We start from the raw sequence: 56,576 nt of genomic DNA on the forward strand, positions 1-56,576 counted from the left end.
GCAAGTTTCAACAACAGCAGAAGTCTTCACTTCTTCTTAGCTGTATTCCCAGTTGTTTGTGTATGGTTAACTTCAATGGGTATCTGCACAATGGCATTCAACCTTAACGGTTTCAACTTCAACCAGTCAGTTGTTGATGCAAACGGTAAGATTGTTCCTACATGGGGTGACGTTCTTAACAGAGCAAACCTAGGTATGGAAGTAATGCACGAGCGTAACGCTCACAACTTCCCACTTGATCTAGCAGCAGCTGAGTCTACAACAGTAGCTCTTTCAGCTCCAGCTATCGGTTAAGCTTAAAGTTCTTAAATCTACATGCCCCCTTTTTGGGGGCTTTTTTTTGTTTAATTTTCAATTGGTTTCATATAATGTTTATATATAGATAAAACATTTGATATTTCTATGAGTAGTAGTTTTGGAAAAATTTTTCGTGTTAGTACTTTTGGAGAATCACATGGTGGTGCAGTAGGAGTTATCCTTGATGGATGTCCACCTAAGTTAAAAATAGATATAAATCTAATACAAAATGAATTAGATAGGCGCAGACCTGGCCAAAGTGACATTACAACACCCAGAAATGAAGAAGATAAAATTGAAATATTAAGTGGGATAAAGGAAGGTTTAACACTTGGAACTCCAATAGCAATGTTGGTAAGAAATAAGGATCAAAGACCAGGAGATTATAATAATTTGGAGCAGGTATTTAGACCTTCTCATGCAGATGGTACATATCATCTGAAATATGGAATTCAGGCAAGTTCTGGCGGTGGAAGAGCCTCTGCTAGAGAAACAATTGGGAGAGTAGCTGCTGGTGCTGTAGCAAAACAATTATTAAAAACCTTCTCTAACACTGAAATACTATCTTGGGTAAAGCGTATACATGATATTGATTCTGATATAAATAAAGAGAAGATTTCTCTCAAAAAAATAGATTCTAATATTGTTAGATGTCCTGATGAAAAGGTATCAATAGAAATGATCGAGAGAATTAAGGAATTAAAGCGTCAAGGAGACTCTTGCGGCGGTGTTATTGAATGTCTAGTAAGAAATGTTCCCTCTGGTCTTGGAATGCCTGTTTTTGATAAATTAGAAGCTGATTTAGCAAAGGCTTTGATGTCTTTGCCTGCCACGAAAGGCTTTGAAATAGGTTCAGGTTTCTCTGGAACTTACTTAAAAGGAAGCGAACATAATGATGCCTTCATCAAGTCTGATGATACTAGTAAGTTAAGAACAACATCAAACAATTCAGGCGGTATACAGGGCGGAATAAGTAATGGTGAAAATATCGAGATGAAGATAGCTTTTAAACCTACAGCAACCATCGGGAAAGAACAGAAAACAGTAAATGCTGAAGGTAAAGAAGTACTTATGAAAGCAAAAGGGAGACACGATCCATGTGTTCTACCAAGAGCAGTTCCCATGGTTGATGCTATGGTAGCTTTAGTTCTTGCTGATCATTTGCTTCTAAATCATGCTCAATGTGACTTAATAAATAAGTAGTAGTTTTGTTGAATAAATTATATTTATCCTTAACTTAATTATTTTTGAGCCATTCATATATTTTTAGATCAAATTTTTTATTTTTGATAGCTTTATCTCCAATTACGACTGCTTTATAACCTAAAGATTTATAAGTTTCTAAATCATTGATTGATAGTCCTCCAGCAGCAATGAAATCAATATTTTTATAGTTGAGTATATTTATCGAACTATCTTTACTTTTTATTGGGTAAATTTTGATAATGTTGCAATTTAAATCTATCGCTTCCTTAAGATCTTTTAAATTATTAATTCCAGGAATTAATAAATAATTTTTTGACTGCGCATAATTGAAAAGATCTTTATCCCAAAATTTCATCATCGAAAAATTTAATCCAATTTTTAAAGAATCTTCTATTGATTGCTTATTAACTATGGAGGCAGAGCCTAAATTAATCCTTGGATATTTAATTTTGATATCGGATACAAAATCGAACCAATTTTTGTCGTTAGACCAACTTATTTCAATATTCTTTAATCCTAATTGTACTAAGTTTTCTAATTCTGCAAAAAATGAATTTCTCATATAGGTATTTGAGTAAATATTATTTTCAGGTTTTATAAGTAAAAAAAAAGACCCAATTTTCAGGTACTCCGAAAAAGAATCTTCTTTATTATTCATTAAAAATTTAAAATTTCGCGTTAAATATAGTTTGCGACTTTTACTTCTGAGCGGTTAAGCAAATCTTGGATATCTTCAGTGTCTATAGTTTCTCTTTCAATTAGCATTTGAGCCATTTCGTCTAGAACAGTTCTGTTATCTGATAAAACTTTTGTAGCTCTCTTATAGGCAACATCAACAAGTTCTGAGACCTCAACATCAATAGTTGCGGCGGTGTCTTCAGAGAAGTCTCTTGTAGAGCTCATATCTCTTCCAAGAAACATTCCTCCTTGAGATTGACCTAAAGCGACTGGACCTATTTTGTCACTCATACCGAATTTAGTGATCATTTGTCTTGCTACATTAGCAACTTGCTGTAAGTCATTTGAAGCTCCAGTTGTAACTTCTTCTTCTCCATAGACTATTTCTTCGGCAACTCTTCCACCAAGAGCTACAGCCATTTGATTTTGAAGGTAAGAACGAGAGTAAAGACCAGATTCCATTCTTTCCTCACTTGGAGTAAAGAAAGTTAAACCTCCAGCTTGACCCCTTGGAATTATTGAAACTTTTGCTACGGGGTCATAATCAGGCATTAATGCTCCAACGAGTGCATGACCAGCTTCGTGATAAGCAACTAATTCTTTTTTCTTATCACTGATGACTCTATCTTTCTTTTCTGGACCTGCCATAACTCTTTCAATGGCATCGCCGACTTCGTCATTACTTACTGTATCTAAATCTTTTCTAGCTGCTAGTATTGCTGCTTCATTTAAAAGATTAGCTAAATCTGCACCAGTAAACCCTGGTGTTCTTCTAGCGACTTTATCTAAATCAACGTCTTTTGAAAGTGTTTTGTCTTTTGCATGAACATTTAATATCTGTAATCTCCCAGCGTAATCTGGTCTATCTACTGTGACCTGTCTATCGAATCTTCCTGGACGCATTAAAGCTGAATCTAAGACATCAGGTCTGTTAGTGGCAGCAACAATTATTATTCCTGAATTACCTTCGAAACCATCCATTTCGGTTAAGAGTTGATTTAATGTTTGCTCTCTTTCATCATTTCCTCCGCCCATACCAGCACCCCTTTGTCGACCAACTGCATCTATTTCGTCAATAAATACAATACAAGGAGCATTCTTTTTAGCTTGTTCAAAAAGATCTCTTACTCTGCTAGCTCCAACTCCTACAAACATCTCTACAAATTCAGAGCCAGATATTGAGAAAAAAGGTACACCTGCTTCTCCAGCTACTGCTTTTGCTAATAATGTTTTTCCTGTACCAGGAGGGCCAACAAGAAGAACTCCTTTTGGAATTTTTGCTCCTACTGCGGTAAATCTATCTGGACTCTTAAGGAAATCTACAACTTCTGTGAGTTCTAATTTTGCACCTTCCACACCAGCAACATCTGAAAAAGTTACTTGTGTAGATGGTTCCATTTGCAGTCTAGCTTTGCTTTTACCAAAACTCATGGCAGGGTTGCCACCCCCAGCATTACCACTTTGGGATCTTCTGAAAAGAAAAAATAGACCTCCAATCAAAAGTACTGGAAAAATTAAGCTACTAATAGCCTGTTGCCATGGATTAGCTAATTTTGTAGGAGTTACAGCTATATCTACATTATTCTCAGTAAGTATTTTTAATAAATCTTTGTCAGGGGCTAAATTGACTTCAGACCTGCTCCCATCATTTTCAACAACTTGAGCTGTGGCATTATCTGGAGATATTAGTACTCTGCTTATTTCTTTATCTTGTACTGCTTCTATAAAATCACTATATCTCAAGGTCTTTGTAGAATTTTCAGTACTAGGTTTATCAAAAACTGAAGTACCAATGAAAATTACTGTAATAACGGCTAGGACATAAAGTCCTACGTTTCTCCAACGTTTGTTCACGATAAAAAATCTTTAATAAATCTATAATACTAATAATAAAACAATATTAGGAGCGTCTTAGAACATCTACTACACTTTTGAATGCAAACCATTCAGGAATTGGTTCGCCGTTCCTCAATTTCTTTCTAAATTCAGTACCACTAAGTTTCATAATTTCATAATTAAATTTTTCAGCTTCTTCAGCTGTTATGTATCCTTTTTCCTTCGTATAAACTAAATTTTTTGAAGGAACAGTTTGCATCATCAATTCATCTGCACACTTATTCGCAAAATTCTGGGCGTCATATGGACCATAAAAATCTTCACCAGTTGATGAAGACTTACAACCAGCCATATCTCTACCAATAATAAAGTGGGTACAGCCGTAATTTCTTCTGATTATCATATGTTGAAGGGCTTCTCTTGGCCCTGCCATATGCATTGAATAAGGTAAAAAAGCCCATTTTATTCTTTCATCAGATATTTCCTCTTCTAATTCTTTGTAGGTTAAATATCTAACTTTTCCAGGAATATCATCTTGTTGAGTTGGCCCACAAGTTGGATGGACTAAAACAACTGAGTTAGAGGAGACATTATCTGAAAGTAAAGCATTAGTAAATAATTCATAATGTGCTCTATGAATTGGATTTCTGCATTGAAATGCAACTACATCATGATTTGATGGCAGTGTAGATCTAACTTCTTCAGGGGTTTTGCAGGGGAATTCTCTAATTGGTAGTTCGAAACCATAAACTCTTCCTCCGATATAAAATCTACCTCTCTCGTTAAAAATCATCTTAACAGCTGGATGATCTAAAGAATTAGTACCATAACAAAGTTCAGCTTCTAAGGATTTGTCAGGCTCCCATTTAGAGCTAACTTCTAAAACTGCTATTTTTTGTTTTTTATAGGTAAGTAATATTGTCTCTCCAGTTTTTACACTTTCATTATTTGAATCAAATACAATAGGCAATCCAAAAAGCAACCCGCTTGTATTTCTATTATTTTTAATGACCGAATTGTAGTTATTTTCATCCATAAAACCTTCTAATGGAGAAAAAGCTCCAACCATCAAAAGTTCTACATCGCATGCATTTCTCTCGCTACATTCAAACTCATAAGTAGCTTTAGAAATAAGTTCATTTTTAAGGTTCTTATCTTTGATAATTAAATTTTTTAGTTCCCCTCCATAAGGTGGTATGAGTCCATTAGTATCTGTTTTAGTTTTTTGTTGTAATTCCATTTTTAAAATTGATAAAGAAAAATTTTGAAAAAAAAAGAGGGGTTTAACCCCCTTTTTCTTTTGAGTAGGATTTATGCCTTTCTACCGTAAAGCTCCCCGATTATTTTTACATCAAGTGGATCCTTTGAACCCATATCTGTATCTGAAGGTTGGATTGCTTCAAAAGTTCCAGCAAATTCGTCTGTGTCAGAATCTACATTGTTGATTGAAAGAGTAATAACGCCAGTACCGTTTACATCAACTTTAATATTTTCTTTTGCAAGTTCTTCGTCATCGCCTCCTAATGCAACTAAACCTTGAGCATATTCAACACCAGTATTTTTAGCTCTTGCCTTAGGATCGAGAAAGTCACCAGTTCTGTAGTTAGGTGTAAATGTTGAACCACTAACCTCAGTGCCTGGCTCAATTGATGAAGGTAAATCAGCTGTAAGATCTTTTGCTGAGAATGCAAATGGCACCTCTAAACCACCAGGAGTTAATACAGTAATAAGTTGAAAATCAATACCACCTTTTTCAGTGAAAGTTCCTGAATCTATATCTCCATAAACTTCTGTCACTGTGGTGTTATTTCTAGGACTAATAATTTTTGTAGAAACAAATTCTGCAGCTTTTCGCTTTGTCCCTGGCACTTTTACATAAACTTCTGTTGGATGCATGCATATACCTTTAAGGCTATCTCCATTCCCTAAAGATATTGATCCGACAAGAGATGAGTCTAATGTAGGGCAATCATTAGCTTTTCCTGTGTTAACAACATCTGTGAATTGTGCATTTCCTCTTTCAGAAAAAGCAAATGTTTTAACAGGTACGAAAGCAAAAGTTATACAAATTGAAATAACAAAAGCTAAGAAAGAACGAATTCTCATAATTAAAGTTGCAGTAAAGTTCTGTGACGATAGATTAAAGGTCATCTAATAAGTTCAGTACGGATATTACAAGGGAAAGGACCATAAAAGATAGAACTATTAAATCCTCGAAACAACCCGTAGCTTTTTAGATTTTAAAAAACTGGAATTATTTTAAGCTATCACATTATTTTTAATGATTAAGATTACAAAAAAATACAAATTAAAAAAATTTTTTTTATTTTTTTAATGAAATAATTTGGGTTATTAATTTATTTGCTAAATCAATTTTTGATGTTTTGTTAATATAGTGTTCCATATTATTAGTATCGAATAACCAACCTTCATTTTGTGCCAAAAAGCCAAATCCTTGGCCTTCAAGATCAATTGGATTTGCGAATAGATAATCACAACCCTTTTGGATAATCTTCTCTTTAATTGTCATTCGTGCTTCTTCTATAGATCCTGTAAAAGCACAAAAGCCTACAAAAACTTGGTTATCTTTTTTTGATTTACTAATTGTTTTTAAAATATCTGGGACTAGCTCAAAGTTTTTATTCAGATGAGCATTAATTTGATTTTTTGGAATTTTAGCTGAAGTATCAGAGGTTATTTTGAAATCAGATACTGCTGCATTCATGAAAAAATAATCGCAATTTGATATTTCATTATTAAGTGCCCTAATTAAATCAACACTAGTTTCAATTTCATATCTTTTTATTCCATCAGTAAGATTCTTATCGATTTTCAGAGGGCCATGTACATATTTTACTTGTGCTCCCCTGAACCTCGCTACTTGAGAGAGAAGTAGGCCCATAGCTCCAGAACTTTTGTTAGTAATATGTCTTGCCGCGTCAATTTTCTCTGAGGTACACCCTCCAGTTATTAAAATTTCTTTATTAAGTAAATCTTTGCGATATTCATTTTGTTTATGTGAAGCTATAAATTCAAGAGCTAATTGGATTAGATCATTAGGAGGTATCTTACCGATGCCAATAGCATCACATGCTAAGAGGCCTTCACTTGGTTGCAAAGACAAAACATTTTCGTAATTCTGTAAATTCTCATAATTTGTTTGGACAGCTTTATTCAGCCACATTTGTGTATTCATTGCTGGTGCAACAATAATGGGCTTTATATTTGCTATTAAGATGCTTGGGATTAATCCCTCTGCATTTCCAGTTACCCATTTTGCTAATGTTGTCGCTGTTAAAGGAGCGATGATTAAAATATCAGCCCAATTACTTAGTTCTATGTGAAGAGGTGTTGATTGACCATCAGACCATTGATCATTTTCTAAAATGCACTGGTTTCTGCTCAAAATAGAAAGAGAAAGCGGCTTTATTAATTTTTCTGCATTTTTTGATAAAACACATCTTATTTCATAATTTTCTTTCGCTAATTGGCTAACTAATAATGGAATTCTTACAGCTGCAATACTTCCAGTTATTAATAAAAGAACCTTTATTTTTGAGTCCGTACTTTTAGTTTTCATCGAAGGGTTCCTGATCGAGGAGATGGGTATAATTAGTCGTTAATTCAGGCCTATTGATTGCAAGAGCCCTCAGTAAGTGCCAGTCTTTTAAACCATCAAATGGACTATTATAATTATCTTCCTCAAGCCTTTTAGCAAGCTCAAAGGTCATTTCTTCATCAAAAGAATTTACTAGTTCCTCACTTATTTTATTTTCAGAAATGAATTTCATATTGAGTAAAGTCAATATACCCTAATAATAAAGCCTCAAGTAATTATTTAAAATTGATATAAGAATTAAGTACATATTTCAAGGATATGATAATTTTCAATTTCATAATCTTTTCAAATTGTTGTTAGGTCATTTATCTTCATTCTCAGTCATAAATATGAAAACTCTCCTTTTCAAAAATATTCTTTCTTAGAATATTTGCAAATATTTATATCATGTCGCAAACCAAAAGAGAGCAAGTCATTAGTCACATACGCTATTTAAGGCAAGAGCTCAGAGAAATGCATTTAGGAATAAAAGAAGATGACCTTTTCCCTGAGCCAGGCGAATTAAGAGGGTTGATGGCTCAGTTGGAAGCGTTACTTGAATTAATAGAAGGAAATACTAAAATTCAATCAAACTCAGAAGCAGCTTAGTTTAATGCAAAATGGTTGTTAAACCTCAAAAGACAAAATTTCAGCTAAAAATTGTGGAAAATATTCAGACAATAAGTATTTGGGCTAATAATCCATGGCGAAGATATTCAACATCATTGATTACACTTTTAATCGGATACTTTTTTGGAAGTTCTCTTGGTATGGTAAGTGCTGTTGTGGAACTCATGGATCCAGTAGCCGCTTTTTTATCAGTAGTTTTTATTGAGTTTTTAATCGTTTTGAGAAGAAATTTTAGATTTGAAAGGAAAAAGAAATTTTTAGTACTTTTATTAGATTCTTTAAGATTAGGATTATTTTATGGTTTCTTTACAGAAAGTCTTAAGTTGCTATAAATTTACTTGTTGTGTTTCTGTAATAAATAAAGCAAAGCCATTCTTATAGGGATACCATTTGCAACTTGATTATTAATTAAGCAATTAGGATATTTATCTACCACTTCGCTGCTAATTTCAATATCTCTGTTAATGGGACCGGGATGTAGAATTGGAATTTCTTTTTTATTTAAAGATAATTTCTCTGGGGTTAAGCCATAATCCAAACTATATGAATCAATGCTACTTAGTAAATTTTCCATCATTCTCTCTTTCTGGAGTCTTAAAACAATAATCGCATCTGCAATTTTTATTGATTCTTCTAATGATCTAGAAATTGTTATTGAACCTCTTGATTTAACAGGATCTTCTGTTTGATTTGGCGCGGGGGTTTTTAAAAAATTGATAAATTCATCAGGTATTAATGTCTTAGGACCACATAAGATTATATCGGCGCCGAATGCACTCAAAGCCCAAAGATTTGACCTGGCAACCCTTGAATGATTAACGTCGCCAATTATTAAAATTTTTTTGGAATTTAAAACCTCTGGATTCAGTGTTTTTTGGGAAAAGAATTTTATCAATGTATAGATGTCAAGCAATCCTTGGCTGGGGTGACTATGTAATCCATCTCCTGCATTAAGAACCGAAGTCTTGGCATTTATTGCATCAAGTTTTTTTGCGATTTCAAAGGTTATGTAACTTGATGAATGTCTGATAACTAACGTATCTGCCCCCATAGCAGAATAAGTTATGGCTGTATCAATTATTGTTTCGCCTTTTGTTAAAGAGCTGGAGGATGGCGCAAACGTTTGGACATCAGCAGAAAGTCTTTTTGCTGCAAGCTCAAAACTATTTTTTGTTCTTGTACTAGCTTCAAAAAATAAAGACGTTACCAAAGTCCCTTGTAAGGCCGGTAGCTTTTTTGTTCCTGCATTCTTTAGTGCATCAAATCTATTAGCTAATTCAAATACTGACTCATAATCTTTAATTGAAAAATTAGCTAGGGTGTGGATATGTTTATGAGGCCAAATTTGCATTACGCTTAAAAAGATAAATGATTATTGAAATTTAGGTGTTCTGTCACCTTTTAATCTTTTACTTACACTCCTACTATTTTTGAGATACCAACGCCATTTTATATTTTTTGCCTTTGATATGCCAATTCTCGTAGTTTGAATGAGATCTTTTTCTTCTAGAGTGGATTCTCGTGGAGAAATCCATAGAGATTTGTTATTAAGAACTTCAAGTGAGTTAAATGAAATGTCTACTCTGAATGTTTTAGTTACCAGGCCAGGTCCAGAAGCTAATCTTTCATTCTTATTAGAAATAAAAACTGATCTTATCAAGACACCACTCGCAAAATTTTCTTTATCAGTAACTATGTTTAAACAATGATGGATGCCATAAGATTTGTAAATATAAAATGTGCCAGGTTTGCCAAATAATGATTTGTTTGATTCAGTCATTTTGCGGTAGCCATGACAGGCCTCTTCTTCCTGTGAATAAGCTTCAGTTTCAACAATAATCCCTTTAACTTGATCTATCTCATTATTTTTTTTTATGAGGTGACAGCCTATTAAATCAGGTGCAACAAGTTTAGAGTGCCGATAAAAAAAATTTTTTGGAAATAATTCTTCTTCTATTTTTCAATACCTATCTAGTAACATATTTAGCTGAGAAAAATAATTAAGGCTATTAATTGATATTGATTTTCAAAAAGATGTGATTATTTTTTAAATTATTTGAAATTCAAAGGATATGTAAATAAGTTGTTCTTTATAAACTATTATTTAATAAGAAAGAAATTAAAGGTATGACAAAAATAACTAAAGAGGAAGTAAAAAAAGTTGCTCATTTAGCGAGATTAGAACTTAACGAGTATGAAATTAATAATCAGGCAGAACAATTAGAAAAGATATTGGACTATATAAGACAACTTGAAAAAATTGATACAGATGATGTCCCCTGTACAACGAGAGCTATAGAAGTTGTAAATGTATTTAGAAAAGACGAAAAGAAAAATTCTGATTGCAATGAAGAACTTTTAGAATTGGGTCCATCGAGAGAAGATAAATATTTTAAAGTACCAAAAATTATGAATGAGTGAGAAGGTTAGTTGCTTCCAATAAATGTTTTGTTGACTATCTTTAATAATAATTTTTTTATTTTAAATCCTGGATATAAATTTATGATTTTTCTTATTTTCCCCCTCTTTTTGCTATGACTCCTTACACCTATTAATAAATCATAAATAAAGTTAAAAATGTCTTCTTTACTTTCAAATATCCCAACCCTTTGAGGGGAGCCTTTTTTATCTAATAAAGGCTTAGTTTTTTCATAAGCTATTTTGTATTCAAACCAAGGAATCGAAGGCCAAAGATGATGAATGAGATGGTAATTTTGTCCCATTATTAATAAATTCATAAATTTGCTTGGATAAACTCGAGAATTTATCCATTTATTTCTTGATCGAAATGGTCTATGGGGTAAATAATCAAAAAATATTCCTAAAGTGACCCCTACCATTAATGCTGGGCCGAACCATAAATTATAAATTAAATTCATAAAGTCAAATTTCAAACCTGCCAAGATAATTGTTATGAATATGGATCTTTCAATTCCCCATTGTAGTAATTCATATCTTCGCCAGAGTTTTCTTTGAAAGAAAAACAACTCATGATAAAAAAATCTTGGAGCAATTAGCCAAATTGGACCAAAAGTACTGACAATATGATCTGGATCATTTTTGGGGTGATTTACGTGAATATGATGTTGTAAATGAACTCTTGTAAAAACTGGGAAGCTAAACCCCAATAGAATAGCCGAGCCATGACCCATTGCTTGATTTATCCAAGGAACTGGATGAGCAGCTTTATGACAGGCATCATGAATAACAGTACCTTCAATATGTAAAGCTAAAAAAGCAGTGGCTACAAGTAAAGGTAAAGGCCAAACACCTCTATACCATTGCCATATGCTAAGAAAAGCGAGAAAATAACCGCCAAAAAATAAACCTAATGTTGGATTCCAAAAACTTGGCGGATCTACGTAATTTTTAATCTCTTTTTGCCAATTAAATGTTTTTGAAGAATTAGTATTTTTCGTTGTATTTTTACTGGTTAAGTTTGAAATCGTTTCTTTTACTCTTTAAACAATATAACTAATATTTTAAGATGATTGTATGTTCAAATATAAAAAAATTATTTTAGGAGATTCTTAATTTAATTTTAATGTGTCAAATTAATCATCTTAAGAAAAAAAATTTTTAAAATAAACCTCTTTCAATTATTATTTTATTTAAGCGGTCGTGGCGGAATTGGTAGACGCGCGAGTTTTAGGTACTCGTATCTTCGGGTGTGGGAGTTCAAGTCTCCCCGACCGCACTTAAGGAAATTCTGATAGATAGTTTGTTTATTGATATCAACTCTTATACTTTAATTAAGTAGTTAATTTAATGAATAGTTTGATATTTTATTTGGGAACTTTTTATATTTTAGTGGGCACCATTTTTCTTACTGTACCGATAATTTATCTTGAGCTCGGTAAACCAAAAGACTTAATAAAAGCTTTTTTAAATTTATTAATAGGTTTGATATTAATCATTAAAAATAAAACAATAGATGAATCATTTTTTGTAATTCTCCTTTTTTTAACGGTGCTAGTTGTTTTTTATCTAGTAGAGCTTTTTTTATCTAGATGGTACCAATTGACAGATAACGAAAAGAAAAAATTAATTACCTTTTTGGAGTTTAAAAATAACTTTTTGAAAATATTAGAATCCATAAATCTGGTATTTGGTGATTTAACGAAACCTTCAAATTTTTTTAATTTTGGTAGCAATAATAAAAATACAACCCAAAAAAAGTGGGTAAGGAATGATAAAAATGATAATATAAAAGTCTGAAATCAAAAAAAAATTGCTTATTTGAAACATCTCCAAAAAATTACATGTCAATTAAGGAAGAATATAATGAATTAGATTTATTTAAATAATTCTTTTGATCACCAATATTTTTTATATCGTTGTATGAAATCTCAAAATAGCAAAGAACAAAAATCAGAATTTTCTTATAAAGAGACTCTAAATTTACTAAAAACTGACTTCTCAATGCGTGCTAACTCAGTTGTAAGAGAACCCGAGATTCAGAATTTTTGGGCAGAGAACGATATTGATTTCAAATTAGGTTCAAGTAATTCTGGAGAAATATTTACATTACATGATGGTCCTCCTTATGCAAATGGAGCGCTACATATGGGTCATGCCCTTAATAAAGTTTTAAAAGACATAATAAATAAGTACAAAACCTTAAGGGGATTTAGGGTGCATTTTGTACCAGGTTGGGACTGTCATGGATTACCTATTGAATTAAAAGTTCTTCAGAATTTAAAATCTCATGAAAGGAAGAATCTTGATACTCTAAATTTAAGAAGAAAAGCAACAGATTATGCTCATATCCAAATTAATAACCAAAAGGAGGGTTTTAAAAGGTGGGGCATATGGGGAGATTGGAATAACCCTTATTTAACTCTTAAGAAAAGTTATGAATCTGCTCAGATTGGAGTATTTGGGAAAATGTTTTTAAATGGCTATATCTATCGAGGTCTTAAACCTGTTCATTGGAGTCCAAGTTCAAGGACTGCACTTGCAGAAGCAGAATTAGAATACCCTGATGAACATTATTCAAAAAGTATTTATGTTTCATTAAAAATCACTAAAATACCTAAGGAAATTCTATTAAATTTCATCCAAGAAAATCTTGATATAAAAAAAGATTTTTTTCAAAATAATTCTTTCATAACTATTTGGACCACTACTCCTTGGACCATACCTGCAAATGAAGCTGTTGCAGTAAATCCAAAAATAAAGTACGTGTTTGCTATCGATGAAGAGAAGCGAATTTACCTTTTTGCTAAGGATTTATCTTCTGAAATAAGTAAAAAATTGAATAAAGATTTCAAGGTGCTTTTAGAAGTTAAAGGCTCCAAATTGGAAAATATTGAATATCAACATCCCTCTAAGAATAAAAATTGCAGAATTGTAATTGGAGGAGATTATATAACTACAGAATCAGGGACTGGAATTGTTCATACTGCACCTGGTCATGGGATAGATGATTTTAATGTGGGTCAAAAATATGATTTACCAATAACATGTGTGGTTGATGAAAAAGGTAACTTAAATGAATATTCTGGTCAATTCAAAGGATCAAATGTTCTAAAAGATGCAAATGATTTAATTATTGAACATTTAAAAGGAAATAATTTGCTTCTAATTAAAGAAAATTATAAGCATAGATATCCGTATGATTGGAGAACCAAAAAACCAACTATTTTTAGGGCAACAGAACAATGGTTTGCATCTGTAAATGGCTTTAGATCATCTGCATTAAAGGCAATAGAAGATGTTGAATGGATGCCAGAGACTGGAAAGAAAAGAATTTATTCTATGGTTGTTGGTAGAGGAGATTGGTGTATTTCTAGACAAAGGTCATGGGGAGTCCCTATTCCAGTTTTTTATAAAAAAAATGGTAATGATATTCTCCTTAACAAAGAGATAATTAATCATATTCAAGAACTTTTTAGTGAACATGGAGCAGATATTTGGTGGGATTGGGATGTCAAGAATCTTTTGCCAGAAAATTATGCAAAAGAATCTGATTTATGGAAAAAAGGAACAGATACAATGGATGTTTGGTTCGATTCAGGATCTAGCTGGGCCGCAGTATGTGAACTAAGAAGTGAATTAAAGTATCCAGCAGATCTTTATTTAGAGGGCTCAGATCAACATCGAGGATGGTTTCAGTCTTCTTTGCTAACATCTGTTGCAGTCAATAATAAACCTCCATATAAGAAAGTTTTAACTCATGGTTTTGCACTTGATGAAAACGGAAGAAAAATGAGCAAATCTTTAGGAAATGTTGTTGATCCAAATATAATTATTAATGGAGGTAATAATAAAAAAACTGACCCTGCTTATGGTGCTGATGTTTTAAGGCTATGGGTAAGCTCTGTAGATTATTCCGTAGATGTTCCAATTGGTTCAAATATACTCAAGCAACTTTCAGACGTTTATAGAAAAGTTCGTAATACTGCAAGATATCTACTAGGTAATATTCATGATTATGATCCTAAAATTGATAGTTTTGAAATTGATCAATTGCCTCTCTTAGATCAATGGATGTTAGGCAGATTAGTTGAGGTTACAGATCAAATATCAAATGCTTATGAAAATTATGAATTTTCAAAATTTTTCCAAATCTTGCAAAGTTTTTGCGTAGTAGATCTATCAAATTTTTATTTGGATATTGCGAAGGATAGGTTATACGTAAGTTCTAAATCACAATTTAGGAGAAGATCTTGTCAGTTCGTCATGTCAAAAGTTGTTGAAAATTTAGCTGTACTTATTTCTCCAGTGCTTTGTCATATGGCTGAAGATATTTGGCAAAATATTCCATATGCAACTAACGAAAAATCAGTATTTCAAAGAGGATGGCCAATATTTTCGGAGTCATGGAAAAATCAAACACTTAATGAACACATTGCAAATTTAAGAAATTTGAGAGTTGAAATTAATAAGGCAATAGAAGGATGTAGGAACAAACAAATAATCGGCGCAGCTTTGGAAACTGAAGTTAATTATTTACCTGAAGATAAAGCTTTAAAAGATTCTCTTACTTGGCTAAAAGAATTTGGCAATCAAGAAGTAGATTTATTTAGAGATTGGCTTATAGTTTCAAACTTCCAAGTGGTATCTGATTTGGTTGAGAATTCTCTGATTATAGATAACAATGAACTTGGTAAAATTCAAATTATGAAAGCTCAAGGTCAAAAATGTGATAGATGTTGGCATTATCAAAAAGAAACTTTTAATGGAATCCAAAATACAAAATTATGTAAACGGTGTTCAAATATTATTAATTTTGAATTTATTTAAATCCAGTTTTTTTGATTCAAAAAGAAAACTGAGTTTTGATTTTCTCTTATAAAATTTTCTTCGGTTTCTCTTAACGGCGCTTTATAAAGTTTAAAGTTTGTAATTATATAAGTAAATGCTATTACTTTTTTTTCTGAATCTATTTCGATTGGATGAGTTGTTGAGCTACTGTAACCTCTGAAAATAAGTATTTCTAATTGTTCTTTTTGATTTTTTTTTAGAATGAATCCCTCTAGTTTAAGTATCCTATCAGGTATTTCTGAACTTATTTTTTCAAGACTATTTATTAAATCAATTTTTGCCATTTTCTGAGAAGCAGGAGTTTCTTCCATTTTTAGGTAATTTGATTATTGACCATTGAATAAGGCCTAAAATATAGATTAATAATGAAAATAATCCTAAGAATTTTGATATCGTCTGGGTAAAGTTAGCTCCAAAGAAAAAATTAAATAAATTTTTTATAATAATATATAAATTTGAAGAAGGCTGAAGCCATATTCCACACGCATCCGAATTAATAAAAGAAAAACAGTTGAGGTTTTGTAAACTCTGAATAAAGAAATTGAGAGATATAAAAGTTATCGTCCATCTCCATATTTTTGTCGTTGTGACAAGGGAGTAAGAAAAATCATATTCTCTTAATTCATCATTAATATCGTTCCAAAACCAAACTGAAACTGTCATTAATAATGTTGAAATATTTGTTATCACAAGAGCATAATTATACTTTCCTATTAAAAGTAAAAGGCTTATAAAAAATAAAAGGGATATTTTCCAATAAATTGATAGAAGTTTAATAACTGCTTTATTTCTTTTTTTAATTGACCAGAAGGATAGAGTAACAGGAATACCAATAATGAAAATTATTGAAAGTTGAAAGGATAGCCAAATAGAAAGTTGATTAAAAACGTTCAAAACTTTTTCTTTTTAAATACATAATAATTAAACATCAAACTCTGTTATTTTTGAACTTACTATTGTCATAGTTATGAATATTATGCATCCTTATATTATTGCATAGGAATATGTTGATAATTGTATGAGACAGCATGTTAATCCCCTTAGTAGTAATTTCAATCAAATTGAGAGAATACCTTCTTTGAGCGAAATGTTTTGTGATTCTAAATCGAATCTTCATTTGGATATAGGTTGTGCTGCAGGTGAGTTTCTATTTGATTTGGCTTTAGTTAATACCAGTTGGAATTATTTAGGAATTGAAATTCGTGAGAAGTTAGTTAAAAAGGCTAGAAAAAAATTGGTTGAAAGAGAAATTAAAAATCTATATTTTATATTTGGTAATGCTCATAATATTTTGAATGATGTCCAAAGTAAATTTATTCTCAAAAATCTAAAAAGTCTTTCTTTTAATTTTCCCGATCCATGGTTTAAAAAGAGACATTATAAAAGGCGTGTAATTCAGCCAGAATTTATTAATAATCTTTCAAATTCATTGCAAAAAGGAACCTTGATTTCTGTAAAAACGGACGTAAAGGATTTATTCGATTATATGGATTACACCATATCGAATAATTTCTATTTTAAAAAAATAGATAAAAAAGATATTAATTATTCTGAAAGTTTTAATCCAAATAATTTTCAAACTAATCGGGAAAAATATGTGATTATTAACCAACTTGATATTTTTGAAAGGATTTATATAAAAATTTAACTCATCATTAATTTGTTATTTTATCCATTTCTAAAAAGAGTTTGTTTGTTATTTCGCTTGATAAAGAATCAACTTTCTTGGGATTTTTGGCCTCAACTAGGACTCTAATAACGGGTTCTGTGCCGCTAGGCCTTATATAAACTCTACAATTATCCGAATATGTTTCCTGGAAAAACGATATTGTTTGATCAATCAACATTTTGGTTTCTGGATTTAATTTATTAATATTAAAATTTAGTTTGATATTAGTTAGTTTTTGAGGATAAGGTTCGAAACTGCTTTTAAGCCAATCATTTAAATGAATATTTTTCTTTTTACAAAATTTAGAAATTTGAAGTGCAGTCAATATCCCATCTCCAGAAAAGTTATTAATTTTTGAAAGTATATGACCTGACTGCTCACCTCCTAAAACTGCTCCTTTTTCCTTAATTGCGTCATGCACATGTTTATCTCCTACATTAGTTCTATATAAAATTCCTCCAATTTTCTTCCAGGCTTTTTCAAAACCTAAGTTTGCCATTTGCGTTGATATTAGTAAATTATTTGTGAGAATTTTTTGTTCCAAAAGTTCTCTTCCCCAAAGAAAAAGAATGTGATCTCCATCTAAAACATTCCCTTTTGAATCTATGCCAATTACTCTATCAGCATCCCCATCGAAGCTAAAACCCATATCTGCAGGACTCTCTCTCAATGCTTTTTTTAATGGTTCGAGGTTAGTAGAACCACAATTCATATTAATTTTTAATCCATTTTTAGAGTTATTGATAACTCTTACATCAGCACCAAGAGATTGGAAAATATTTTTTGCGCATGTTACTGCTGATCCATAGCATGTGTCTAATATTATTCTTAACCCGCTTAGATTTTCTCCACCCATTGTTTGGATTAGGCTTTTGATGTAAATATCGATGAATTCTTTATTTGTATTTCGGGGGATCACTTTTTTAGGAACTGAAATATTATGACTTAACTCTGCAATTAATTTTTGAATTTTATTTTCAAAATATTTGGTAATTTTTTGACCATTATGATCAAATATTTTTATGCCATTATATTCTGGCGGATTATGACTTGCAGATATCATGATCCCACTACTTAGGTTTTCTTGTTTGATTAAAAAAGGTATAGCTGGGGTAGGGCAGATTCCAAGATTTATAAATTCTTTACCGCTATCGTTTATACCTTGAGTTATTGCCTGAAGAATAATATCTCCACTAATTCTTGTATCTCTTCCTATTATTATTGGACTTTTATTCTCTAAGATCGAACCTAAAGCATATCCCACTTTGTAGGCTAGTGAATAGGTTATCTCTTCATTAAATCTTCCTCTTATTCCATCAGTTCCAAAGATTGATTGCATAATTAGATTTCAGGAATTGAAGAAATTTTGATAATTATTTATTTATTATTTTATCAGTTGATTAAAAGCTTATCGATTTCAATTCTCTTTATTTGTTTAACTTATTTAAGATGTTTTTAGTTAGTAATTTCTTAATAGTGCAATCTGAGAGTCGAGAGCAAATTTTAAAGACAAATTTAAAAACAATACTGATTTTAATCATATCTATTGTTATCATTTCAATGTTTTTGTTCAGAAATTTCTTTTTTAAATCAACTTATCTTTTAAAGAGTTTTGGAGAATTGTCCGTTGACCCTGAAATAGCTTTTACAAATAATAAGCCCACATTTCTAGAATTTTATGCTGAGTGGTGTGAAGTTTGTAAAGAAATGGCTCCACAAGTTTCTGCTTTTAGAGATGAATACGAAAAAGATATTAATTTTGTTTTTTTAAATGTTGATAATCAAAAATGGGGTAATTACATCCAAAAGTTTGCAGTCAACGGGATTCCTCAAGTTAATCTTTTTGATAAAAAGGGTAATCTAATATCCACTTTTGTTGGTAAACAAGATGAAATAAAAATAAGAGAATCCATTAATAATTTAGAAAACGAAGAGAAACCATATGAGGAAATTATTAATGCTGAATTTTCAACAATTCAAGAAAATAAAAATAATGAGGTTAATCCTCGAAGTCATGGATAATTTTTACCATTCTAAAGATTTTGATACAATTGGAAAACTTTGTTTAAAAATAGACTTGCAATTTTGGGCTATAGACTTGTGTTCTTTTTGGGTGCCGTGAGCTGATCTTAAATGAATGTAATGGATCCACGATCTGCATGATCCAGACATGTAGATTCTTGTTGGAGTTGCTAATGGTAAAACAAATCTCGCACATTCTTTGGCCACGCCTTCAGCAAGTAAATCTTCATATAATTCTGAAGCAGCCTGAAAATGTAAATTAATTTTTGCATTGAATCTTTGTTTTAAATCATCAGGGAGATCAGGAATTGAATTTTGCCTGTTTTTAAAATCTTGACGCCTTAGCTCAGGTAAGGGGATATTACCCAATTGAGAACTATCTGCATATCTTTGTGAAAATTCCTGGAAAGTAAATGATCTGTGTCTCAAAATTTGGGCAGCGATTCCTCTGTTAGTTTCTATTTGTAAGGTCATAAATGATTGTTCAAAAACACTCCAATGTTCATTTTTAATGCAATAACTCAATAATTTCGAATAGTCTTCATTTTCCTGATTTTTTGGATTACTAACTCTTGCAATGTAAGCCATTGTTTTTTCTGCATCAGGAGTTAGCGAAATTAGTTCAACTTTACTCATTTTAGATCTTTGCAAGAGTTACTTTTTCTGGTTGGTTTTGATATTTACCTCTTCTATCTTCGTAGGTTGTAGAGCACGGATCACCTTCAAAAAAGAGTAGTTGGCAAATACCCTCCTCAGCATAAATTCTGCAATCAGCACCTGAACTGTTACTAAATTCTAAAGTTAGATGACCTTCCCAACCTGCCTCTGCGGGCGTTGTATTCACAATAATTCCAAGTCGCGCGTAAGTACTTTTGCCTATACAGATTACAGTAATATTTTCTGGTACTTTCATCTTTTCTAAAGCAACTCCTAAACCATAGGAGTGAGCAGGAAGAATAAAAAAGTCTCCATCCTTATCATTGTGAAGAACAGTTTTCTCTAAATTATTAGGATTAAACTTTTTGGGGTTCATCACTGTCCCGGGGATATGTCTGAAAATTAGGAATTCTTTAGATGAAAGTCTTAAATCATAGCCATAGGAGGAACATCCGTAACTCAAAACTGGCTTTTGTTTATTGCCAGGCTCAAGATGTCTCACCAAATTTGATTGAAAGGGTTTAATCATACCTTCCGAAGCTTTTTGATTTATCCAGAGATCATTTTTTAACATTGTTTTATGAGCGAAGTTCGGTAATTTGGTTAGCCATTAATAATAAATCTTTAGGTATATCTGTACCAGTAAGAATTACATCTCCTGATATAAATCGGTTTTCAAGTGTTGAAATCAAATCATCTTTATTGATAAATTTCATATCAATAGCTAAAAAAATTTCATCAAGAATGATTTGGTCATTCTCTCCAGACTGTAGTTCCCTTTTACAAAAATTCCATAATTTAATAGTAGATTCATAAACAGATTTTCTTAAAGTTTTATTCTTTTCAATTTCTTCAGAATTATATTGATCAAATGAATGCGATGATCTTACCCAGGTCAAATTACCGCATAGCTTTACTGCATGATCAACTCCTTGATTGACCCCTCCTTTCATAAATTGTATTAGTAGCACTTTTCTACCAAGAGCAGCATTTCTTAGAGAGTCTCTAATCATAGATGTGTAGCTACCTCTATATGAAGATTGATAGATTTGAATTTGTCCGTTTTGTGGAAATTTTTTTAGGTTATTTTTGTTAGCAGTATTTGTTTTTACAACATCAAGGTTACCTTTGGAATAGATATGAGATGAACTAATTACCATTATTTAGATTCTTTCTATATGCAGTATAATTAGAATCTAATAACGCTGCATATAGTGTAATTTTACTTAAAAAAGGTTTAAGCAACTTGAAACTTACTGAAAAAAGCTTGTTGATAAACTTATAAGAATTGAAAATTGTTACTGTTGATACAAGATATTTTAGGGTGTCTCCTTAAATTTTTTAATAGTCAAGATATTTATGATACCTGCTTCACGAGGATTCAACCGCTTTAGTTCGCAACAATCCGGACAAAGTAAAATTAACTCTGTTGGAGAACGTTTTCCAATCAATAGAACTTTAATGGAAGTTATTAAAGGTCTAGATGGTGCAAGCACAGAAATGGTTGAGAGATCTAAAACAATATTTTTCCCGGGAGATCCTGCTGAAAGAGTTTATCTTATAAGAAGAGGAGCAGTAAGATTGTCAAGAGTTTATGAGTCAGGTGAAGAAATAACTGTTGCTCTCTTAAGAGAGAATAGTCTCTTTGGTGTTTTATCTCTTCTTACAGGCCATAGATCCGATCGTTTTTACCATGCTATAGCATTCACTAGAGTTGAAATGATTACAGCACCTGCAAATTCTGTTTTAAGAGCAATAGAGGAAGATGCATCAGTAGGACTATTACTGTTACAGGGGCTTTCAAGTAGGATCCTGCAAACTGAAACAATGATAGAAACTCTTACACACAGAGATATGTCTTCTCGTTTAGTAAGTTTTTTAATGGTTCTTTGTAGAGACTTTGGAGTTGCAGGTGAAAAAGGTATTACGATAGACTTAAGGCTTTCACATCAGGCAATTGCTGAAGCGATAGGTTCTACAAGAGTAACCATTACAAGATTATTGGGTGATTTAAAGGATTCAGGGCTTCTTAATATTGAAAGAAAAAAGATCACAGTATTTGATCCAATTGCTCTTGCAAAAAGATTTAATTGATTCATCATAAATTATGATGTATTGAGTATATGGAAAAGTGTGGCTTGGATTTTAATTGTTTTTTTAATATTACTCGGGGGATTAATTGCACCATTTGGGGATATTCTTGGAACAAAGATTGGTAAAGCAAGATTTAGTATCTTAAAATTAAGACCGAAAAAAACAGCAACTATAATAACTATTTTTACCGGTGGATTTATTAGTTCAATATCAATAGGGTTATTGATTTTAGTAAGTGAAGAATTTAGACAAAGGCTTTTTGTTGATATTCCTTTTTTGCAAAAAACTTTAGATGAAAGTAAAAAGGCATTAATCCCTTTACAGGAGGAACGAAAGGAACTTGAGGGTAAAATTATTCAAAAAGAAAAGGAGTTAAATCAATTAAAAAATAATATTAAAGAATTTAGGAGAGGAAATATCGTTATTAAAAGAGGACAAACTTTATTTATTGCTGAGGTTGATTCCAGCTCAAATATAAAACTTGACTTGACAAAAATTTTTAATGAAGCTGATAAATTTGTTAGAAAAATTGTTATCCCAAATAATAAACAAGCAAGAAATATTCTTTTGTGGAGACCCAGTGATATTAAAAAAATTGAGACAATAGCTGCTAGCGGTGGTAACTGGGTTTTATTAATTAAATCAGCAACAAATGTTTTAAAAGGAGATAATTATGTTTTTGTATCTCCAGATTTATTAGAGAATAAATTTATAGTAAAAAAAGGTGATGTTATTACAAGTGCTAATCTGGTAGCAAGTGAATTAAATAGTAAATCAATAAATCTAAAAATTAAATCATTGCTTAGAGAAACAAGAGATGAAATTAAGTCAAAAGGATCACAAGTTACTGAAATTAATACAAGTGGAAATTTTGTAAAAAAGATTAGAGACTTTCTTAAAGAAAATCAAAATATCAAATTTAAGTTGGAAGTAGTATCTTTAAGAGATAGTAAAACTGTAGAACCTATAGTCGTTGAAATTAATATTTTAAAGATTGCAGTTTAAATGTCTAGAGTAATAAGTATTGACCCCGGAAAAAGTAAATGTGGCTTAGTCTTAGCTGAAATAAGTGAAAAAAAAGTTAATAAAGCGATAATTCTTAAAAGTGAATTAATTGGGAATTATGTCAGAAATTTGATTACTGCTGAGGACATATCAAAAATTATTATTGGCAATGGGACCACCAACAGGGAGATTAGAGAAAAACTAGATTTTTTTAAAAAAGAAATAATAACTTTTGAGGAAAAGAATACTACCTACAGGGCTAAATCAAGATATTTCGAACTGTTTCCAATAAGAGGTCTCAAGTTTTTAATTCCAAGAGAGGTTTTTATTCTTAATAAAAACCTTGATGCGATATCAGCTTTAATAATTTTAGAGGATTATTGCAAAATGAAGTTTACTTTGAATGAAAATCTAGATTTTAAAACTTGGCTGAAATAGTGAACTTATACTCATTCCCCGTTTCAAGTTCATAATCTTTTTTCAGTAAAAATTTCAATAAGGCATTCTCAATTAATGCTCTTCCTAAAGGTGGATTTACCTTTAATAGACCTTTATTAAAGGAGTATATAAACGTCCATTCAAATTGACTAGCTTCCACAACCCCCTGAATTTGCTTTTTTGAGAAGCAATATTCCTTAACACTCACATTTGCAATAGTTTCAGGTTTTGAACGCATTTCCTAAGGTTGGTCTTTGTCAAAAGAATTTAATTCGTTAATTATATAATCTTCTTTTTTAGTATTTAGCTGTACAAGAGATTCAATGACTCTCTTGTACACTTTGTCTAATATGGATTTTTCTTCTAGAGAAATATTTCCTAATACATGTGAAATGGTATTAAAATTATTTTTTCCTTTTATTGGAGTAGGTGAACCAATACCAATTCTTATTCTCTTAAAGTTTTGTGTCTGCAATTGTTCAATAATGCTTTTAAGCCCGTTATGTCCCCCTGAGCTTCCTTTTCTTCTAAATCTTATTTTTCCAAGGGGAAGATCTTTATCATCGACTATTATGAAAATCTGATCTAAATTGATCTTGTACCAATCAACTATTGCTCGGACTGCATCACCACTGTTATTCATAAACGTATTTGGTAAGAATAATCTGAAAGTAGAATCATTGATTTGAAATTCTGAGCAGGAACTTTTAAGCTTATCTTTAAGCAAAAAATTTGAATTATATTTTTTCGAGAGATGTTCAAGAAGTAAAAATCCTATGTTATGTCTACTTTTTGAGTATTTTTTACCAGGATTTCCTAATCCAATTAAAAATATGTCTTTCATTGTTTATTTCTAAATCTCATTTTGTTTGAGAATTATTAATATACAAACTATAACTAATTAATAAAAACAAAATTAAAAAAAAAAGCTTTTTGGCAACTTTACATTAACCAAATAGCTTTTAGAGAAAATTTCAGAAATTTAGTTTCCGTTCCAATCTACTGAGAAACCCTGTAGTAGTAGGGATTGGTTGTAAATTTGTAGAAGAATAACTAAGAATACTAAAAGTAGTAGACCAATTACTGTCATTACAGGAACTGCTCCCCAACCAGGTACAACTTTTCCTTGACCTGAATTGCCAATTGCTTTTAAAAGACTTCCTAATGCTGTTTTTTGACCCATGTTAAATCACAAAATCGGATATTATTTCGCTATTGTATAAGAATAAATACATAAATTGTTTACAAACTTAGCAAAATTGATGCAAACTTTATCATCAGCTCCAGATCCTGCAGTTTCTATTGCTGTAACAATTCTGGCTTTACTCTTAGCTTTGACAGGTTTTGGTCTATGGACTGCCTTTGGACCTAAAGCAGCAAAGCTTACTGATCCTTGGGATGATCATGATGATTAATTAATCCTGAAAGTATTTCAAAATTTACCAAAAATACAAAAAGTAAACAATTAACCATAGTTTAATTATAAATTTAATAGGATATAAATCTGTCAGCACTAGTATTTCCATGCTCGCTTTAAAAATTTCTGTTTACACCATCGTCTTTTTCTTTGTTGGAATATTTCTTTTCGGATTTTTAGCAAGTGACCCAACTAGAACCCCTAACAGAAAAGATCTAGAAAGTCCTCAAGACTAATTTTTTTAATTAAATTCTTAAATTGATCTTAGGTATATCGAAAAAAATAATATTTCTCTCTTTTCTTTTTATTAATTTCATTCAGCCATCAAAATCAGCTGAATTAGCAAAAATTAATAAAAATATTAATAACCGGAATATTGATATAACTTTATCAAATAAAAATAATTTAAAAATCCCATTAAATTCACTAAGTAATGATTTAGATGTAGATACTGATTATTTAAAATTTTTAAAGAGAAAAACAAATTCATTTTTGGTTTCTAAAGCTGAAAATAAACAACAGTTAATAATACAATCGGATAAACAGTCCGAAATAAGCGATGTCATCTATGCAGAGGGCAATGTTTCTGTTTCTTATAGAGGCAAACTCCTTAAAGCTGATAAATTAATATATGACAAGTTAAATAAAAAAATTGAAGCAAGTGGAAATATAACATTCATATTTGGAGATCAAATCTTTAAAGCTTCACAACTAGAATACAGCTTTATTAGTGAAAAAGGTTATCTATTAGATGTTGAGGGCGCTATCAATACCAATACCTTGATTAATGATATATCTTCAAATTTCAGCTTATCAGATTCTAAAAAGTTAGAGAAATTAATTGATTTCAATAAAACGGAAGTTATAAATACTCCTGATAATGTACAGAATTGGGTGTTTTTTACAAAAAAAATGATTATAGATGGTGATAAATGGAAAAGTAAGAAGGCTATATTTAGTAATGATTTACTTGAATTAAAGCAAGCAAAATTAGCAATAAATTCATTAGAAGTTTTTCCCATTAATGAAAAACTTAGATTTAAATCTTCATTAAATTATTTAATACTTGACGAAAAAGTATCAATCCCCTTTTGGATAGGTAGTAGAAATTTTGATTTTAAAAATGTTCAACCTGCAAATACATGGAACTTTGGATATGAAAATTTAGATAAGGATGGGTATTTTATCGGGAGGAGAATTAACTCAATAGACATAAATGATGATGTTGTTCTTGATTTAGAACCTCAATTCTTGATTCAACGCTCACTCAAAGGCCATACAAAAAGTTTCGTAAATAAGGGGGAATCAGTAACTTCAGATAGGGTAAAGAGAAATGCAAGTTTTGAAGATTATTTTGCACTAGAATCCCAGATTAAAGGCACAATAAAAAATTGGGATTTAAAAATAGAAAAGAATTTAAATTCTCTTGATTTGAATAAATTTTCAGATGCATTTAGATTTAAAACTGTATTGAGTAAAGAAATTGATTTATTAGATTCAGAATGGGAAAAAAGTTTTTATGGTATTTATAGAGAGAGGGTTTGGAATGGTTCTTTAGGTGAAGCAGAAATTTACTCTGGTTATGGTTCAAAATTGCATAAGGAAAATACTTGGATTACTGATGGCATCAAAAAGTCAGAATTTTTATCATTAGATTTGGCTAAAATAACAGCTGAAGCTCTAAATACTAAAAATCTCTTAACTAATCTGAAGGGTAATTTGTTTTATTCTCTTGATCAGAAATTTCCAGTAAGTATTTTAAAACCTAAAAAGAAATCTATTGATATTTCATATAAGTATATTCCTGAACCAATCACAAAAGGCTTAAGTATTAATACAAGATTAGAAGCATCATATTCTTTCTATGAAAATGGAGATCATCAAGAATATTTAGGGCTAGGTATAGGTCCAGAATTAATATTTGGAAATTTTAAAAATAAAACTTTTGACTATACTCGTATAAGTCTATTACCTTTCTATAAATTTGATAGTGGCAAAAGTGTTTTTAAGTTTGATCAAAATTATGAAGACTTGACCCTAAATATTTCTTATGATCAGCAATTATATGGACCAATTATTCTCAAAAGTTTTGGGATTTTGAACTTAACAAATGATTCAAATGATTATGGTGAATTTATAAATTCTAAAATTTCTCTAAATTGGAAAAAAAGATCCTATGAAGTTGGTATTTTTTATCAACCTCATAATCAATCTGGAGGTATTTCTTTTAGTCTCTTTGGATTTAAATAGCTATAACAATCTAGTATTAAATTTTGTATAAGGTAATTGGGTAAATTTATTTTTTATTAAATTTTCATTCTCAAGCAGTGTTGAAGTAGCATCCCATTCCCCTGATAAAAACATTTTTCTTGAGCTTTCCTTAATCTCAAGATTGAAATTTAAATCTTTTGATTTTGCGAAGGATTTTTTCAGGTCAATTTCTAAAAATAAAAAATTATCATCTTTATGTTTTTGAATTTTTTGTATTCCTTCTTTCGCAAGGGTAAAACATGGAATTCCAATTGCAATACAGTTACTATAGAAAATATCAGCGAAACTCTCTCCTATAATTGCTTTTATACCCCATCTCAGAAGTGCTTGAGGAGCATGCTCTCTACTGGAACCACATCCAAAATTGCTATTGACAATAAGTATAGAGGCATTTTTGTTTTCTTCTAGATCAAAAGGATGCCTTCCATTTAATTTTTTTCTATCATCTGCAAAAACAGATTCACCCAATGAATCAAAGTTAACACACTTCAAAAAACGTGCTGGAATTATGCGATCTGTATCAATATCGTTACCAACCAATGAGATACATTGACCATTCACATTTGAAATTTTCCCAATTGGTGGGGTAAACTCGGATTTCATCAGCTGATAAATTCTCTAACGTCGCTGACTTTGCCATTAATTGCAGCAGCAGCAACCATTGCTGGACTCATAAGAAGTGTTCTTCCACTAGGAGATCCTTGCCTACCCTTGAAATTTCTATTACTAGAACTAGCACTAACTTGATTGCCTATAAGCTTATCTGAATTCATTGCTAAACACATTGAACAGCCAGGCTCTCTCCATTGAAATCCAGAATCCTTAAATATTTGATCTATACCTTCTTGTTTTGCTTCAGCCGCTACTTTTTCTGAACCTGGAACTACAAATGCTTTGACATTCTTGGATACTTTTTTGTCTTTTAATACTTGAGCTGCAACTCTTAAGTCACTGATTCTTCCATTTGTGCAACTACCTATGAAACAAACGTCTATAGGAGTATCTTTTATAAATTGTCCTGGCTTGAAACTCATATATTCATAAGCCTCTTTTGCAACTAATTTGTCATTTGGGGATAAATCATCTAAAAGAGGGATTTGTTGATTAATGCTTATACTTTGGCCGGGAGTAATCCCCCATGTTACCGTTGGTTCTACTTTAGAAGCATCTAATTTAATGACATCATCATAAATTGAATTTTCATCACTTTTTAATGATTTCCACCAAGTGAGAGCTTTATCCCAATGCTCATTTTTTGGAGCACATAATTTATTTTTGATGTAACTAAAGGTCTTTTCATCAGGGTTAATGTAGCCGCATCTTGCTCCTCCTTCAATAGACATATTGCATATAGTCATCCTTTCTTCCATTGATAAATCATCTATTGCAGGACCTGCGAATTCATAGGCGAAACCTACTCCTGCCTTTACACCAAGTTCGTTAATGATATGGAGTACTAGATCCTTAGCATAAATACCCTTAGATAATTTATTATCACACCAAATCTGCCTCACTTTTAATTTGTTCATGGCGATGGTTTGGGTAGCAAGAACATCTCTTACTTGACTTGTACCTATCCCAAAAGCAATTGATCCAAAAGCTCCATGAGTTGAAGTATGAGAATCTCCGCAAGCGATTGTCATTCCTGGCTGTGTAAGTCCTAATTCTGGTGCTACTACATGAACTATTCCTTGATTACCACTACCAATATTAAAAAATCTTATTTTATGCTCTAAGCAATTCTTCTCAAGTGTTTCAATCATCTGTTCAGCGAGATTATCTTTGAAAGGCCTGCTCTGATTGTCAGTTGGCACAATATGATCAACGGTAGCAACAGTTCTATCAGGGAATTTAACTTTTAATTTTTTGTCTTTTAAAGCGCCAAATGCTTGAGGACTTGTAACTTCATGGATAAGGTGAAGACCAATAAAGATTTGATCAGATCCACCTGGAAGTCTTGAAACTTTGTGTAAATCCCAAACTTTATCAAATAAGGTATCTTGACTCAATTTGTAAAAATAGTTACTTACTATTCGATAATAGGATTAATCTGAGGCTGTTCAAACACAGATTTACACTTAGTGTTTGAATTTCTACTCTATTTCGTGTTGAGTTAAATAGTTTTTTTATATTAGTTACATGATTATTCGGCCCAGAAATTGATATATAGACAAGTCCGACCGGTTTATCTTGACTACCTCCGTTAGGACCAGCTATTCCACTAATTGCTATTGCCCAATCTGATCCTAATTTCTCTTTTACATTAATTGCCATGGACTCACAAACTTCTTCAGAAACAGCTCCATATTTTATAAGCTTCTCTTTAGAAATATTTAATAATGAATTTTTTAGCTCATTACTGTAGGAAACTATACTACCTTTAAAAACTTGAGATGAGCCTGATATTGATGTTAGTGATGATGATAGAAGGCCTCCCGTGCAGGATTCAGCAAAAACAATAGTTTGTTTCCTCTCGGTTAATTCTTTTATTAAAACGCTAGGAAGGGTATCATTATCCTCTCCAAAAATAAATTTCGAAAAATCTTTTTTTAATTTTTCTTTTACAGGTTTAATTATATTTTTGGCTTCTAGATAATTCTTTGCTCGCGCTGTGATTCTTAGTTTAACCTCTCCTAAGTTTGCATATGGAGCAACAGTGGGGTTATCAAGATTTAAAAGATCGTTAATTTTTTCTGCAACACAAGATTCTCCAATGCCTGAAAATTTAAGAGTATTTGAATAAAAGGAATAATTATCTGAAAATTTGGTTTTAATGAAATCACACGCCGTCTCTTCCCACATAGTTTTCATTTCACTTGGTACTCCAGGGAAAGTAAGAATAGTAAATCCTTTTATTGGTTCCCATATCATTCCTGGAGCAGTGCCCCTAGGGTTATTAATTATTTGAGCATTTTTTGGGAAGAGACATTGTTTCCTTAAGCTAGATGAATCGTCCTGGAGTTTTGAGTTTGACAGTTTTTGTTTGATTTCATCCCATAAGTGCGGTCTTTCAGAAAGAGTTACATTAAAAGACTTGGCTATTGCTTCAGTAGTTAAGTCATCTGGTGTTGGTCCCAAGCCACCAGTTGTAATTAGAAGATTACTCCTTTTCGATATTTCTTGAATTACTTTTATAATTCGATCACAATTATCACCTACGGTTGATTGCCTAAAGTGATTTAAGCCTAATTGAGATAACTGTTCAGAAATCCATTGAGCATTTGTATTTATAATATTTCCTAAGAGTAGTTCTGTTCCAATAGAAAGAATTTCAACTCCCTTGGAGTTAGGACTCATTTAATTGATGCTTCAAGTTTGCCTTCATAAAGAGGAAAACGATTACATAAGGTTAAGACTCTTTCTTTACATTGACTTTCAATTAGTGAATCGGCTGGATTAAGTAATCTATCAGCAATAATTTCGCCAACTTCAGCAAAAGCATTCTCATTAAAGCCTCTAGTAGTTAATGCAGCAGTTCCCAATCTTAGTCCGCTGGTTACAAAAGGTGATTCAGGGTCAAATGGAACGGTATTTTTATTTGCAGTGATGTTCACTTCACTTACAAGTAAGTCAGCAATTTTACCAGTCATATTGATACTTCTTAAATCGAGTAAAACAATATGGTTATCAGTGCCTCCACTCACGATATTGATACCTCTATTTATTAAAGTTGAAGCTAGAACTTTTGCATTTTTTATTACTTGTTGGGAATAATTAACGAAATCTGGCTGCAAGGCTTCTCCAAATGCAACTGCTTTAGCGGCAATTATATGTTCTAGGGGCCCACCTTGAGTTCCAGGGAAAACAGATTTATCAAATTTCTTTCCAAATTCTGCATCTTTACATAAGATAAGCCCCCCTCTAGGCCCTCTTAATGTTTTATGAGTAGTTGTTGTTACTACATCACAATAAGGTATTGGATTTGGGTGAAGTTTACTAGCAACAAGACCGGCAATATGTGCAATATCAGCCATTAAGAAAGCACTAACTTCATCTGCAATATTTCTAAATGACTCAAAATCAATTGTTCTTGGATAAGCAGAATATCCGCATATGATCAATTTTGGTTTTGTTTCAAGTGCTATCTCTCTTATTTCATCAAAATTTAATTCACTAGTTTCTTTATTTACACCATAGTGAACTGCATTGAACCACTTACCACTCATATTTACTGGAGAACCATGAGTTAGGTGCCCACCATGAGATAAATCCATCCCCATGATTGTGTCGCCAGGTTTAAGTAGACTTAGGAAAACAGCAGCATTTGCCTGTGCTCCACTATGGGGTTGAACATTAGCCCAATTTGCATTAAATAATTTTTTCGCTCTCTGTATAGCTAATTCTTCGATTTCATCAACAAATTCACATCCCCCGTAATATCTTTTTTGAGGTAATCCCTCGGCGTATTTATTTGTAAGGACAGAACCTTGAGCCTGCATAACGGCAATTGATGCGAAATTTTCGCTTGCGATTAACTCAAGATGAGTTTCCTGCCTATTTTTTTCAGAGTTGATAAAGTTTGATATTACTGGATCACTTTCTTTAAGATTTTGAAGAATATTCATTGAATTTGAGAAGTAATATCCATAATATAGACGATATTTTTTAGAAAAATATAAAAAGAATATTTCAGAATTTTAAACGCGCCTGGAGAGATTCGAACTCCCGACACCCTGATCCGTAGTCAGGTGCTCTAATCCACTGAGCTACAGGCGCATAATTATGTAATATCTCTGTTTCAGGGTCTCTTAGTCAACTAGATTTCGGGTAAAATGTCTATTGTTAACAATCAAATTATTAATATGCCTATAAAGTGGTACGGAAATGGTGATTTAGAAGATCCCATCTATAAACATTTTTCTCGAATAGTAAATTTTGTTATTCACTGCATGATATTCACTGCGATTGTAAGTGGCACTTGGCTTTTAAAAGAGATTAAATATCAAATTGGCTATTTTAATAATTTTGCAATTGTCTGGTCAGTTCTTTTGGCCTCCCATTTACTTTTCGTAATTATAAAAAAACCTAAAGATACTTCAAAACAATCAACTTAAATCAATTTATATTTATGGACTCTCAGATACGTATAAGTGATCTAGAAAATATTATTTCCGAAAAGATTTTTATTAAAATAGAAAAGTGGAATTTGTACCTTGGAGACGCTGGCCTAGCTAGGCATCTTGCTATTGAATGTATCAGCAATAAAGATCAAGCCCCATTGGAGGCGGCAAAATTAAGTTTGAAAGCAATAAATGTAAAAGTAGGGGATGGTGTTAATAGTATTCCACTGATTAAATTAATCACTAACTCACAAATTTTTGAATTAGAGGAGATTTTGGAAGGTTTTTTTAAAAACTAAATCTCTTTTTTTGAAACTTTAAATTTATTTACTTTCAAGCATTTTGTAAGTAAAAAATAAACTACAAAAAAAGTTAGAGTTCCAAATACTAATAATAAAAATTCCGCGAGATTTGAATTGAGGTTATTCGTAATTTTCAAAATAGTAAAACAAAGTGTGCTGTCTATAAATACTGCTAATGACATGAGGCTAACTTTCCTCAATAATTTCAAGTTAGGCAAAATGATATTCTCATTACGCAGATTAAAAGTAAGAAAAATACAAACTATAAAGTTGACTATTCCTGAAGATAAAATTATTCCCACTACTCCGAAATTATAAGGAGAAAGATTACCAAAATTCTTAATTGGGGCACCAATTAAAAACCAGTCAAAAAAAATATTAAATATTATCCCTGCAAATGAAGACTTAAAAGGGAAGTTTGTTTTCTCTATTGAATAGTAAGTTCTTACTAATAAATCTCTATAAAGATAAAAGGGTATCCCAACTGCATAAGCAATTAATATATTCTTTACTTTTAAAGTTGCTGAATAATCAAAAGATCCCCTTTGAAAAACTAATTGTACGATTTGACTATTGAATGTTATGAAAAATCCGGTTAAAAAAATAGCTGTCAAAAAACAGGACTCTATCCCAGATATCAATTTTTTTTGGAGTCCTCTTACGTCTTTTTTACTTTTCAATTTAGAAAACTTTGGAAGTAATGGCAGAATCAATGAGTTAGATAATATGCCTAAGGGGGCTTGTATAAGAAAGTTTCCGTAAGCTAGTCCAGATGCTGCGCCTTGAAAACTTGAAGCGAAAAACATATCGATAAAAACATTTATTTGATTTAGACCTGATGAGATGGATGCTGGAATAATTAGCTTGAAAATCCTCCTCTCTTCATCTTTAAATAAGTTGAAGGTTGACTCTAATCTCAAGAGACCAATTTTATTTATTTCCCAAATTTGAACAACAAACTGAATTAAAGTTCCTGTCAAAGTTGCAAATGCCAGTAATCCCTCGTAAGTAAAGAAAATAGAAGATGTATTTTCTCGGTTGAAAATCCAACTAAAAAAAATAAAAAAAATGATAGTTACGCTCGTTATTGCTGGACTTATACTTGATAAAAAGAATTTTCTTTGGGAATTTAAGGCGCCAAAGCTTAAACCTATGAAGCCGGATAAAGGTATGCAAGGTGTGAGTATTTGTAATTGGTACGTGGCAATAGATTTAGCTTCGTAACTTAAATTCGGGGCTAACAAATCAATTAATAAACTGGAATTCGAGTAAATCAATATGGCTAAAATTAATAATAATATTGAAAGTTTTATGCTTACTTGAGTTAAAACAATCCCTCCATTTTTTTTGTTAAGCGGAGTTAAAACTGCAACGACTGCGTTATGCAATGGACCATTAATACCCCCAATGATTATTATCAAAAAACCAGGAATTATATATGCATAATTAAACGCGTCGTAAGTTGCACCAACCCCAAAAGCAGCAGCTATAAATATTTGTCTTATACATCCAGCTAATTTACTTAGACTAGTACCAAACGAAATTGAAAAAACATTATTTTTTAAAAATGAATGCATTTGGATTCGTCTAAATTTTTCAATCAGTTTAAGTTTCAATTATATTTGATTTCTAAATAACGACATTTTTATGAATGATCGAATAATTGATTTTGATCCATTAATTGAAGGGGTTTTAATTAAGAGGTATAAAAGGTTCCTTGCAGATATTGAATTAGAGAGTGGAGAGGTAGTAACTGCTCATTGCGCTAACACTGGCCCAATGAAGGGACTATTGAGTGAGGGAGCAAAAGTAAGAATAAGTGTCTCTACTTCTCCAAAAAGAAAATTACCTTTTACTTGGGAGCAGATATGTGTTTTTAATGAAGAAAATGAGGAGGTTTGGGTAGGTATTAATACTCTATTTGCAAACAAGTTAATCAAAAGGGTGATCGAGAAAAATCTTCTAACAGAAATAATAGGTGAAATAGAGACAATTAAATCTGAAGTTCCTTATGGAAAAGATAAAAAAAGCAGAATTGACTTTTTTTTAACCCCAAAATCTTCAAATCCTGATAAACGTAACATTTACATAGAGGTTAAAAATACTACTTGGATTAAAGAAAATGTAGCTCTATTCCCAGATACAGTCACGGAAAGAGGCCAAAAACATCTCATGGAATTAAAGGAATTAATTCCTGAAAGTAAAAGTGTTTTAGTACTTTGTATGACGAGAAAAGACGCCTGTTATTTTGCCCCTGGAGATGAAGCAGATCCCTTATACGGCAGTCTTTTTCGGGAATCTCTAAGTTTAGGAATGATTACTATCCCATGTTCTTTTGAATTTCATAAAGACCACGTATCATGGAAAGGAATTAAACCTTTGAAATAAATGAAATCTTGATAATTTGAAAAGCTTTTAAAAAAAAATTTTTTAATTTAACAGATATAGTTTTAAGGTGCAACTATAAAATTGGTAACAACGACTACTAGACACTAATTAGTTTTTTGAGCAAAATTGAATATGAAAGGAAACAGCACAAACTGTTTTTTTGCAGATCTAATTTTTTTTTATGACCACTGCTTTGCAAACGCCTCAAAGGCGCTCTAGGTCCAGATTACAAGAAGCAAGTCTTGTTAATGGACCTATGCTCCTTTTGAGGAGTATTCGAGGATTTAGTTCAAACCGCTCAATGTTGTGGCTTGCGACTGTTCCTTTAGCTCTGTTCGGTTTAGGTATTTTTAATCTTTCAGCTCACGCAGCTGATTTACCTGAGTTGAATGCAGCTTTTCTTGCTAACAATTTATGGCTTTTGATCGCTACTATTTTAGTGATCTTTATGAACGCTGGTTTCGCTATGGTTGAGGCAGGTATGTGTCGTTCTAAGAACGCAGTAAACATCCTTGCTAAAAACCTATTCGTATTTGCTCTAGCTGTAACCTCTTATTGGTTTATCGGCTATTCATTAATGTACGGAGGTAGTGTTGCTGACGGATGGCTTTATTTTGGAGGCTTATTTTTTGATCCAACAGTTACCGCAGATATGGTAACTGATGCTGGATTAGTCCCAACAGTTGATTTCTTGTTCCAGTCTGCATTCGCAGGAACTGCGGCAACTATCGTATCCGGTCTTGTTGCTGAAAGAGTTAAATTTGGAGAATTTGTTGTTTTTGCTGTTGTATTAACTGCATTTATATATCCAATTGCTGGTAGCTGGAAATGGAATGGTGGTTGGCTTGATTCTTTAGGTTTTGTAGACTTTGCCGGCTCTTCAATTGTTCACTCAGTTGGAGCATGGGCGGGTCTTGTAGGAGCTATGCTTCTTGGACCAAGAATTGGCAAATACTCTGATGGGAAACCACAAGCTATGCCAGGACACAACATGGCTATAGCTACTCTAGGCGCACTAGTTCTATGGATAGGTTGGTATGGTTTTAACCCCGGTTCTCAACTTGCTATGGATCAATGGGTTCCATATGTTGCTGTAACAACTACTTTGGCAGCAGCAGCTGGTGCTATTGGTGCAACTATTGTTTCAACATTAACTTCTGGTAAGCCTGATCTTACAATGATAATTAACGGAATCCTTGCTGGTTTGGTTAGTATCACTGCTGGTTGCGGTGATATGACTCTTGCTGGAGCCTGGTTCGCAGGACTAGTGGGTGGAATAATCGTTGTATTTTCTGTTGCAGCACTTGATGCCGCTGAGATCGATGATCCTGTAGGCGCATTCTCTGTTCACGGAGTTTGTGGTGTATGGGGTACTGTTGTTATCGGTCTTTGGGGTACAGCTGTACAAGGTGATGGAGCAGGTATGGGATTGTTCAATGGCGGAGGTATTACCCTTCTTCTAGTTCAAGCTCTTGGTGCCGCAGCTTATGCTATTTGGACACTAGTTACTTGCTGGATTGCCTGGTCCGTAATTGGAGGATTATTCGGTGGAATCCGAGTATCTGAAGAGGAAGAGACTCAAGGCTTAGATATAGGAGAGCATGGAATGGAAGCATATCCAGACTTTGCATCTGCTAAGTAATCTAACTCAAAATTAATTTAAGAAACCTGACTTATGTCAGGTTTCTTTTTTTTTACGAAAAATTATTTAAAACGTTGTAATATGGGAAGATGGATACTCAAGCTTTTAGAAGATCTCTTCATCATTCTGATAGATACAATAGAAGGGGTTTCGATTCTCCAACAAAAAGAGCTCAAGCGTTAGAAGAAGCTTACCAAAGTGATTTGATAAGTTCTATTAGAGATAATGGTTTTACTTACACTAAAGGCAGACTAAATATTAAGTTAGCCCAAGCCTTTGGTTTCTGTTGGGGAGTTGAAAGAGCTGTAGCAATGGCTTATGAAACTAGAAGACATTACCCTAATGAAAATATTTGGATAACAAACGAAATAATTCATAATCCCTCGGTTAATGATCATTTAAGAAAAATGAATGTGAAATTCATTTCAGCTAAAAATGGAATCAAAGATTTTTCTCTAGTTTCTAATGGTGATGTTGTTATACTTCCTGCTTTTGGAGCTACCGTTCAAGAAATGAAACTCTTGCACGAGAAAGGTTGTCATATCATTGATACAACTTGTCCATGGGTTTCTAAGGTTTGGCATACAGTTGAAAAACATAAAAAACATGTTTTCACATCTATTATCCATGGAAAATTTAAGCATGAAGAGACTCTTGCTACAAGTTCATTCGCTGGCAAATATTTAGTTGTACTCGATTTAGAAGAAGCAAATTACGTATCTGAATATATTCTGGGGAGAGGTAATAGAAATGAGTTTATGAACAAATTTGCTAAAGCTTGTTCTAATGGATTTGATCCTGATAAAGATTTAGATAGAGTTGGTGTTGCAAATCAGACAACTATGCTTAAGAGCGAGACTGAAGAAATTGGGAAGGTTTTCGAAAGGACTATGTTAAAAAAATTTGGACCAGAAAACTTAAATAGTCACTTTTTAGCTTTTAATACTATTTGTGATGCAACTGAAGAAAGACAAGATGCAATGTTTTCTTTGGTTGATGAGGACCTTGATATTCTAGTAGTTATTGGAGGCTTTAATTCTTCCAACACTACGCACTTACAAGAAATAGCAATTACAAAAAATATTTCTTCTTTTCACATTGACACGCCTGAAAGGATATCAGTCAAAGAAAACTCAATATTTCATAAACCACTAGGATCAGAATTAGAACTTAAAAAAGACTTTCTACCTAGTGGAATAATTAATGTTGGAATTACCTCAGGTGCATCCACTCCTGATAAGGTCGTTGCGGATGTTATTGAAAAGTTAATTGATATTGCTTCCTGAAGTTGTTATTTATTCATAATTTGCTTAGTTTTTTTAATTTATTAGTCAGATAATTCCAAAAGATCTACTTTATTAACTAGAATAATGAAAAATTAATGAAGTATGGAAGACAAAGCACAAACTAATCAGGTGCAAACTGCAAGTATGAATAGAACTAAAGCGCCTCAAAAAGTTGAAGTTGTAGTTGCTAATTCATCTTCAGGGTCAGAAGTAAATATCCTCGGAGAACTATCTATTTTTGTTTTAAGAATAGGTTTTTGTGCTTTGATGATTCATCATGGCCTAGAAAAACTTCAGGACCCTCAGGGTTTTGCTGAGTTTGTAGTTGGAAAGTACTTTCCATTTTTGCCAGGTGATCCTGTTATTTGGACTTTTGGAGCAGCAATTACTCAATTAGTATGTCCAGTAGGATTGGCTTTAGGGATTTTTGCGAGGCTTTCTTCTCTTGGTTTATTCTCCACCATGGCATTTGCTGTTTATTTTCATCTCCTAGATACAGGATTAGAAGGTTTTCCTCTGGCAGTAGTTGAAGGTCACAACTATGCCTTCGAATTGTCTTTCATTTACGGGGCTATTTCTCTCTACTTTCTATGTGCAGGTCCAGGGAGGCTATCTTTATTCAGAAAAACTAACAAAATTACATATTATCCAAAATCAACATAATTTAATGTAAAAAGTGTCTTTTCTGGGTAAATACCATTGAGATTCCTTTTGAATTACACATATCAATACTTTCTTGGTCTCTTAGACTTCCTCCGGGTTGAATAATAGCTTTTATTCCATACTCATTTGCTAGCTCTACAGTATCTGCAAATGGGAAAAACCCATCGCTGGCCAATACAGCATCAGAAGATAAATTTCCAGCTGCTTTTAACGCAATTTTTGCTGCTCCAACTCTATTCATTTGTCCAGCTCCAATACCAATTGTTCTTTGGTCTTTTGCAATAACGATGGCATTAGATTTCACATGTTTACAAATTTTCCATGCAAAATTTAGATCTAAGTTAATTTGATGGCTCGGATTTTTATTAGTTACTGAAATCCAATTTTCAGTTTTTTCTTCACTATCGTCATTATCTTGAACTAGTAATCCTCCCATTATTGATTTAGTGGAATTTTGATTCTTTTTTGGAAGTAGATCTTTTGATAATTTTAAAATTCTTAAATTCTTTTTAACTTTTAAAATTTCTAGAGCTTCCTCATCAAAAGATGGAGCGACAATACACTCTAAGAAAATATCTTTGAGGTGAATTGCGGTCTCACTATCAACATTTGAATTAAAAGCAACTATTCCTCCAAATGCACTAACAGAATCGCATTCCAAAGCATTCAAAAATGCTTTAGAAGTTGAATTGCTTATAGAGGCACCACAAGGATTATTGTGTTTTAAAATAACAGAGGCAAACATTTCGGTTGCAAGTTTATCTTTTTCTCCGTAGCCAAATTCTATAACTGTTGAAAGTGCCGACTCTAGATCTAATAGATTGTTATAACTTAAGTCTTTCCCCTGTAGTTGTTCTGCTGAGTTCCATCCAATGTTACTTAAACCGTACCAGAAAGCTTTTTGATGTGGATTCTCCCCATATCTTAAGGTTTTGATTAGTGGATAGGATTCAATATATTTGGAAGATTGTAAATCTCTCTCTTTTCTTATCCAATTAGATATGGCAGTGTCATAATCTGCTGTATGTTGAAAAGCTTCAAGGGCTAATTTTGCTTTATATGAGTCTTTCAATTCGCCTTTTTTACTTTCTTCAAGAAAATTTTGATACTGACTAGGATCTACTAAAACGGAAACATCTTTATGATTTTTAGCTGCAGAACGAATCATAGATGGCCCTCCGATATCGATATTTTCAATAGCATCTTCCCATTTAGCTCCCTGATCTACAGTTTTTTTAAAAGGATATAAATTTACAACTACTAAGTCAATTAGCTCAAGATTGTTAGCTTCTATATCTTTTTTATGTTCCTCATCAGTTCTTTTAGCTAATATTCCCCCGTGTATTTTTGGATGTAAAGTTTTAACTCTTCCTCCAAGAATTTCTGGTGAATTAGTAAAATTAGCAACTTTAATAACTGGAATTTTAGCCTCTATAAGATGTTTTGCAGTTCCTCCACTTGATAGAATTTTATAATTAAATTGCTCCACCAATTCCTTACAAAATGGGATTATATTTTTTTTGTCAGAGACACTTACTAAAGCTAATGGAGACATTATGGGAAAGTTTACTTACTTAAGAATATAAACATGAAATATGCTATCAATCATGAATTTGTCTCGATTAGCTCTCAAACTGCAACTCATAGAATTATTTTGATGCATGGTTGGGGAGCTGATTCAGATGACCTTTTAACATTTGGTAAGGAGATGAATGAAAAAATAAATCTTGATTTTGAGCTAATTTCTTTGAGGGCTCCAGGATTACACCCAAGTGGTCAGGGAAGACAGTGGTATGGATTATACCCACATGATTGGTATGGAGCTGAGGTTGAAGTAAATAAACTTTTAATTACATTAAAAAATTTTGATACTGATCAGATTCCATTAAGAAAAACAATTTTATTGGGGTTCTCTCAGGGGGCGGCAATGGCAATTGATGCGGGATTTAGGTTAAATTTTGGATTAATTGTTGCTTGTAGTGGTTATCTTCACCCCAACTGGACCCCAGGAGAAAAATTCTCTCCATTGATTATTAGTCATGGTTTATTCGATGATGTCGTGCCTATAGATGCCTCTAGGACTATTTATGAACAGGTAAAGAGTAAGTCTTCTAAATTTTGTGAATTATTAGAATTTGATGGAGTTCATCAAATTGATTCAAATTTAATAAATTTTATAAGTTCAAATATAAGTAATATTTTTTAAACAAAAGCATATTCATATTCTTCAATCTCTTCCCAATCATCCGCAGTAAGTTCTAGACCCTCAAATATTTTTTCTTCACCAATTCCTTCAACTACGACTTTTAGTGATGGAAATAGAAAATGATTTTCTTCAGCATATTGGGCGCTGAATAACCCTTTTTCACCCCAAAAAAATCTATCGGTGGTGTGTTCATTTCTTCTGACATTGAAAACTGAAGGAGCAGAGAGACCATTTTCAGCTATGAATCTTCTTGCTGCTGTAACTGGTTTATGTTTGCCAGTTTCGATATGATAAATAGGTACATGTGCCATTACCCTTTGGCCAGCCAATCTTCTTCTGCTGATTCTTTTTCTTTTTTTTGACATTGATTGGTACTCCTGAAATTATTAATGAGATTAGTCTTATTTATTTTTACTAATCTTATATATGTGATTTTAAATTCACTTCAGATTACATAGAGGACCCATCAACCCCTGATGTAGCTTAAAATATGATTAAATATTCATATTTAAGGCTGGCTAAAGTCAGACCTCTTTATATATCTTAATACTTTTTTCATATTTTACAAGCCCTTTTTCTAGTTTTTTTTAAAAAAATTTTCTCAAAATTTCATTAATTATGAATCTTTCAAAAAAATTTGAAGAATTAATTTTAAAACAGCTAGAGAGTTTTGGTTGCTCAATGGGCGTGACTAATTTAGTTATGTATCTTGCTTCAGCTAAGCAAGGAACTAAAGCTTCTTTTGAAATGATTGGTCAATGGCCACAAATTGATAGGTTACTTACTTCAATAGAAGAGGATCCTTCACTAAAGGTTTCATCGCCTGATAGAAGATGGTACCCACTACAAGAAAACGATATTTTACTTGGTGTCCTTAGGGTAGAAACTGATTTGAAAGGTGAGAATTGGCCAGTATCTCTCGATTCTAGATTAAAGGCCCTTTCAACATCTTTAGCGAAATGCGTCTCTATTGAATTAGAACGTCAAAATAAAAATGAAGAAGTCAATTATTTAAAAAATCAGGTCAATGTCATAATTCATCAATTAAGGAATCCATTAGCTGCTATTAGGACATATGCAAAATTATTAATAAAAAGACTCGGTTCAGATGATGATTCTATTGAAATAGTCGAACGCATGATTCTAGAGCAAAAACAAATTAATCAATATATGGATTCTTTTGCGCAATTAAATTCACCTATTCAACTTCCTCTGGAAATTGGTGAGGAAAGATTATTATTACCACCTAATTTAGATAATAAAAAGGTAATAACTGTTCAGAGTTTATTGAGTCCAATATTAGAGAGGGGTAAAGCTAATGCGGACTTAGAGAATAGAGATTGGACTGAACCTTCTCATTGGCCAGATTGGACTGTTTCGCCATTAGAGGCAAAATATGCTGTAATTGCTGAAATTGTGGCTAATTTATTAGAAAATGCCTTTAAATATGCCCAAAAAGATGCTGAAATTGGACTCGGAATTACGAGTAATGGACTTTATATATTTGATGATGGTAAAAAAATAACCAAAAATGAAAATGAGAAAATTTTTGAAAAAGGTTTTAGAGGATCAGCCGCTAAAAAGCAGGACGGAACTGGTGTGGGACTTTTTTTAGCGAGGAAATTAGCGAAACAAATTGGGGGAGATTTGAGATTGCTGGAAAATAACTCGATTGATAATAATGAGAAATCAAAAAATCTTAAGAAGAAAAATATTTTTTATTTAGAACTACCTATAAAAGAATTGCATGCATAAACATCATTGCAGTTTCAACTAGTACAACACTTGCACCGCAGGCATCGCCGTTGAAACCTCCAATTTTATTACCCAGTATGTTTGGGATGGAATAGCTTAGAAAAATACCAATCAAAATAAGAATTAAAAATTTAATTAATTTTGCTTGGGATGTAATAGAAATAAATTGGTATGCAATGAAAATTAAAAGAAAAATAATGGAGATCAAAGATTCTTTTTTAAATCCATTCCAAAACTTTTTGTGACTAATAGATTTTTTCTTATAACTCATATATTTAAACTTTTCTATAAAAAATAAATTTGAAAATCTTCCCCAAAATAAGCATATAGGTAAGACAAAAATTATGAGGTTTTGAATTTTCAGTATGCAAGCAATTTGAATTAAAGTTATAAAAACTAAAGCTTGAACGCCAAAGGAACCAACTTTACTGTCTTTCATAGCTTTTAAACGTCTCTTTTTCCCAGCAAAAATACCATCGAAAGTATCCATTAAACCATCGAGGTGCAGACCACCAGTAATTAAATATCCCGAAGCCAAACAAATTAATGCAGATGCATAAATTGACCATGAATTTGTTCTTAAAAAAAGAAAAATATAACTCTGTATTGTTCCAATAAAAAATCCCAAAGGCGGTGCAAATTGTGCAATATTTTTAAATTCGGGATTAATTAAAGGTATCTTTGGAAATGTCGTATAGAAAATCCAAGAGCCTGCCAAATTTTTTATAAAATATTTTTTGATGAGATAAAAATAGATTCAATATTAAATAATAGGTTAGATTAATGAAAAAGGATCAAAAAATTTTATAAATTATCGTGTTTGAATTTGAAATTACATCGAATTGCAGTAATACAGGGGCAAGAACTGGTATATTTCGTACACCAAATGGTGAGGTAAATACACCAAAATTTATGCCTGTGGGTACTTTGGCAACGGTTAAAGGAATTTCATCTGAGCAGTTAAAGACTACAGGATCAGAAATGATTCTCTCAAATACCTTTCATCTTCATTTACAACCTGGAGAAAAATTAGTAAAAGAATCTGGCGGAATACATAAGTTCATGAATTGGCCTAAGCCTATTCTTACTGATTCAGGAGGATATCAAGTTTTTAGTTTGGCTAAATTAAACAATATTTCTGATAAAGGAGTGGAATTTAAAAATCCAAGAGATGGTAGTCATGTATTTTTATCACCTGAAAAAGTAATACAGATTCAAATGGATCTTGGATCGGATGTTGCGATGGCTTTTGACCATTGTCCTCCGCATACAGCCAACGAAAATGATATTGAGGACTCTTTACAAAGAACTCATTCATGGTTGCAAAAATGTGTCGAGACTCATCAGAAATCCAATCAAGCATTATTCGGTATAGTTCAAGGTGGTAAGTATCCAAGATTGAGAGAATATAGCGCAAAATATACAAGTTCTTTTGATCTCCCTGGAATAGCAGTTGGAGGTGTAAGTGTTGGTGAGGCAGCCGAAGAAATACATAGTGTAATTAATTACGTTCCGAAATTCTTACCAATAAATAAACCAAGATATTTAATGGGAATTGGCTCTTTAAAAGAAATTGCTTTGGCTGTTGCAAATGGATTTGATATATTTGACTGTGTTTTGCCTACAAGACTAGGAAGACATGGGAGTGCATTGTTTAATGATGAAAAATTGAATTTGCGAAATGCTAGATTTAAAAATGATTTTTCTCCAATTGATAAAACTTGTAAATGCGAGACATGTAAATCCTATTCTCGCGCATATTTGCATCATTTAATTAGAAATGACGAAATATTAGGCCTAACCCTCATAAGTTTGCATAATATTGCTCATTTAATAAGATTTACCAATGCAATTTCTACTGCAATTAGAGATAATTGTTTTACAAATGATTTCGCTCCTTGGAAAACATCCTCTATTGCTCACTATACGTGGTAACGTCTTATCATAATTAACTAAATTATCAAAAAAGGTGCTCATTCTATTTAATACATTTGCTGAATTGCCCGAGGCTTATAAGGCCTTTGCTCCAACTGTTGATGTTCTTCCACTTATTCCTTTATTTTTCTTTTTATTGGTATTCGTTTGGCAAGCTGCAGTTGGTTTTAAATAAAATTCTTTTAGTTTAGATTGTTTGTATTAGAAGGGATTTTCAAGTAAAATCGCATCTCCAGAATTATCTACAGCACTCTCTATAAAATCAGCAATTTTTAATGCTCTTGAGGCTTGCTCACCATCTACCTCCGTTATTTCTTTGCCCTGAACGCATTTAAGAAAATGCTCCAGTTCTGCATAAAGAGGTTCAATGGAGGTTGTGCTAACTTCTTCTACATATCCATCATTTCTATAAACTAATTCTCCATGCTCTGCTGTGTATGATTCATGAGATTTTCGATGGATTTGTAAAGTGTGATTTAAGAAATCAGTTTCTACTAGTCCATTTTGGCAGTGAGCACTTAAATTTCTAATTTTTTTGTGACTCATTTTGCTTGCAGTTAGGCTTGCAATAACATTATTTTTAAAAACTAAAGTAGCATTGACATAATCTATTAATCCTTCGCTATTTCTTCCTCCAACTGCGGCTAATTTTTGTATTTTTGAGTTTACAAGTTCCAAAATAAGATCAATATCATGAATCATTAAATCCATTACTACAGATACATCATTTGCTCTGTTTGCATGAGGACTGTGCCTCCTTGCTTCTAAAACAACAATTTCTTCATTATTTACTATTTTATTTAATTCTCTAAAAGCAGGATTAAATCTTTCAATATGTCCAACTTGTAATAGACAGTTACTTGCATTAGCGGCCTCTATTAAAGATTTTGCTTCCAACTCGTTAGCTGCAATTGGTTTTTCAATTAGAACGTTAGCCCCTCCCATGAGACAATCTAGTCCTACTTTGTGATGAAGAAGTGTTGGGACAGCAATACAGATAGCATCAACTTTTGGAATTAAGTCCTTATAATCTTTGAACCATTCACATTGAAATTGGTCAATAGCTAATTTGCCTCTCTCTTCATTTGGATCTGCGACTCCAATGAGATTCGCATCTTTGAGTAAACTTAGTACTCGAGCATGATGCCAGCCCATATTCCCTATACCTATGACTCCAACCTTTACTGGTGATGAGGTTGGCTGCATAATTTTGAATCCATATATTTATTATCATTATCCTCTATGAGGAGTCACATTTAGCTTTTTGGAAGGATTATTTTAACACGATCAATTTTTGGACCTGACATAGAGATAACTTCAAATTTAATGTTATTAAAGTTTAAAACGTCGCCAATTTTTGGAACCATTTGAAATTTTTCTAACATAAATCCAGCAAGGGTATGATAATCAGTACCTTCTGGAATAGAACATCCTAACTTTTTATTGATTTCGATAATTTCTGATTTTCCAGCTATTGACCATTTTTTAGAGAAATTATCTAACATTCTCATGTCTGAATAAATTCTATTATTGAGCATTTCCTCTCCAACTATTTCGCCATTTAGATCAGCTGCAGTTATAAGTCCCTCTGTTCCACCGTGTTCATCAACTACAAGTAAGAACGGATTGTAGTCTCTAACTATTGGAAATATCTCAGCAAGTGAACATGTTTCTATTATTTTTGTTACTGGCAAAAGGAATGGCTCTAATAATGTATCGGCTTGCATTTCACCTTTTGATATTGGCTTAGCTAGGTAGCGTAAATCTAATACACCTAATACATCATCTAAAGAATCACCAATCACAAAGAAGCGAGCATGTCGAGTTTTATCTACTTGTTTCATAAGTTCTGAAAAGGTTATATTTTTTGGCAAAGTTACCATTTCAGATCTTGGAATCATCACTTCTTTAACCTGTGTATCTTTTAAAGCGAAAACTCCTTCAAGAATATTCTTCTCATCTGGTTTTAAACCTGTTACGTTATCTGTTTCTATAAGAGTTTCTAATTCTCCAGCAGATAAACCCGAGTTTAAAGAATCCCATTTGTTATTTAAATTGAACAAACCTAAACATGCGCTAGCAAAAAATTCTATTGTTTTCACTATAGGATTCATAGCTTTTCTTACGGCATCGAATATTGTGGTTAACCTTAATGCAGCAGATTCTGGATTGTTAATTACTAAAGCTTTTGGAATAAGTCCAGAAACAAGAGTAACAACTAAAACAATAAATAAAAATAATAGAAGATCATAAAATCTATTTGATAAATTATTGCTTTTCCAATAATCATTAGCCAGGTTATTGCTGAGCCATCCAATTGCAATTAATGAAATTGTTACTCCAAATTGAGAAGCAATTAATGAAGATCTAAATCGTTTTTGAATTTTTAAAATTGAAAATGCTCCTTTCTTTTTTTCTTCTATTAACCTTAAAACTTTACTTGGTCTTATTAATAAAAAAGAGAGTTCACTCGCTGCGAAAAAAGCTGGTAAAAATAAAAGAAATAAAAGTAGAGTTATTTTCATTCAATGACAAATGAATAATGGGGGTGGCGAGGATCGAACTCGCCTTAGCCAAATTATGAGTTTGGTGCATTCACCAGATTGCTACACCCCCAAGGGAATTTATGTAATTTTAATTACATTGAATTTCAATATACAATATAAAAATAATATTTCAAAAAACACCTCATTAGGAAGTTTTTGTGAGATTTCTTTTTTTTCTTCTAATCTTTAAATATAAATTTAACTTTTACTAATGGGCAAATTTTCGGCTAAGTATGATTTAAATAAAGCAAAATTGTTAAAACAGTTAATTGAAAAATCTTATAAGAAAGGAAACTTCACTTTATCCTCAGGAAAAAAAAGCAGTCATTACTTGAACTGTAAACCAGTTTCATTAAATAGCGAAGGCTTAAACTTAATAAGTGATTTATTTTTAGAGTTAAAGGACTCAAGATCAAAAGCTGTAGCAGGATTAACATTAGGTGCAGATCCTTTAGTAAGTGGATTAATTGTCAAAGCAGCTTTGCATAGACTAGACCTTGATGGTTTAATAATTCGCAAAGAAATCAAAAAATACGGAACCAAAGCTGGGATAGAGGGCCCTACATTAGAGGAAGGAACTTTGGTAACTGTTTTGGAGGATGTCGTAACAACTGCTGGTTCAGTCATAAAAGCAATAAAAAAGTTACGCGAAAATAATTATGTTGTTGAGGAAGTTTTGTCTATAGTTGATAGGCAAGAAGGGGGATTAGAGGCTCTTGAAGATGAAAATGTTAAATTAAAGAGTCTTTTTACAATAAAAGACTTTTTATAATTATTTCAAAATGCAAGATAGAAAAAAAAAGTTTTGGCTTGAAAAATTTGATTGTTTTTCTATTACTGGAAAAGATGCCAGAAAATTTTTGAATGGAATAACAACTGGTAATATTCTTAATTCAGAAAATAAAGTTATCAAAACTTGTTGGTTAACTCCAAATGGAGTTTTAAAGTCATTAATTGAAATTATTTTTTTAGAAAGAAACTTAGAAGTAATTATCTTAGCCGGTAATACTAATGAAATAATAGATTACTTTAATCAAATTATTTTTCCAGTGGATGATGTATATCTAAGTGAACCTTTCTTAATAAATAGAATTCAGGAAATTGATGAATCTAGTTCATGGAGACATTACCAGCCTATTTTCTTCAAAACAGAAGATAAAGAATTTGAATTATATAAAAATAAACTAAATTTACTAAATCCCAATGATTTAAAACTTTGGAAGATTAATCAGGCAATACCCTCATTAGGAATGGAAATAAACGGAAAAAATAATCCTCTTGAGCTTGGATTACAAGATCTTATAGATTTTAATAAAGGTTGTTATTTAGGGCAAGAAACAATGTCAAAAATAAAAAATGTTTCTTCTTTAAAACAGGAAATAAGAACTTGGAAATCATTAGAATCTAATTTGAATTTAGACGTTGAAGATAAAAATTTGTATATAAATTCTGCTAAGGATATTTCTGTAGGCAAAATCACTAGTTTTTTTAAATCAGATTCTCAAATAAAAGGTTTAGCAATGATAAAAAGAAAATATTTAGAGGAAGGAAGTTATTGTTTTTCAGAAATTTTTGGAAAAATTATTATCAATAAATCTGTAGGATCAATTTTTCTTTAATTGATCTTTGATTAAATATTCTGAAATTTTTAGAGTAGCCAAACAATCATCTTTGTTATATTGGATAATTTTTTTTAAAAATATTTCGTTTTCTGTAATTTGATATTGAATCCACCAATAAAGTGCTTTCGAGCCACTTACATTTTTCTGCACCCATTCGAATCCAAGCCAATTAGAAACAGTTTTTAAGCCATAGTTTTTTAGTGGTAATATCCAAGACTTTCTTATTAAGGTATGTAAGTCAATAAATCTTGAGGCAAGTAGATCAATTTCTTCAAAACTAAAATTTAGTTCTTTAGCAATATTAATTATTGATATTTTTTCAGTTTCCCCGTAATGCAAAACTGGCCATTCCTTGTGTGAAAAAAGTATTTCAATAATTTGCCTGTAAGATTCTCCTGTATTGTTTTTAAGATTTAGAATTGGTTCGTAAATAAGATCTTCTTTTTTTATAGACAAATTATTTACTTTTAAAAATCCATATAAAAAATTATGCTTTTCATCTGGATTTGACTCAATATCAAATACATAAAATCCCGAACATATTTTTTCTAATAGGTCTTCCGTATTATTATTAGAAATGAAACATGGTTCTCCAGAGATATATGCTTGTGCTTGCTTTACAAATATGGATGCTTTTTCATACTTTTGATCGTTGAATTTAGATAATTTCTCTCCAAGTTGTTTTGCGTTGCACGAAGCTAATGTTTGGGTATTAGTTATTCCTTTTGCTTTGAGTAATGAGGCCGTTTTGGACCCTATTCCATCTATATCTGTTAAATATCCATTTTCTTTTGCTTCTTTGTCACAAAATTTTTGCCAGGAACAAATAGTACATTTTTTTCTATCTTGAGTTATTTCTGGTAGAGATCCTTCTAAGCATTCATTCAAATTTAATAAAACATTTAAAACTTTTTTTCTTAATTTTTTATTTAAATAAATTTCTTCAACTTTAACTTTTTTATCAAAAGTTGAAATTACTAATCCTTTCTCAATTTTAGATTGTTGAAAAGATTCCAACAGCATAGAACAAAAAGCTAAGTCGAATAAATGTTCTTTTGTTGTTTTGTGGCCTAACTTATAAACAGCAGGTAAATATTTATATTGTCCCCATTTACTTTTACCTTTAGTCTTTACGAGTAATTGTGGACGTATCTCTGCGTTTATATTTTGGAAAAGATTCCCTTTGATTTTTAATCCAATTACCCCTTGATAACCATTTTTACAGGCTTTTAATCCTGTATATATTTCACCATTACAAAATTCAGAGAAAATTTGAAATTGATTAATTTTATCTATAGCTTTATGAGGAGACCAAACTTCATAAGATTTTTTACCCTTAAAATCGAGCCATGCTTTTCTTTTGCATCTTGTAAAATTTTTTAAATGAAGAGAATTCAAATTATTTTTTAAGGGCGGTTTTAAAATTTACTCATAATAAATTAGTATAGACAATTAAAAGAAATCAAGGAAACTTTAAATTTGACAGCTGATAAATTAGACAAGATAAAATTTGGAACTGATGGTTGGAGAGGAATTATAGGTTTTGACTTTAACCTATCCAATCTTTCAAAAGTTGTTGTCGCTGCTTGTCAGGAGTTGCATTATCAATACTATAAAGAAGTTAATTCAAAGAAAATTATTATTGGATATGATCGCAGATTTATGGCTTGTGAATTCGCAAAGCAAATAGTGCCTTTTGTAAGAGGATGTGGTTTCGAGCCGATCTTATCTGATAGCTTTGTTACAACACCCTCTTGTAGTTTCTATGCCAAAGAAGTCGGTTGTCTTGGAGCGTTAGTAATTACAGCAAGTCATAATCCATATAATTGGCTAGGTCTGAAAATAAAGAGCTTTAATGGGTGTTCTGTTGACGAATCTTTTACAAGTGAAGTTGAAAAAAGATTAATGCTTGGAAATTCAATTGAAAAAATAGATGGTGTTAATCAATTGGTAGATATTAAGAAATTTCATTTAGACAGAATTAAATCCCTTTTTGATATTGACTATATTTCCAAGAGATTAAAAAAAATGAAATTGAGAATTTTTGTAGATTCTATGCATGGTTCAGCCGCAAATTGTATGGCTGAGATCTTTGCTTCTAATGATTTAGAAGTTATTTCAGAAATCAGGAAAGATGCTGATCCTTTTTTTGGAGGAAAACCTCCTGAACCTCTTTTGAATTATGCAGATGATCTAAAACAAACACTAATGAAAAATTCAACAAATGAAGTGAAAACTTTAGGAATTATATTTGATGGTGATGGTGATAGAATTGCGGCAATTGATGAAAAAGGAAGATACTCTAGTACTCAAGATTTACTCCCATACTTTATTAGCTATTTGGGCGAAATTAAAAATAATTCTTATCCAGTTTTAAAGACTGTTAGTGGTTCAGATATTATTAAAAATATATCAGAGAGTCAAAATAGAGATGTTTTTGAACTCCCAGTTGGCTTTAAATATATTGCTGAAAAAATGATTAAAGAAAAAATATTTATTGGAGGAGAAGAATCTGGGGGAGTTGGTTTTGGTGACTTTATGCCTGAAAGAGATGCTCTATATGCAGCGATGGTTTTATTAAATGGAATTGCTGAAAAATCTCAATATTTATATGAAACCTTAGATGAAATTCAAGAAGATTTTGGGCCAAGTTTTTATAAAAGAATTGATATTAAATTTCCTAATCAGTCAGAAAAAAATAACGTAAAAGAATTTATCATTGATAATATTCCTGAGAATATTAATAATCACAAGTTAAAAAGTATCTCAAAGATCGATGGAATAAAGTTGAGAATTGATAAAAATTTTTGGCTTCTTTTTAGGTTTTCAGGAACGGAACCTCTTTTAAGGTTATATTGTGAAGCACCAAAAGAATCTTATCTAATTGAGGTATTAGAGTGGGGTCAAGAATTTATTAATTTGCCAGGAAAATAAGGATGAAAAATTTATTTTTAGCGAGTAAGAATAAAGGTAAAATTGAAGAATATAAGAAATTGCTTGCTGGAGTTAATTGTAAATTGTTACTCCAGCCAGAATCATTAGAAGTTGTAGAGGATGGACTGACATTTAGAGATAATGCAATAAAAAAAGCGAGTGAAGTTTCGAGAAAAACGAATAATTTTTCAATAGCAGATGATTCAGGAATTTGTATTGAGGCACTAGGTGGTAAGCCTGGCATTTACTCATCTAGATATGCAGAAAATGATCATAAGAGAATTGAACGAGTTTTAAGAGAACTTGATGGAGTTCAAAATAGAAGTGCTTTTTTTATTGCTAATATTTGTCTTTGTTCCCCAAATGGTGAAGTGATTATTGAATCTGAGGCTAAATGTCATGGCAATATCATTTTAAACCCCAGAGGAGAAAGTGGTTTTGGGTATGATCCAATTTTTGAAGAGAGTTCTACCAGATTAACTTTCGCAGAAATGAATAATGATATTAAAGACTCTTGTAGTCATAGAGGTAAGGCATTAAAAAAAATTATTCCAGATTTAATTAAAATTTTTTCTTAAATTCAATTAACCCAAGATCCATGAAGGCCATGGGGAATTGAAATGGGTAATTCATAAACAGCCAATTCTTTTAAGTCTTTTGCGTCTAATATCACTAGATCGCTTCCTCTTCTTTCTCCGTTCCATAGAAGTATAAATAAAAATCCCTCATCTTCTTTTGAAGAGTTTTCTGATGGAACCATAATTGGTTCACTAACAAATCCACTTGGACCTGCTGACCAAAAAATCTCTTCCTTAGAAGTTAAATTTATTTTTTTTATTGCTTGAAGTGGAGCGTTCCCCAGCTTTTGAGATGTACTTGCCATCCAACTAAAAGTTGCTTTTAATCCTAAGTTTTTAGGGTTAACAACAGCAAATTCACAACATTGTTCACTGAAAGTTGCAAGATCACAAGTTTTTGTCTTTAGATCGATAATTGATCTTTTAAGTTTTCCTTCTGGATATTTATCAAAGTCAATATCCCTAAAATTCTCGTCTGGACCAACTGATGGGAAATCATCATAAAAAATACTATCCAATACGATTTTGGAATCTTTTTCAAATGCATTTACATGATGAAAAACGAATCCTTCTGGAGCGTCTATTGTTAAAGGAGGCTGTCCTCTAAATAATCCACTTTCTCTGGGGATGATAAAAAACTTTGCCTTTTTATTTGGGTTTGACTTTAGACATTGTGCTGCTCCTCTTTGACCCATTACAAATGGAAGAGGATTGAAATCAATAGCATTCTGTAAAAATATTGCCCAATTAGTTGTAATTGCGAAATCATGAAGGAATGCAAAGCCATTAAAGGTATCTTTTCTGTCAAAAATGAGCTCTCCAGAATTTGTACCAGCATTATCAAATTCCATTAATCTAATGGTACTTTTTGGCCCGGTTTGTACTCCAAAAGTGACTAAAAGTTCTGAAGATGCATTTGAGTTTAGGTCTGATTTGGGATGAGCACTGAATGCTTCGTTAGGCTTGAGTACTCCTTTTAATGTTGTTAAACCAATAGTTTCAAGACTATCAGGATCCATTGCATGTGGACCTGCTGCTTCCCATAATGCGAGAATTTCATCTCCTAATTTAATTACATGTGTATTAGCGATATTCTTGAATTTTAGATCTAATGCATTATTTAAAATTCCTCCATTTTTTTGTGTTCCAAAAACACCTCTATAAATAAATTTATCAATTTTTTCTTCTTCCAAATAGCCTTTAGTTTTAACAAATCTATTTGTTAAGAATGGCTGACCATTTTCGAATTTTATGGATGTTATCATCCCATCACCATCAAATGGATGATGAACCCATTGTCCACCTCTCTCTAATATTCCAGGTCCATTTCTTAATAATGTTCCATTTAGATTTTTAATATTATTACCTTTGCTAATTTTTAGAGGCTCTTTAGTTAGCTCCTTTTTTACATTTTGATAAGCACTTGACCAATCTTCTTTTTTAAAGATATGAAATTTATCAATTTTTTTATCCTGTAAATTAGTCACAACAAAGTAATTACTTTATCCATCTTCGCCAAAAATTAACTGAATTGTGGCTGATTCGAAAAAATTCCTATTTTATTTTTTTTCTAACATTCCTTTACTACTTGGAATTGAATCAGATCTTCTTAGGTCTATCTCGGTAGCCATTCTCATTGCCCTTGAAAAAGCTTTAAAGCACGCCTCCACTATGTGATGTGAATTACTTCCTCGTATTTGATTAATATGCAGAGTAATACCGCTGTTATTTACAAAGGCAATAAAAAACTCTCTTACTAGTTCAGTATCATAATTTCCTATTCTAGGGGCTTTCAATTGAAGATCATAAGATAGATGCGGTCTGCCAGAACAGTCTAATGTGACTTGAACTAATGCTTCATCTAATGGGGCAAAGAAATGTCCAAATCTGCTTATTCCTTTTCTTTCTCCCAAGGCTTTTGAAAATGCTTTGCCTAATGCGATGCCTACATCTTCATTTGTATGATGATCATCAATATGGGTATCTCCAATTGCTTTTATTTTTAAATCGAACAAACCATGACTGGATATTTGATGAAGCATATGATCTAAGAATGGTATCCCGGTATCAATCTCAGAAATTCCATTTCCATCTAAGTTTATAAATACAGAAATATCTGTTTCATTCGTTTTTCTTTTTATTTCAGATTGCCTTAGAGGTGACATTTTATGCAAAAAACTTAGTTTACATTCCATTAATGCAGTAACCCGCATCAACATAAATTGTTTGGCCTGAAATGCCGCTAGAGAGATCACTTAATAAGAAAGCAGCTGTATTCCCTACTTCTGTTTGAGTGACTGTTCTGCGTAAAGGAGCCTTTTCTTCAACATTGTGAATCATATCTAAAATGCCACCTATAGCAGAACTCGCAAGTGTTCTTATAGGCCCAGCACTTATTGCGTTAACTCTAACTTGTTTTTCGGGACCCAGTTCTGCAGAAAGATATCTTACTGAAGCTTCTAAAGCTGCTTTAGCAACTCCCATCACGTTATAGTTAGGAATCGCCCTTTCTGAACCTAAATAAGTTAATGAGACAACTCCAGCACCATCACTAAAAAGTGGTTTTGCTGCTTTACATAAAGGTGCTAACGAATACGCACTTATATTAAGAGCCCTATCAAAACCCTCTGAAGTGGTAGCACTATAATCTCCAATCAATTCATCGCGTCCAGCAAATGCTAGGCAGTGAACTAATCCGTCAATTTGCCCCCAATTGTCTTTTATATTTTTAAAGATATCTTCAATTTGAGCTGGATTTTGAACATCAAGAGGCAAAAATAACGATGGGTTTAAAGCTTCAGTTAGTTCTCTAACTTTAGACTCGAATCTTCCCTTATCATCAGGCAAATATGTGATTCCAAGTTCTGCGCCTGCTTTTGAAAGTTGTTGAGCGATACCCCATGCTATTGAACGATTGTTGGCAATTCCCGTAACAAGAATTTTTTTGCCAGTTAGATTTAGAAGCATTTTGTTTATTATTTCTATTATTCTCCTATATAAAAGTACCTATCTTTACGGATTACTGCAAAATATACAATAATTTTCAAATATCAAAGAATTTTTAACTTGAGCATGGTAAGAACAAATTCTATGGTTTTGGAATTAGGTTTTCAATTACCGAATTTCGAAATGTTAAATGCTAATTCTTCAAAAAATGAATATTTTAGTTCCCATAATCTAGATAATCGGCATTTACTATTAATGTTTTTTTGCGCCCATTGCCCATTTGTTAAATATATTGAGAATCAAATTTTCACCTTTAGTAAAGAAATTGAAAATACAGTTCAAACAGTTGCAATTTCTAGTAATGATATTGTCACTCATCCTTCAGATTCTCCTAAAAATTTAAGATTACAAGCACAAACACAGGGATGGAGTTTTCCTTATTTATATGATGAAAATCAAAATTTTGCTAAGAAATTAAAAGCGGCTTGCACCCCAGATTTTTATCTTTTTTCAAATGAAGGAGATGGTGATTTTTTATTGTATTATCATGGCCAATTTGACGATAGTAGACCAGGTAATAATATCCCTCCATCTGGAAAAGATTTGCGCGCTGCCGTAAAAGATTTGAATCAAGATAATTCTTATCCTTCAAATCAGATACCTTCTTTAGGTTGCAATATAAAATGGACTCCTGGGAAAGAACCAAGTTGGTTTAAATGAATTAAAAATTTTTTTTACCCATAGAAATATGGTTTAGGGTTAATATATTTACTATGCAGATACCTCCATTTACTTTAGATAGGCAGTTCCAAGAAATTGGCTCTGAAATTGAGAGCGAGGTTTCTAAAGTTTTAAAAGGGGGCCAGTATATTGGAGGACAAGAAATTGCCAAATTTGAGGAGAGTTTTTCAAATCTGATTGGTGTTGAAAATACTATTGGATGTAATAGTGGAACTGATGCTTTAGTATTAGCTTTGCGCGCATTAGATATTGGTGTGGGTGATGAAGTTATTACCTCATCTTTTAGCTTTTTTGCAACTGCAGAGGCAATTAGTGCAGTTGGTGCTAATCCTGTTTTGGTGGATATAGATCCAGAAACTTATCTCATTAATGCTGAACTAATAGAACAAGAAATAAATTCTAATACCAAGGCAATTATGCCAGTACATCTATTTGGTAATGCAGTGAATATGACCTTAGTAAAATCTTTGGCCAAGAAATATGACTTAAAAGTAATCGAAGATTGTGCTCAGGCAACATGCACAATGTGGGAAACTTCCAAAGTTGGCAGTATCGGTGATATCGGCTGTTTTAGCTTTTTCCCTACTAAAAATTTAGGAGCTGCTGGAGATGGTGGAGCGGTAACAACTTCAGATCAGAAGATTGCAAAAAAAATTAGAGAACTGGCTGTTCATGGCAGCCCAATAAGATATCATCATACCCAAATTGGATATAACAGCAGACTTGATACCATTCAAGCTGCCATATTAAACATTAAAATTAAATATATTTCTAAGTGGATTAATAATCGCCAAAAAATTGCTAATAATTACCTTGATTTATTAGAAAAAAATCCATTTATTAGTTTTCCAAAAATTAGCTCTGATTCAATTTCCCATTCTTGGA

General features: G+C 31.9%; 63 protein-coding genes and 3 tRNA genes (2 of these 66 cut by a window edge). 32 read left to right on the forward strand and 34 right to left on the reverse strand.

Annotated features, from left to right (window positions below):
- Window positions 1–294 carry the final stretch of a photosystem II q(b) protein gene (psbA, locus tag AMO19_RS04505; protein WP_002805533.1) on the forward strand. It extends 789 nt beyond the left edge of the window, so the window shows 294 of its 1,083 coding nt (coding positions 790–1,083); the start codon falls outside the window, past its left edge; the stop codon is at window positions 292–294.
- A gap of 108 nt (window positions 295–402) precedes the next feature.
- Entirely contained in the window at window positions 403–1,500 is a 1,098-nt protein-coding gene (aroC, locus tag AMO19_RS04510) for a chorismate synthase (protein ID WP_075507503.1), read from the forward strand.
- A 34-nt stretch (window positions 1,501–1,534) separates the two neighbouring features.
- On the opposite strand, the gene AMO19_RS04515 is transcribed toward aroC, so the two are convergent.
- The 6 genes from AMO19_RS04515 to isiD all read right to left on the reverse strand — a co-directional run bounded on the left by AMO19_RS04515 (window position 1,535) and on the right by isiD (window position 7,808).
- Window positions 1,535–2,161 carry a bifunctional 4-hydroxy-2-oxoglutarate aldolase/2-dehydro-3-deoxy-phosphogluconate aldolase gene (locus AMO19_RS04515; RefSeq protein WP_075507504.1) on the reverse strand — a complete coding sequence of 209 codons (627 nt, stop codon included), beginning with the start codon at window positions 2,159–2,161 and terminating at the stop codon, window positions 1,535–1,537.
- Between the two features lie 20 nt (window positions 2,162–2,181).
- Window positions 2,182–4,035, reverse strand: a complete 1,854-nt coding sequence (gene ftsH, locus AMO19_RS04520) for an ATP-dependent zinc metalloprotease FtsH (protein ID WP_075507505.1) — start codon at window positions 4,033–4,035, stop codon at window positions 2,182–2,184.
- A 46-nt stretch (window positions 4,036–4,081) separates the two neighbouring features.
- Window positions 4,082–5,257 carry a sulfate adenylyltransferase gene (gene sat, locus AMO19_RS04525; RefSeq protein WP_075507506.1) on the reverse strand — a complete coding sequence of 392 codons (1,176 nt, stop codon included), beginning with the start codon at window positions 5,255–5,257 and terminating at the stop codon, window positions 4,082–4,084.
- A 71-nt stretch (window positions 5,258–5,328) separates the two neighbouring features.
- On the reverse strand, window positions 5,329–6,123 hold the full coding sequence (locus AMO19_RS04530; protein ID WP_025890347.1) for a photosystem II manganese-stabilizing polypeptide: 795 nt from the start codon (window positions 6,121–6,123) through the stop codon (window positions 5,329–5,331).
- 217 nt (window positions 6,124–6,340) lie between these two features.
- A complete protein-coding gene (coaBC, locus tag AMO19_RS04535) occupies window positions 6,341–7,597 on the reverse strand; it encodes a bifunctional phosphopantothenoylcysteine decarboxylase/phosphopantothenate--cysteine ligase CoaBC (RefSeq protein ID WP_075507507.1) in 1,257 nt (418 codons plus the stop codon).
- The gene (gene isiD, locus AMO19_RS04540; RefSeq protein ID WP_025922826.1) at window positions 7,587–7,808 is read right to left on the reverse strand and encodes a protein IsiD; all 222 of its coding nucleotides are present in this window, start codon (window positions 7,806–7,808) and stop codon (window positions 7,587–7,589) included. The genes coaBC and isiD overlap by 11 nt, the downstream gene beginning before the upstream one ends.
- A gap of 215 nt (window positions 7,809–8,023) precedes the next feature.
- On the opposite strand from isiD, the gene AMO19_RS04545 reads away from it, so the two are divergent.
- Entirely contained in the window at window positions 8,024–8,224 is a 201-nt protein-coding gene (locus AMO19_RS04545) for a hypothetical protein (protein ID WP_025890350.1), read from the forward strand.
- A gap of 11 nt (window positions 8,225–8,235) precedes the next feature.
- Entirely contained in the window at window positions 8,236–8,577 is a 342-nt protein-coding gene (locus AMO19_RS04550; protein ID WP_075507508.1) for a DUF565 domain-containing protein, read from the forward strand.
- Window positions 8,578–8,579: 2 nt separating this feature from the next.
- On the opposite strand, the gene AMO19_RS04555 is transcribed toward AMO19_RS04550, so the two are convergent.
- Window positions 8,580–9,596, reverse strand: a complete 1,017-nt coding sequence (locus tag AMO19_RS04555) for an aspartate carbamoyltransferase catalytic subunit (protein WP_075507509.1) — start codon at window positions 9,594–9,596, stop codon at window positions 8,580–8,582.
- 21 nt (window positions 9,597–9,617) lie between these two features.
- Window positions 9,618–10,202: a DNA-3-methyladenine glycosylase gene (locus AMO19_RS04560; RefSeq protein WP_075507510.1), complete on the reverse strand. Its 585-nt coding sequence runs from the start codon at window positions 10,200–10,202 to the stop codon at window positions 9,618–9,620.
- A gap of 170 nt (window positions 10,203–10,372) precedes the next feature.
- Between AMO19_RS04560 and gatC the strand changes: the two genes are divergently transcribed.
- Window positions 10,373–10,666, forward strand: a complete 294-nt coding sequence (gene gatC, locus AMO19_RS04565) for an Asp-tRNA(Asn)/Glu-tRNA(Gln) amidotransferase subunit GatC (RefSeq protein WP_075507511.1) — start codon at window positions 10,373–10,375, stop codon at window positions 10,664–10,666.
- Window positions 10,667–10,671: 5 nt separating this feature from the next.
- Here the strand turns inward: gatC and AMO19_RS04570 are convergent, their stop codons facing one another.
- On the reverse strand, window positions 10,672–11,619 hold the full coding sequence (locus AMO19_RS04570) for a fatty acid desaturase (protein ID WP_257008961.1): 948 nt from the start codon (window positions 11,617–11,619) through the stop codon (window positions 10,672–10,674).
- Between the two features lie 241 nt (window positions 11,620–11,860).
- Here AMO19_RS04570 and AMO19_RS04575 point away from each other — a divergent pair.
- The 3 genes from AMO19_RS04575 to ileS all read left to right on the forward strand — a co-directional run bounded on the left by AMO19_RS04575 (window position 11,861) and on the right by ileS (window position 15,493).
- Window positions 11,861–11,942, forward strand: a tRNA-Leu gene (locus AMO19_RS04575).
- Between the two features lie 71 nt (window positions 11,943–12,013).
- Entirely contained in the window at window positions 12,014–12,463 is a 450-nt protein-coding gene (locus AMO19_RS04580; protein ID WP_075507513.1) for a hypothetical protein, read from the forward strand.
- Between the two features lie 123 nt (window positions 12,464–12,586).
- The gene (ileS, locus tag AMO19_RS04585) at window positions 12,587–15,493 is read left to right on the forward strand and encodes an isoleucine--tRNA ligase (protein ID WP_075507514.1); all 2,907 of its coding nucleotides are present in this window, start codon (window positions 12,587–12,589) and stop codon (window positions 15,491–15,493) included.
- On the opposite strand, the gene AMO19_RS04590 is transcribed toward ileS, so the two are convergent.
- Together AMO19_RS04590 and AMO19_RS04595 are read right to left on the reverse strand one after the other, a co-directional pair.
- Complete coding sequence (locus tag AMO19_RS04590) at window positions 15,490–15,825, reverse strand: DUF7734 family protein (protein ID WP_075507515.1); 336 nt, start codon at window positions 15,823–15,825, stop codon at window positions 15,490–15,492. The genes ileS and AMO19_RS04590 overlap by 4 nt on opposite strands.
- Window positions 15,785–16,408: a DUF3177 family protein gene (locus AMO19_RS04595; protein ID WP_075507516.1), complete on the reverse strand. Its 624-nt coding sequence runs from the start codon at window positions 16,406–16,408 to the stop codon at window positions 15,785–15,787. The genes AMO19_RS04590 and AMO19_RS04595 overlap by 41 nt, the downstream gene beginning before the upstream one ends.
- A gap of 124 nt (window positions 16,409–16,532) precedes the next feature.
- Here AMO19_RS04595 and trmB point away from each other — a divergent pair, with 124 nt between their 5' ends.
- On the forward strand, window positions 16,533–17,162 hold the full coding sequence (gene trmB, locus AMO19_RS04600) for a tRNA (guanosine(46)-N7)-methyltransferase TrmB (protein ID WP_075507517.1): 630 nt from the start codon (window positions 16,533–16,535) through the stop codon (window positions 17,160–17,162).
- A 7-nt stretch (window positions 17,163–17,169) separates the two neighbouring features.
- On the opposite strand, the gene glmM is transcribed toward trmB, so the two are convergent.
- Window positions 17,170–18,522, reverse strand: coding sequence for a phosphoglucosamine mutase (gene glmM, locus AMO19_RS04605; RefSeq protein WP_075507518.1), 1,353 nt, complete (start codon window positions 18,520–18,522; stop codon window positions 17,170–17,172).
- A 137-nt stretch (window positions 18,523–18,659) separates the two neighbouring features.
- Between glmM and AMO19_RS04610 the strand changes: the two genes are divergently transcribed.
- Window positions 18,660–19,205, forward strand: a complete 546-nt coding sequence (locus AMO19_RS04610; RefSeq protein WP_075507581.1) for a thioredoxin domain-containing protein — start codon at window positions 18,660–18,662, stop codon at window positions 19,203–19,205.
- Window positions 19,206–19,208: 3 nt separating this feature from the next.
- Here AMO19_RS04610 and thyX read toward each other — a convergent pair whose 3' ends face one another.
- The 3 genes from thyX to AMO19_RS04625 are packed head-to-tail and all read right to left on the reverse strand — an operon-like array spanning window position 19,209 to window position 21,022.
- Window positions 19,209–19,841, reverse strand: coding sequence for an FAD-dependent thymidylate synthase (gene thyX, locus AMO19_RS04615; RefSeq protein ID WP_075507582.1), 633 nt, complete (start codon window positions 19,839–19,841; stop codon window positions 19,209–19,211).
- A gap of 1 nt (window position 19,842) precedes the next feature.
- Window positions 19,843–20,436 carry a dCTP deaminase gene (gene dcd, locus AMO19_RS04620; protein ID WP_075507519.1) on the reverse strand — a complete coding sequence of 198 codons (594 nt, stop codon included), beginning with the start codon at window positions 20,434–20,436 and terminating at the stop codon, window positions 19,843–19,845.
- 4 nt (window positions 20,437–20,440) lie between these two features.
- Window positions 20,441–21,022, reverse strand: coding sequence for a cob(I)yrinic acid a,c-diamide adenosyltransferase (locus tag AMO19_RS04625; protein WP_075507520.1), 582 nt, complete (start codon window positions 21,020–21,022; stop codon window positions 20,441–20,443).
- Window positions 21,023–21,221: 199 nt separating this feature from the next.
- Between AMO19_RS04625 and ntcA the strand changes: the two genes are divergently transcribed.
- The 3 genes from ntcA to AMO19_RS04640 are packed head-to-tail and all read left to right on the forward strand — an operon-like array spanning window position 21,222 to window position 23,399.
- Window positions 21,222–21,956, forward strand: coding sequence for a global nitrogen regulator NtcA (gene ntcA / locus AMO19_RS04630; RefSeq protein WP_025971688.1), 735 nt, complete (start codon window positions 21,222–21,224; stop codon window positions 21,954–21,956).
- A gap of 21 nt (window positions 21,957–21,977) precedes the next feature.
- On the forward strand, window positions 21,978–22,961 hold the full coding sequence (locus AMO19_RS04635; protein WP_257008960.1) for a DUF3084 domain-containing protein: 984 nt from the start codon (window positions 21,978–21,980) through the stop codon (window positions 22,959–22,961).
- A complete protein-coding gene (locus AMO19_RS04640) occupies window positions 22,962–23,399 on the forward strand; it encodes a hypothetical protein (protein ID WP_075507521.1) in 438 nt (145 codons plus the stop codon).
- Here the strand turns inward: AMO19_RS04640 and AMO19_RS04645 are convergent.
- The 3 genes from AMO19_RS04645 to psbH all read right to left on the reverse strand — a co-directional run bounded on the left by AMO19_RS04645 (window position 23,380) and on the right by psbH (window position 24,582).
- A complete protein-coding gene (locus tag AMO19_RS04645; protein WP_075507522.1) occupies window positions 23,380–23,637 on the reverse strand; it encodes a DUF3146 family protein in 258 nt (85 codons plus the stop codon). The two genes, AMO19_RS04640 and AMO19_RS04645, sit on opposite strands and share 20 nt — an antisense overlap.
- Window positions 23,638–23,640: 3 nt before the next feature.
- A complete protein-coding gene (pth, locus tag AMO19_RS04650; RefSeq protein ID WP_075507523.1) occupies window positions 23,641–24,243 on the reverse strand; it encodes an aminoacyl-tRNA hydrolase in 603 nt (200 codons plus the stop codon).
- A 138-nt stretch (window positions 24,244–24,381) separates the two neighbouring features.
- Entirely contained in the window at window positions 24,382–24,582 is a 201-nt protein-coding gene (gene psbH / locus AMO19_RS04655) for a photosystem II reaction center phosphoprotein PsbH (protein ID WP_002805661.1), read from the reverse strand.
- Window positions 24,583–24,661: 79 nt separating this feature from the next.
- Here psbH and psbN point away from each other — a divergent pair, with 79 nt between their 5' ends.
- From psbN to AMO19_RS04670, 3 genes are all read left to right on the forward strand, one after another.
- A complete protein-coding gene (gene psbN, locus AMO19_RS04660) occupies window positions 24,662–24,814 on the forward strand; it encodes a photosystem II reaction center protein PsbN (protein ID WP_011817745.1) in 153 nt (50 codons plus the stop codon).
- A gap of 109 nt (window positions 24,815–24,923) precedes the next feature.
- Window positions 24,924–25,052, forward strand: coding sequence for a photosystem II reaction center protein I (locus AMO19_RS04665; protein ID WP_002805124.1), 129 nt, complete (start codon window positions 24,924–24,926; stop codon window positions 25,050–25,052).
- Between the two features lie 22 nt (window positions 25,053–25,074).
- Window positions 25,075–27,066, forward strand: coding sequence for a DUF3769 domain-containing protein (locus AMO19_RS04670; protein WP_075507524.1), 1,992 nt, complete (start codon window positions 25,075–25,077; stop codon window positions 27,064–27,066).
- Here the strand turns inward: AMO19_RS04670 and AMO19_RS04675 are convergent, their stop codons facing one another.
- From AMO19_RS04675 to AMO19_RS04695, 5 genes are all read right to left on the reverse strand, one after another.
- Window positions 27,067–27,690: a 3-isopropylmalate dehydratase small subunit gene (locus tag AMO19_RS04675; RefSeq protein WP_075507525.1), complete on the reverse strand. Its 624-nt coding sequence runs from the start codon at window positions 27,688–27,690 to the stop codon at window positions 27,067–27,069.
- A complete protein-coding gene (gene leuC, locus AMO19_RS04680) occupies window positions 27,690–29,096 on the reverse strand; it encodes a 3-isopropylmalate dehydratase large subunit (protein ID WP_075507526.1) in 1,407 nt (468 codons plus the stop codon). Before leuC ends, AMO19_RS04675 begins: the two co-directional genes overlap by 1 nt.
- A gap of 13 nt (window positions 29,097–29,109) precedes the next feature.
- On the reverse strand, window positions 29,110–30,384 hold the full coding sequence (locus AMO19_RS04685; RefSeq protein ID WP_075507527.1) for a competence/damage-inducible protein A: 1,275 nt from the start codon (window positions 30,382–30,384) through the stop codon (window positions 29,110–29,112).
- A complete protein-coding gene (gene glyA / locus AMO19_RS04690) occupies window positions 30,381–31,652 on the reverse strand; it encodes a serine hydroxymethyltransferase (protein WP_075507528.1) in 1,272 nt (423 codons plus the stop codon). Before glyA ends, AMO19_RS04685 begins: the two co-directional genes overlap by 4 nt.
- Before the next feature lie 77 nt (window positions 31,653–31,729).
- Window positions 31,730–31,803, reverse strand: a tRNA-Arg gene (locus tag AMO19_RS04695).
- Window positions 31,804–31,889: 86 nt separating this feature from the next.
- Between AMO19_RS04695 and AMO19_RS04700 the strand changes: the two genes are divergently transcribed.
- Window positions 31,890–32,141, forward strand: a complete 252-nt coding sequence (locus tag AMO19_RS04700; protein ID WP_075507584.1) for a hypothetical protein — start codon at window positions 31,890–31,892, stop codon at window positions 32,139–32,141.
- 14 nt (window positions 32,142–32,155) lie between these two features.
- Window positions 32,156–32,446: a DUF3181 family protein gene (locus tag AMO19_RS04705; RefSeq protein ID WP_075507529.1), complete on the forward strand. Its 291-nt coding sequence runs from the start codon at window positions 32,156–32,158 to the stop codon at window positions 32,444–32,446.
- On the opposite strand, the gene murJ is transcribed toward AMO19_RS04705, so the two are convergent.
- Complete coding sequence (gene murJ, locus AMO19_RS04710) at window positions 32,443–34,026, reverse strand: murein biosynthesis integral membrane protein MurJ (RefSeq protein ID WP_075507530.1); 1,584 nt, start codon at window positions 34,024–34,026, stop codon at window positions 32,443–32,445. The genes AMO19_RS04705 and murJ overlap by 4 nt on opposite strands.
- A 70-nt stretch (window positions 34,027–34,096) precedes the next feature.
- Here murJ and sfsA point away from each other — a divergent pair, with 70 nt between their 5' ends.
- The 4 genes from sfsA (at window position 34,097) to AMO19_RS04730 (ending at window position 38,428) form a co-directional block, all read left to right on the forward strand.
- Window positions 34,097–34,837, forward strand: coding sequence for a DNA/RNA nuclease SfsA (sfsA, locus tag AMO19_RS04715; RefSeq protein ID WP_075507531.1), 741 nt, complete (start codon window positions 34,097–34,099; stop codon window positions 34,835–34,837).
- A gap of 181 nt (window positions 34,838–35,018) precedes the next feature.
- Window positions 35,019–36,479, forward strand: a complete 1,461-nt coding sequence (locus AMO19_RS04720) for an ammonium transporter (RefSeq protein WP_075507532.1) — start codon at window positions 35,019–35,021, stop codon at window positions 36,477–36,479.
- A gap of 89 nt (window positions 36,480–36,568) precedes the next feature.
- Complete coding sequence (locus AMO19_RS04725) at window positions 36,569–37,765, forward strand: 4-hydroxy-3-methylbut-2-enyl diphosphate reductase (RefSeq protein ID WP_075507533.1); 1,197 nt, start codon at window positions 36,569–36,571, stop codon at window positions 37,763–37,765.
- 102 nt (window positions 37,766–37,867) lie between these two features.
- The gene (locus tag AMO19_RS04730) at window positions 37,868–38,428 is read left to right on the forward strand and encodes a DoxX family protein (protein WP_025893950.1); all 561 of its coding nucleotides are present in this window, start codon (window positions 37,868–37,870) and stop codon (window positions 38,426–38,428) included.
- A gap of 1 nt (window position 38,429) precedes the next feature.
- Here the strand turns inward: AMO19_RS04730 and purH are convergent, their stop codons facing one another.
- A complete protein-coding gene (gene purH, locus AMO19_RS04735) occupies window positions 38,430–39,983 on the reverse strand; it encodes a bifunctional phosphoribosylaminoimidazolecarboxamide formyltransferase/IMP cyclohydrolase (RefSeq protein WP_075507534.1) in 1,554 nt (517 codons plus the stop codon).
- 33 nt (window positions 39,984–40,016) lie between these two features.
- On the opposite strand from purH, the gene AMO19_RS04740 reads away from it, so the two are divergent.
- Window positions 40,017–40,634, forward strand: coding sequence for an alpha/beta hydrolase (locus AMO19_RS04740; protein WP_075507535.1), 618 nt, complete (start codon window positions 40,017–40,019; stop codon window positions 40,632–40,634).
- On the opposite strand, the gene AMO19_RS04745 is transcribed toward AMO19_RS04740, so the two are convergent.
- Window positions 40,631–40,999: a DUF3155 domain-containing protein gene (locus AMO19_RS04745; RefSeq protein ID WP_011817760.1), complete on the reverse strand. Its 369-nt coding sequence runs from the start codon at window positions 40,997–40,999 to the stop codon at window positions 40,631–40,633. The two genes, AMO19_RS04740 and AMO19_RS04745, sit on opposite strands and share 4 nt — an antisense overlap.
- Before the next feature lie 253 nt (window positions 41,000–41,252).
- Between AMO19_RS04745 and AMO19_RS04750 the strand changes: the two genes are divergently transcribed.
- On the forward strand, window positions 41,253–42,389 hold the full coding sequence (locus tag AMO19_RS04750; protein WP_075507536.1) for a sensor histidine kinase: 1,137 nt from the start codon (window positions 41,253–41,255) through the stop codon (window positions 42,387–42,389).
- Here the strand turns inward: AMO19_RS04750 and AMO19_RS04755 are convergent.
- Window positions 42,367–43,107 carry an adenosylcobinamide-GDP ribazoletransferase gene (locus AMO19_RS04755; protein WP_075507537.1) on the reverse strand — a complete coding sequence of 247 codons (741 nt, stop codon included), beginning with the start codon at window positions 43,105–43,107 and terminating at the stop codon, window positions 42,367–42,369. The two genes, AMO19_RS04750 and AMO19_RS04755, sit on opposite strands and share 23 nt — an antisense overlap.
- Window positions 43,108–43,205: 98 nt before the next feature.
- On the opposite strand from AMO19_RS04755, the gene tgt reads away from it, so the two are divergent.
- Window positions 43,206–44,324: a tRNA guanosine(34) transglycosylase Tgt gene (tgt, locus tag AMO19_RS04760; protein WP_075507538.1), complete on the forward strand. Its 1,119-nt coding sequence runs from the start codon at window positions 43,206–43,208 to the stop codon at window positions 44,322–44,324.
- Between the two features lie 34 nt (window positions 44,325–44,358).
- On the forward strand, window positions 44,359–44,499 hold the full coding sequence (locus tag AMO19_RS04765) for a photosystem II reaction center protein K (RefSeq protein WP_011375837.1): 141 nt from the start codon (window positions 44,359–44,361) through the stop codon (window positions 44,497–44,499).
- Between the two features lie 26 nt (window positions 44,500–44,525).
- On the opposite strand, the gene AMO19_RS04770 is transcribed toward AMO19_RS04765, so the two are convergent.
- The 3 genes from AMO19_RS04770 to AMO19_RS04780 all read right to left on the reverse strand — a co-directional run bounded on the left by AMO19_RS04770 (window position 44,526) and on the right by AMO19_RS04780 (window position 46,940).
- Window positions 44,526–45,530: a Gfo/Idh/MocA family protein gene (locus AMO19_RS04770; protein WP_075507539.1), complete on the reverse strand. Its 1,005-nt coding sequence runs from the start codon at window positions 45,528–45,530 to the stop codon at window positions 44,526–44,528.
- Between the two features lie 50 nt (window positions 45,531–45,580).
- Window positions 45,581–46,849, reverse strand: coding sequence for a hemolysin family protein (locus AMO19_RS04775; protein ID WP_075507540.1), 1,269 nt, complete (start codon window positions 46,847–46,849; stop codon window positions 45,581–45,583).
- Between the two features lie 18 nt (window positions 46,850–46,867).
- A tRNA-Ile gene (locus AMO19_RS04780) sits at window positions 46,868–46,940 on the reverse strand.
- Between the two features lie 141 nt (window positions 46,941–47,081).
- On the opposite strand from AMO19_RS04780, the gene pyrE reads away from it, so the two are divergent.
- On the forward strand, window positions 47,082–47,642 hold the full coding sequence (gene pyrE / locus AMO19_RS04785; RefSeq protein ID WP_075507541.1) for an orotate phosphoribosyltransferase: 561 nt from the start codon (window positions 47,082–47,084) through the stop codon (window positions 47,640–47,642).
- 10 nt (window positions 47,643–47,652) lie between these two features.
- Complete coding sequence (ygfZ, locus tag AMO19_RS04790; RefSeq protein ID WP_075507542.1) at window positions 47,653–48,489, forward strand: CAF17-like 4Fe-4S cluster assembly/insertion protein YgfZ; 837 nt, start codon at window positions 47,653–47,655, stop codon at window positions 48,487–48,489.
- Here the strand turns inward: ygfZ and AMO19_RS04795 are convergent.
- Window positions 48,475–49,890, reverse strand: coding sequence for a TM0106 family RecB-like putative nuclease (locus tag AMO19_RS04795; protein ID WP_075507543.1), 1,416 nt, complete (start codon window positions 49,888–49,890; stop codon window positions 48,475–48,477). The two genes, ygfZ and AMO19_RS04795, sit on opposite strands and share 15 nt — an antisense overlap.
- Before the next feature lie 81 nt (window positions 49,891–49,971).
- Here AMO19_RS04795 and AMO19_RS04800 point away from each other — a divergent pair, with 81 nt between their 5' ends.
- Together AMO19_RS04800 and rdgB are read left to right on the forward strand one after the other, a co-directional pair.
- Complete coding sequence (locus tag AMO19_RS04800) at window positions 49,972–51,426, forward strand: phosphoglucomutase/phosphomannomutase family protein (protein WP_075507544.1); 1,455 nt, start codon at window positions 49,972–49,974, stop codon at window positions 51,424–51,426.
- Window positions 51,427–51,428: 2 nt separating this feature from the next.
- The gene (gene rdgB / locus AMO19_RS04805; RefSeq protein WP_075507545.1) at window positions 51,429–52,004 is read left to right on the forward strand and encodes an RdgB/HAM1 family non-canonical purine NTP pyrophosphatase; all 576 of its coding nucleotides are present in this window, start codon (window positions 51,429–51,431) and stop codon (window positions 52,002–52,004) included.
- Between the two features lie 2 nt (window positions 52,005–52,006).
- On the opposite strand, the gene AMO19_RS04810 is transcribed toward rdgB, so the two are convergent.
- From AMO19_RS04810 to fabI, 3 genes are all read right to left on the reverse strand, one after another.
- Window positions 52,007–53,491 (reverse strand): carotenoid oxygenase family protein, encoded by a 1,485-nt coding sequence (locus AMO19_RS04810; protein WP_075507546.1) that lies wholly within the window; start codon window positions 53,489–53,491, stop codon window positions 52,007–52,009.
- Window positions 53,492–53,563: 72 nt separating this feature from the next.
- A complete protein-coding gene (gene hisB / locus AMO19_RS04815; RefSeq protein WP_075507585.1) occupies window positions 53,564–54,169 on the reverse strand; it encodes an imidazoleglycerol-phosphate dehydratase HisB in 606 nt (201 codons plus the stop codon).
- 19 nt (window positions 54,170–54,188) lie between these two features.
- On the reverse strand, window positions 54,189–54,971 hold the full coding sequence (fabI, locus tag AMO19_RS04820; protein WP_075507547.1) for an enoyl-ACP reductase FabI: 783 nt from the start codon (window positions 54,969–54,971) through the stop codon (window positions 54,189–54,191).
- Window positions 54,972–55,076: 105 nt separating this feature from the next.
- Between fabI and AMO19_RS04825 the strand changes: the two genes are divergently transcribed.
- Window positions 55,077–55,670: a thioredoxin family protein gene (locus AMO19_RS04825; RefSeq protein WP_075507548.1), complete on the forward strand. Its 594-nt coding sequence runs from the start codon at window positions 55,077–55,079 to the stop codon at window positions 55,668–55,670.
- Between the two features lie 53 nt (window positions 55,671–55,723).
- A protein-coding gene (locus AMO19_RS04830; RefSeq protein ID WP_075507549.1) for a DegT/DnrJ/EryC1/StrS family aminotransferase crosses the window boundary here: on the forward strand, window positions 55,724–56,576 show its 5' portion. The gene runs 353 nt beyond the window's last position; 853 of the gene's 1,206 nt are visible here — the first part of the coding sequence; the start codon lies at window positions 55,724–55,726; its stop codon lies beyond the right edge, outside the window.

The organism is Prochlorococcus marinus (assembly GCF_001180245.1).
GTDB lineage: Bacteria > Cyanobacteriota > Cyanobacteriia > PCC-6307 > Cyanobiaceae > Prochlorococcus_A > Prochlorococcus_A marinus_F.

Bases quoted from the DNA above. Each gene is read 5' to 3' on its own strand.
- aroC (WP_075507503.1), top strand. From the start codon at position 403: ATGAGTAGTAGTTTTGGAAAAATTTTTCGTGTTAGTACTTTTGGAGAA.
- AMO19_RS04515 (WP_075507504.1), bottom strand. From the start codon at position 2,161: ATGAATAATAAAGAAGATTCTTTTTCGGAGTACCTGAAAATTGGGTCT.
- sat (WP_075507506.1), bottom strand. From the start codon at position 5,257: ATGGAATTACAACAAAAAACTAAAACAGATACTAATGGACTCATACCA.
- AMO19_RS04530 (WP_025890347.1), bottom strand. From the start codon at position 6,123: ATGAGAATTCGTTCTTTCTTAGCTTTTGTTATTTCAATTTGTATAACT.
- coaBC (WP_075507507.1), bottom strand. From the start codon at position 7,597: ATGAAAACTAAAAGTACGGACTCAAAAATAAAGGTTCTTTTATTAATA.
- isiD (WP_025922826.1), bottom strand. From the start codon at position 7,808: ATGAAATTCATTTCTGAAAATAAAATAAGTGAGGAACTAGTAAATTCT.
- AMO19_RS04545 (WP_025890350.1), top strand. From the start codon at position 8,024: ATGTCGCAAACCAAAAGAGAGCAAGTCATTAGTCACATACGCTATTTA.
- AMO19_RS04550 (WP_075507508.1), top strand. From the start codon at position 8,236: ATGGTTGTTAAACCTCAAAAGACAAAATTTCAGCTAAAAATTGTGGAA.
- AMO19_RS04555 (WP_075507509.1), bottom strand. From the start codon at position 9,596: ATGCAAATTTGGCCTCATAAACATATCCACACCCTAGCTAATTTTTCA.
- gatC (WP_075507511.1), top strand. From the start codon at position 10,373: ATGACAAAAATAACTAAAGAGGAAGTAAAAAAAGTTGCTCATTTAGCG.
- AMO19_RS04580 (WP_075507513.1), top strand. From the start codon at position 12,014: ATGAATAGTTTGATATTTTATTTGGGAACTTTTTATATTTTAGTGGGC.
- ileS (WP_075507514.1), top strand. From the start codon at position 12,587: ATGAAATCTCAAAATAGCAAAGAACAAAAATCAGAATTTTCTTATAAA.
- AMO19_RS04590 (WP_075507515.1), bottom strand. From the start codon at position 15,825: ATGGAAGAAACTCCTGCTTCTCAGAAAATGGCAAAAATTGATTTAATA.
- trmB (WP_075507517.1), top strand. From the start codon at position 16,533: ATGAGACAGCATGTTAATCCCCTTAGTAGTAATTTCAATCAAATTGAG.
- glmM (WP_075507518.1), bottom strand. From the start codon at position 18,522: ATGCAATCAATCTTTGGAACTGATGGAATAAGAGGAAGATTTAATGAA.
- thyX (WP_075507582.1), bottom strand. From the start codon at position 19,841: ATGAGTAAAGTTGAACTAATTTCGCTAACTCCTGATGCAGAAAAAACA.
- dcd (WP_075507519.1), bottom strand. From the start codon at position 20,436: ATGTTAAAAAATGATCTCTGGATAAATCAAAAAGCTTCGGAAGGTATG.
- AMO19_RS04625 (WP_075507520.1), bottom strand. From the start codon at position 21,022: ATGGTAATTAGTTCATCTCATATCTATTCCAAAGGTAACCTTGATGTT.
- ntcA (WP_025971688.1), top strand. From the start codon at position 21,222: ATGATACCTGCTTCACGAGGATTCAACCGCTTTAGTTCGCAACAATCC.
- AMO19_RS04640 (WP_075507521.1), top strand. From the start codon at position 22,962: ATGTCTAGAGTAATAAGTATTGACCCCGGAAAAAGTAAATGTGGCTTA.
- AMO19_RS04645 (WP_075507522.1), bottom strand. From the start codon at position 23,637: ATGCGTTCAAAACCTGAAACTATTGCAAATGTGAGTGTTAAGGAATAT.
- pth (WP_075507523.1), bottom strand. From the start codon at position 24,243: ATGAAAGACATATTTTTAATTGGATTAGGAAATCCTGGTAAAAAATAC.
- psbH (WP_002805661.1), bottom strand. From the start codon at position 24,582: ATGGGTCAAAAAACAGCATTAGGAAGTCTTTTAAAAGCAATTGGCAAT.
- psbN (WP_011817745.1), top strand. From the start codon at position 24,662: ATGCAAACTTTATCATCAGCTCCAGATCCTGCAGTTTCTATTGCTGTA.
- AMO19_RS04665 (WP_002805124.1), top strand. From the start codon at position 24,924: ATGCTCGCTTTAAAAATTTCTGTTTACACCATCGTCTTTTTCTTTGTT.
- AMO19_RS04675 (WP_075507525.1), bottom strand. From the start codon at position 27,690: ATGAAATCCGAGTTTACCCCACCAATTGGGAAAATTTCAAATGTGAAT.
- AMO19_RS04685 (WP_075507527.1), bottom strand. From the start codon at position 30,384: ATGAGTCCTAACTCCAAGGGAGTTGAAATTCTTTCTATTGGAACAGAA.
- glyA (WP_075507528.1), bottom strand. From the start codon at position 31,652: ATGAATATTCTTCAAAATCTTAAAGAAAGTGATCCAGTAATATCAAAC.
- AMO19_RS04700 (WP_075507584.1), top strand. From the start codon at position 31,890: ATGCCTATAAAGTGGTACGGAAATGGTGATTTAGAAGATCCCATCTAT.
- AMO19_RS04705 (WP_075507529.1), top strand. From the start codon at position 32,156: ATGGACTCTCAGATACGTATAAGTGATCTAGAAAATATTATTTCCGAA.
- murJ (WP_075507530.1), bottom strand. From the start codon at position 34,026: ATGCATTCATTTTTAAAAAATAATGTTTTTTCAATTTCGTTTGGTACT.
- sfsA (WP_075507531.1), top strand. From the start codon at position 34,097: ATGAATGATCGAATAATTGATTTTGATCCATTAATTGAAGGGGTTTTA.
- AMO19_RS04720 (WP_075507532.1), top strand. From the start codon at position 35,019: ATGACCACTGCTTTGCAAACGCCTCAAAGGCGCTCTAGGTCCAGATTA.
- AMO19_RS04725 (WP_075507533.1), top strand. From the start codon at position 36,569: ATGGATACTCAAGCTTTTAGAAGATCTCTTCATCATTCTGATAGATAC.
- AMO19_RS04730 (WP_025893950.1), top strand. From the start codon at position 37,868: ATGGAAGACAAAGCACAAACTAATCAGGTGCAAACTGCAAGTATGAAT.
- purH (WP_075507534.1), bottom strand. From the start codon at position 39,983: ATGTCTCCATTAGCTTTAGTAAGTGTCTCTGACAAAAAAAATATAATC.
- AMO19_RS04740 (WP_075507535.1), top strand. From the start codon at position 40,017: ATGAAATATGCTATCAATCATGAATTTGTCTCGATTAGCTCTCAAACT.
- AMO19_RS04745 (WP_011817760.1), bottom strand. From the start codon at position 40,999: ATGTCAAAAAAAAGAAAAAGAATCAGCAGAAGAAGATTGGCTGGCCAA.
- AMO19_RS04750 (WP_075507536.1), top strand. From the start codon at position 41,253: ATGAATCTTTCAAAAAAATTTGAAGAATTAATTTTAAAACAGCTAGAG.
- AMO19_RS04770 (WP_075507539.1), bottom strand. From the start codon at position 45,530: ATGCAGCCAACCTCATCACCAGTAAAGGTTGGAGTCATAGGTATAGGG.
- AMO19_RS04775 (WP_075507540.1), bottom strand. From the start codon at position 46,849: ATGAAAATAACTCTACTTTTATTTCTTTTATTTTTACCAGCTTTTTTC.
- pyrE (WP_075507541.1), top strand. From the start codon at position 47,082: ATGGGCAAATTTTCGGCTAAGTATGATTTAAATAAAGCAAAATTGTTA.
- ygfZ (WP_075507542.1), top strand. From the start codon at position 47,653: ATGCAAGATAGAAAAAAAAAGTTTTGGCTTGAAAAATTTGATTGTTTT.
- rdgB (WP_075507545.1), top strand. From the start codon at position 51,429: ATGAAAAATTTATTTTTAGCGAGTAAGAATAAAGGTAAAATTGAAGAA.
- hisB (WP_075507585.1), bottom strand. From the start codon at position 54,169: ATGTCACCTCTAAGGCAATCTGAAATAAAAAGAAAAACGAATGAAACA.
- fabI (WP_075507547.1), bottom strand. From the start codon at position 54,971: ATGCTTCTAAATCTAACTGGCAAAAAAATTCTTGTTACGGGAATTGCC.
- AMO19_RS04825 (WP_075507548.1), top strand. From the start codon at position 55,077: ATGGTAAGAACAAATTCTATGGTTTTGGAATTAGGTTTTCAATTACCG.